This window comes from Halorubrum tropicale (assembly GCF_001280455.1).
Taxonomy (GTDB): domain Archaea; phylum Halobacteriota; class Halobacteria; order Halobacteriales; family Haloferacaceae; genus Halorubrum; species Halorubrum tropicale.
Genome location: NZ_LIST01000011.1, coordinates 1 through 56,332, shown reverse-complemented (window position 1 = coordinate 56,332; position 56,332 = coordinate 1). Strand labels below are relative to the sequence as shown.

Sequence of the window (56,332 nt, the reverse complement as noted above, 5' to 3'; positions counted from 1 at the left end):
CCAAGCAACAGGAGGGCGATAAGGATGAACACGGCTATCCGTAGCTTCTGGGCTTGCTGCTGTGCCGCTTGGATGTCTGTGCTCGTCTTGATGTCTTGATACCCCCGTTCGATCCTGCGTTCGAGGGCCTCAATCTCTCGCTGGACGTGCGTCTCGTACGCTTGGTCGATCCGTGCTTCGAGGCCGGCGACACGACCGCGAGCTGCGTTGGCCGTCACAGCCTCCGTCTCTGCGGCGTGTTCCACCTCTTGGAGGGCGTTCTCGATCCGTGAATCGAGCTCGTCGAGCCGAGCTGACGTGAGTGTCGCGTAGACGGCGTCGACCCGCTGTTCGAGATCAGCGGCGCGCTGAATCTGCGCTCGTCGATTGTCTGCTGCTCGTTCGATACTGACGATCGCGTTGTCGATTCGACGGTCGGTAGCGTCCAAGCGGTCGGTGACAATCGCCTCGTACCCAGTTTCTAGTCGGCGTTCGAGTGCGACTACCTGGTCACGGACAGCACGCATATCAGGCGTCGCCACGACTCCTGCCTGAGTCGGCGTAATCGCCGCTTTGTCTGCGACCCGTTCGACCAGTGTCTCATCGTCCTCATGGCCGATCGCGACGATTGTGGGCGTCTGACAGTCCGCAATGGCCCGGACGACGGGCTCTTCGTTGAAACACCACAGCGTGTCGTCTGCGCCGCCACCACGGGTGACGACGATACTATCGATGTCCGGATCTTGGTCGGCTTGCCGAATTGCGCCGACAAGCGACGGCACCGCGTTGGTGCCCTGAACCGTTGCGCCGAAGAATGTGAGCGTTACTCCTGGTGCGCGTCCCCAGGCCGCCTCCCGGAAATCTTCCCGTGCCGATCCCGTGAGTGAGGTGACAATTCCGATATTCGACGGAAACGACGGCACCGGCTGTTTGCGATCGTCCGCGAAGAGGCCCTCATCGGCCATTTCAGCACGTAATGCTTCTAATTCCTGAGACCGTTCAGAGTCGCCGACCGGCCAGTAGTTTTTGACGTTGAGCTGGGTCCGGCCGCCGTCTGTGTAGAAATCGACGTTCGCACGGACGATCACCTCCTCGCCCTCTGTGATATCCTCCTCAATCCGATCACGGTACGATGACCAGATGATACACTGGATTGTTTCGTCGCCGTCGACGTCACGTAGCGTGAAGAACGTTCCATACCCCTTCGCTGTCGCATCCGATACTTCGCCGACGACATACGTAGGAAATCGATCCGAAGCGGACTCGAGGGTTGCCGCGATCTCGTCGTTGAGCCGGGCTACTGACCACGCCGTTTCATTGGCTTCCGCGTGCCCACTACCAATTTCATCGTCAACGGCCATTCGCTCACGCCTATGACAGCAGGTGGTTTAGTTTATACAGAATCGAGGAGAATACCTGCGGCTTCAGCCGCAGGATGAATCCGACACTACACTTTGCACTCCACCGTCTATCGCTGAGCCGGATATTCTCCCCCTCTAGATCCGTGCTTTTACAAGAAATACAAATATAAGATATTATAGAGGCGTTTCAGATGTTAGAGATCCACAGAACCCACCGGGCGACAATCCGCAACCACTCACAGGTGGCAGAGTCGCTCGACCGCCATGGGTGGTCGGCCAGCAAACTCTGGAACGTCGCGAACTACTACGCCCGCAACGTGTGGGATGAAACCGGTGAGATACCCGACCACGGCAGACTCAAAGACGAGTTGAAGACACACACCAACTACAAGGGACTCCACTCACAGTCCAGTCAGCGCGTTCTGGAGGAACTCGCTGAAGCCTTCACCTCGTGGCATGAGTCTGATGACGATCGAGACAACCCGCCCGGCTACCGCAAACAAAACTACTACGACTCGCAGGGCCGCCGCGTCCACGAAGAACACCCGCGTTCAACCGTGACGTGGAAACAAAACGGCATCAGACACGACCCCGAAAATAACCGTGTTCGCCTCTCAAAGGGTGCCAATCACAAGGAACACCCGAAAGCGTGGGAGTACATCCTTGTCGAGTACGAAACCCCGCCCGGCGTCACCGTCGAGAACCTGCAACAGGTTCGTGCTGTCTACGACCGACAGAAGGGTCGGTGGGAACTCCATCTCGTCTGCACCGAAGAGGTGGAAACACCTGACTCGCCCGGCGAGGAAACAGCTGGCGTCGATCTCGGGATCTGTAACGTTGCCACGGTCACGTACAGCACGGAAGAAGCTGACCTCTACCCCGGCAACCGCCTGAAGCAGGACGGCTACTACTTCCCGAAAGAGATCGCAAAGTGCGACGACTCGGGTGGCGATCGGGCCACTCGACTGCACCACAAATGGTCAGAACGCCGGACGCACTTCTTCCATAGTCTCGCGAAACACATCGTTGACCGGTGTGTCGAGAAGAAAGTTGGTCAGATCAACGTCGGAGACCTCGAAGGTGTCCGTGACAACAAGAACGGTGACGCGAAAAACTGGGGTAAACATGGGAATCTCGATCTTCACGGGTGGGCGTTCAACCGCTTCATCTCGATCCTCGAGTACAAAGCGAAAGTCGAGGGCATCGAGGTCATAGAGGTTTCAGAGCGCGACACGAGCAAGACGTGTTGTGTATGCGGGAGGAAAGACGAGAGCCAGCGCGTCCACCGCGGTTTGTATGTGTGTGATAGGTGCGATGCTGCGTTCAACGCAGACGTGAATGGGGCGGAGAACATCCGTCTCGATATCAATCAAAGTAACTCCGAGTCTTCGGCCAGTTTGGACGAAGATAGGAGTACCGGCTGGTTGGCACAGCCATCGGTCTACCTTCATGACTTGTCCAGCGGATTCCAACCGCAGGCACAAGTGGTAGACTGCAAACCGTAATATCCCAATCCAGCGGCGCGGTGCCGTGGGATTCCTCCGCGTTCACGCGGAGGAGGATGTCAAAATGTGTCGGCGCTGTTACCGCTTTTCGCGGCCTCGACCCGGTCCGCCGTCGACTCCAAGGCCTCGGCCAGCGTTCTCGCTTGCGCGGGCGAGAGGTCGAACTCGTCGGCGTGGGCGGCGAGGTCGTCTATCTCCGTCCCGTCCAGTTCGACCGCCAGCGTGACCTGTTCGGGGTCCTCCCGCGGCGCGGTGACATTCACGACGCCGGGCGCGTCGGTTTCGAACTCGTGGCCGCGGGCGCGCCCGTCGACGAGGTCCAGCGTCGTGTATGCGTTGACGCGGAGCAGGCGGTTCGGCATCGTCAGTCGTCCGCCGGCGGCGAGGGCGCGTCCTCCATCGAGTCGTCCTCGGCGTACGGGTACCAGGTGCGCTTCGTGTTGTGCATCATCGGGTCCTCGTAGTCGGTCTCCTCCGGCTCTACGAGGGCGTCGAGCTCGTCCTCGTCGTGACGGGCGACGAACGCCCGGAACGACTCGCCCTCGTCGCGCTTGGCGGCGAAGGAGTCGATCAGGTTCGCGATCGCTCCGGGGACCTCGTCGACGGGCACGCGCTGGGTGACCCAGCGGGCGAACCCCGGGTTCTCCCCGAGCCCGCCGCCGAGACCCACGTCGAGCGCCTCGACCGGGTCGCCGTCCTTACGGGTCTTCATCCCGCGCAGGCTCACGTCGGCGATCTGCGGCTGCGCGCACGAGGCCGTACACCCGGAGAGGTGGACGTGGAACTCGTCGACGCCGTCGGGGAGGTCGACGTTCGCCTTCAGCCAGCGCGCGAACCGGACCTGCCGGTTCTTCGTCTCGACGATAGACAGCGAGCAGAACTCCGTGCCGGTACACGCGACCGAGCCGCGCATGAACGGCGACGGATCGGGCGAGTAGTGGTCTAAGAGCGGCTCGTCGAGGAACCCGCCGAGGGCCTCGTCCGACACGTCGGTGACGATGACGTTCTGCCGCTGGGAGAGCCGGACCTCGCCGGAGCCGTACTCCTCGGCGAGGTCGGCCAGTTCGAGCACGTCGTCGGCCCCCATCCGCCCGACGAGCACGTTCAGCCCGACGAAGTTCCGGCCATCTTTCTGGTCGTGGACGCCGATCAGGTCGTTGCGCTCGCCCTCGCCGGCGTTGTAGGTGTACTCCTCCCGAACGTCGCGGCCGGCGGTCGCAAGTTCGAAGTCGACGTATTCCTCTTGGAGCGTCTCGCGGACCTCCGCCGCGCCCCACTCGTCGACGAGGAACTTCACGCGGGCGTTGTACCGGTCCTCGCGGTCGCCGTAGTCGCGGAACAGCGCGGAGAGCCCGCCGGCCACGTCTGGGACCCGCTCCGGAGAGACCCACACGTCGATGTCGCGGGCGAACCGCGGCTCGTTGCGCGCGAGCCCGCCCCCGACCCTGACGTTGAAGCCGACCGCGTCCTCGCTTTCGTCGCCGCCGCCCTCTCTCCCGCCTTCGCCGCCGTCCCCGCCGACCGCCTTGTACGCCGGCTCGAACGCGAGGTCGTTGATGTCGCCCTGTCCGGAGCCGTCGGCGGAGCCGGTGACGGACACCTTCCACTTGCGCGGGAGGTTCGTGTGATCGTCGTTCCCCTTGAACCGCTCGTTGAGGTCGCGGATGACGGGCCACGCGTCGATCACCTCCTGCCCGTCCTTGCCCGCGACGGGGTTCCCGACGATGTTCCGCCACGAGTCCCCGCAGGCCTGCTGGGTCGAGAGCCCGTTCGTCTCCAGCTTCTCGAAGACCGCGGGCACGTCCGACAGCTCGATCCAGTGGAGCTGGATCGACTGACGGGTGGTGAAGTCGGCGTACGCGTCGCCGAAAATCGGGTTCGTGCCAGGACCGCGGGCGTACTCGTCGGCTATCTCCCCGACGACGCGGAGCTGTCCCGGTTCGAGTACGCCGTTCGGGGTCCCGATCCGCAACATGAAGTACCCCTCCTGTCCGTTCCGCTGGTGGTACAGGCCCCACCACTTGAACCGCTCGAACCACGCGTCCCGCTCGTCGTCGGGGATCGAGTCGTACCCCTCCTCGGCGAACTCGAACAGGCGGTCGCGCACCTCGTTGCCGTACACCTCCGATTTCCAGTTTTCGACGTCCGTCGGCATCGATCCGGCCTACAGCCGACATCCACATAGCTGACGGCGTGGCGTCAACGTTCCCCGGTGCCCCCTCGATGTGGCACGTATTGCCGCTACTTTCACCGTCGCACCCGGCGAACGGCGGAGCGGTCGAATTCGACGAAATCGCCCCCGCGTATCCGTCCGATAGGTATCCACCCGGTGATCCCGGTCGTCCCACACGAGATACACTGGCCGTACACCTTCGCCTCCACGGTCGAGCCGTCGACGCCGACCGACTGGAAGTTCTCGACGACCAGATCCGTGAGCGCGCACTGACACAGATCCGGCGTGTCGAGCCGCCACAGTTCGCTGACACGCACTTCCCGGCTGTCGTTGACGGAGATCCACGCACCATCGTCGAGGACGCGCAAACGAGTGGTCACGCCTTGGGTTCGGCCGCGACGACCCAATGGGTGGCGCTGCTCGCAACCGACGACAGTACCGATGACGGCCGGATATCGGAAAACCGGCAGACTACACCGACATACGTGTGAAATTACTCTCCGATCTACCGGACATGAAATCCGGTATCCGAGAGTAGTGGTCCGATTTACGCGTGTGCCGACGCTTATGACTCCCAGGCGCGCACGTCGGTGTAATGACCGATTCGGTTCCTGACACCACCGACGATCGACTCGTCGACCCGCTCGACGGGACACACCGACAGCACGCGTCCGCGGACGTGGCGCCCGAACTCTTCGAGGACGCCTCGGAGCGACGATGACCGAGCGAGGCGATTCCCGAGCGACGAACGACGAGGAGCGGAGCGGCGCCAGGGACGGGACCGAGGGAGAGCCGGACGCCGAACCCGACGACGGCCACCTCGACGACGTCGAGGACGGCGCGGGGTGTACGGAGATCTGGGAGCGGCTCTCCGAGCGCCGGGAGGAGTAGTAAGCGCGGGGGTTACGACAGCTGCGCGGCGATGTCGGCCTCGGTGATGATCCCGACGGTCTCGCCGCCGTCGGTGACCATCACGGCCTTGTAGTGGTCGAGGAGGTTCCAGACCTCGTCGACGGTTGCGGACGGCGCGACCGTCGGGAACGACTCGCTTATCACCTCGCTGACCGGGTGGTCACCGACGTTCTCGCCCGCGTGGACGATGATCGCCCTGGCTGATCGAGCTGACCGACACGACGTTCTGGAGGACGGGGAGCAGCGAGTACGCCTCCGCCTCCATCAGGTCGACCGCCTCGCTCACGGCGTCGCCGGGCGCGACGCTGGTCACGGTCTCGTTCATCAGGTCCGTCGCGCGCACGACCTCGCCTTCCGCCTCCTGAAGGGCGTTCACGATGCGGCGGAGCGTCGAGAGCCGCGGGTCGATGTCGCCGCCCTCGATCCGCGCTATGAGGGGTGTCTGAGTGTAATTATACGGGCTTTCCGCGTTTCTACATAAGAGCGAAGGTTCTAAATTAGGCGTGTAAATCAGGAAAGAGCGACTCACACTGCTGTTTGGCCTCCTCTGGCGACCAGAGCTTCGACCGGTAGTTGAGATCGAACGCTGTCGTCGTGCCAGCCTGCCTCGCAGCCGCCAACAGGTCGGCCGTCATCTCCGCGAGCGTCGGCGAGACCGCTGGCGTGAACCCGCTCATGTAAAACGCATCAGCGTCAGCGATTTTACCCCCCATCAATTTCGCTCGGTGTGGCCGTTGTGATCGCCGCGTCGGCGCGGTCCTAAATGACAGTCGTTCCCCTCGGAATGGAGCCCTCCTCGATGTACGCTCTTGGGTAGCACATTGTTGATTTCAGAGAGTGGCTTTGACGGCGTGTTTGAGCGCTTTTCGTCCGGGTTTGCGGTAGAGTTCTCGTCTGAGTTGGAATGCTCGAATATACTGTGTGAGGCGATCTTTTGAGATGCCTCGATGCGGCGAGAGCCACCGTCGCGCCAGCGACGCGTGGCTCTCGCAGGTGTTCACGTGGACCGTGTCGTCGGCGTATTCACCGTCTCCGTGAACGACGTATTCGCGGTCGAATTGCTCGTCTTCAGTAAGCGGATCGTACGCACGAAATCCGTCGATATAGACAGTGAGAGGCTCCTGCTGGCAGTCAGCCAGCAGGAGCCGGATCGTCGATTCGTCTGCGGATTTCACCGGCACAACGTACCGTTGCTCGGTGCCACGATCCACGAGGACGAACACGGGYGGTTTGTCTTGRTCATACGTTCCGCGTCCRCGTCGTGAGAGGCCGCGAGAGCGCGACCAGSGGTCGCGCTCGCGGCCTTTCAAGCCGGCAGAGACGTAGAACTCGTCAATTTCAACCGGGCCACGGAGATCGAGTGACGGCGCGTCGAGCGCTTCGGTGAAGCGCTCGACACGCCTGTGGATCGTTTTGTAGGTGACATCGATTTCGCACTGTAGTTGCCTGAGACTGGTGTTAAACCGCAAAAACGCGTAGATCGAGAACAACCATCTGCGGAGTGCGATCTTCGAGTGAGCGAAGATYGTGCCRGTCTTATCGTTGAACGTGCGGTCGCAATCCTTACAGAGATACCGCTGAAAKTGCCCGTAGCTGCCGTTTCTGACCGTTCGGTCAGAACGGCAGCGAGGACAGGAAACGCCGTCACGCCAGCGAACCTGCTGTAACAGGTCCGCTGCGACCGATTCCGACCCAAACGCATCTAGCGGAATCATCCGTGTCGGACACCGCTGACGCGGTGTCCTTGTCCTCTTCGACTCGACAGCAGCAGCTCAGCAGTATCAACAGTCTCCTACGGAAGAGCGCTCGATGTAGTAGACCCCTTGCCGCGCTTCGTCGACCTACGCGACACGCGGCTCGACGCCGTGGTGCCTGACCTCGTTTGTGACTCGACGTCCGAGCGGCGAGTTGAGGAGCTTCGAGAGCCACACTGCCGGCGCGCCGAGCCGGGCGACCGCAATCGCGACGCTGCTTTCAGCGCCGGCCGTTCGGAACTCCAACGACGTGGCGGTTTCCAAGTGCTCTCCAGACGGCGGGTTTAAGCGGAGCATCGTCTCGCCGAACGTGACGAGACTGCCCGTCATCGGTGCGTCTCCGCCAGTGCCGTGAACTCGCTTGCGGCCTCGGTCAGCTCGCCGAACTCCCCGTTGTCGATTGCGTCGCCATCGACGATCGCACTACCGACGCCGAGGGCGACGGCGCCGGCGTCGAAGAACGCCGCGGCGTTGTCCAGCGAGACACCGCCTGTCGGGATCAACGAGACCTGCGGTAACGGTCCGTTGATAGCGCTTACCTGCTCGGGACCTACGGTCGAAGCGGGGAACAGCTTACAGAAGTCAGCGCCAGCCTCCGTGGCGGTGAGCGCTTCTGTCGGCGTCATCACACCGGTCGCGACGGCCGTCTCGTACCTGTTACACGTTTCGATGACGTCTGCATTGACTGTCGGCGTGACGACAAACTCCGCGCCTGCCAGTTGGACGGCCCGGGCGGTTTCGGCGTCGAGGACCGTGCCAGCGCCGATAGCGACGTCGTCGTGCTCGGCTGACAGCCGCCGGATCATTTCGACTGCGCCGGGTGTGTTAGCTGTTATTTCGATCGCATCGACACCGCCCGCTGCGATGGCATCGACGACCTCACTGCACACATCCGGTTCGATCCCACGAATAATCGCGACAATACCCGTCTCTAAGATGCGCTCGCGCGCGGCAACCTCGCTCATTCCTATACAGGTCCACACTGTGTAGCCGTACATAACTTCGGTGATGGGATCGGGCGGCTGCCGCGGACACCCGCGGCAGTCAGCGTCCGCTATCGAAGTCAGACCGGACAACGGCTCGCTACCGGATCGGTAACGAGCCGTTTTAGTACCATTCGATGGAATCGACAGCAGCAGAACCATACCTCAATAGTCTGAAATTGACAGATTAGAGCTGATTGGCGCCGTGCGTCACTCGCTGTTGAGCGCGAATGTCAGGGCTTCACCGCCGACGGTCGCGTCGATGGTTCCATCCCGAAGAGTTGCCTCCGATGCACGGTCGGACCCCCCTGTGAGTGTTGCGGCGTCGCCGAGTAGGTCACCAGTATCCGTGGAGACAACGGCAAACACAGCCGCGCCGTGCGGCGCCAGCTCCCGCTCGACGACTTGACCGTCGACGACTTCACCGGAGAGGCCGTCCCAGATAACTCGGTCACCCTCCTGGCCGTACTCGTGTGCGTCGAATCGGACAGTCGACCGCTTGTTTTGCCAATTAAACAACGCAACAGTCGTGGCGCCGTCGCCTGGCCTATCGCAGACAATCCGCGACGGGAACCTCTCTCCGTCGAGTCCAACGACCTCGCCGCCGGATGCTGGCGGGATGGACCGTTGGAGGAGCCGCCGACCAGCTGTGTCGATTTCCGCAAGCCGGTCCGAGAACATGTTTACGCCGCCGGACACGGCGACGAGCACCGCGAACGCCTCACGCTCGGATGCGGTGAGATCGCTCGTGTCCCGAACCAGCTGACAGTCGGGGTCATTGAGCCACCACCGGCGGTGTAGGAAGTTCCGATTCAGGGTGTTTCTGACCGCGTTTTTCAGTCCCGGCTGGCTGCCGGATTCACCTGGTGTCTCCCACGTCGGGTCGGTGTCCGGGCCGATACGCATCGCGTCGAAGAGGCCGACGCTCGGGGCCATCGGCGCGCCGCAGCCAGAAGGAACACGTCGTCGCCGGCTGCCTCGGTAATCGCTTCGACTCCGCGCCGGTACGCCTCGATCCGCGTCGCCTCTGCGTCGTAGCGCTCGCCGGGCAGCGCCGCGGCAAACAGGAAATCGAGTTTTAAATAAGTGAACCCCCACTCGTCGACGACCGTCGACACGGTTTCCCGCAGCCACTTGAGGACCTCCGGATGCGTCGTGTCGAGCCCGTACAGTTCCGACCCGGCGCGAAAGCCGCCGTCGACCGGTGTTCCGGGGCCGTCTGAAGGCGCCTCCGTCGGCTCCGTCACGAACCACTCGGGGTGGTCAGCGTACAGGTCGGCCCCTTCCTCCACGTAAAAAGGCGCAAGCCACAGCCCCGGTCGGTACCCCGCGGTCGCGATGTCGTCCGCGACAGCGCTCATATCCTCGAACCCGTCGGCGAAGGACCGCCAGTCGCCGAACGCCTCCATATACCCGTCGTCGATCTGGACGACATCAACCGGGATTCCCCAGTCGCGAAGCTCTGCGAGGTTTTCCCGGACGTCTGCCTCGGTAAGATCGGTGAAGTAGTGATACCACGAGCACCAGCCGGTCGGCGCATTCTCGGGTATTTGTGCGTCCATCCGGTCCCCGATCTCGTCAGCCAGCGCGGCGAGCCCTGCTCGGAGTTCTCGGTCGGCGTCGACCCACAACGGCGGCAGCGTCAGGCGATCGCCGGGCGCCAGGCGCGTCGCTTCAAGCGGACACACCGCGCGGACCGTCTCGATACCGCCGTTGTCGTCGTCGATATCGAACCGGGTGCAGTAGCGGTCGTGTTCGAGGAATCCGGCCGTGACAACGCGGTCGTCCTCAACGAATCCGGCTAGGTAGCTACTAACGCGGTTGTCTTCCGGCGCTACGAGGTCGTTCATCATCGGGGCGTTGTCCGGATCCTCTTCCGGAAAGCGCTCGCCGACTGGGACTGTCCCCGTCGACGACCACGACTGGTAGCCGTGTCGGTACACGCGCGCGTCCGACCCGAATGCGGTCTCGAACGAGAGCGCCACCTCGTCGCCTCGAATCGACTCGTTACCCGTGTTCGCCACCGTACAGGCCACGGTGACGCCGCCTGCTTCGTCCGACAGTGACACGTCTACGACCTGTGGATGGTCGTCCGCAGTACCGGACGCTTGGAGAATCCCGGTGAGTAGGTCGCCGGTGTCGTCCGCGACCGCGAGTTCCTGTCTGTCCGGCTCATACGTGACCGTGGTGGCACCTACAGAGTGTTCGCGCATACACAAATCACAGCACCCCGCTACAAATAGCCACTCACGTCAGCGGCATAATCGGCTGATCACCGGCAGACGGCGAAGCAGCCGTCGGCCATCCGAACGCTTACGTGGCGTGATAGAGTGGGTCGGTCATGCGTCTTGGTGTCTGTTATTTCCCGGAACACTGGCCGAGCGAAGAGTGGGAACGCGACGTGGAAGCGATGGCTGACGCCGGTCTCGAATACGTGCGAATGGCGGAGTTCTCGTGGGGTGTACTTGAACCCGAGCGCGGAGAGTTCAATTTCGAGTGGCTCGACGAAGCCATCGAACTCATCGGCGACCACGGAATGCAAGTCGTGTTGTGTACCCCGACGGCGACGCCGCCAAAGTGGCTGGTCGATGAGCGGCCGTCGATCCGCCAAGAGGAGCCAGATGGGACGGTCCGGGAACACGGCAGCCGCCGCCACTACTGTTTTAATTCTGAGGCCTACCGCGAGGAGACGACTCGAATCGTCGAGCGCGTGACGGAGCGATACGCCAACTCTCCGCACGTCGCCGGGTGGCAGACGGATAACGAGTTCGGCTGTCACCGCACCATCAGGTGTTACTGTGACGACTGTGCCGACGCGTTTCGGATGTGGCTCGCCGACCGCTACGACGATGTCGACCAGCTCAACGAGGCGTGGGGGAATCGGTTCTGGAGCCAACAGTACAGCTCCTTCGAGGAGGTCGATCCGCCGGGACCGACCCCGGCCGAGCATCACCCCTCGCGACTGCTCGCGTACGCCCGGTTCTCCAGCGACTCGGTCGTCGACTACAATCGCCTCCACGCCGACCTCATTCGCGACGCTAACCCCGACTGGTTCGTCACGCACAATTTCATGGGGCGGTTCCCAACCCTGAACGCCTACGACGTGAGCGACGACCTTGACCTCGTTTCGTGGGACTCGTACCCGACGGGATTCGTACAAGACCGCTTCGCCGACGAGGCGTCTCCGGACCAACTGCGCGCCGGCGACCCCGATCAGGTGGGGATGGACCACGACTTGTACCGAAGCGCGCTCGACCGCCCGTTCTGGGTGATGGAACAGCAGCCGGGCGATGTCAACTGGCCGCCACACTGCCCGCAACCGGGTGAGGGCGCGATGCGGCTCTGGGCACACCACGCCGCGGCTCACGGTGCCGACGCCGTCCTTTACTTTAGATGGCGGCGCTGTCTCGAAGGCCAAGAACAGTATCACGCCGGACTCCGCAAGGCCGACGGCTCCCCAGACCGCGGGTACACAGACGCTACACAGACATCCGGGGAGTTCGATACACTCGGCGAGACCGACCACGTCGACGCGCCAGTTGCGGTCGTGTTCGACTACGACTCGCTGTGGGCGCTCGACGCCCAACCACATGCGCCTGACTTCGACTACTGGGCACTCCAAGAGGCCTTTTACCGCGCTGTGCGCGGCCACGGCGTTCAGGTCGACGTGGTTCCGCCGACCGCCAACCTCTCGGGGTACGAAGCCGTCGTCGCGCCTGCGCTCCACCTCGTCACCGACAGCCTCTCCGAACGTCTAACCGACTACGCCACGGCCGGCGGCGAGCTACTCTTCGGCCCTCGCACGGGCGTGAAAGATGCGGAAAACAAGCTCAGACCGGCGTCACAGCCCGGCCCCCTGGCCGATCTTGTGGGTGCGACCGTCGACCAACACGAGTCGCTCCCGCGACGCCTCGAAGCGGCAGTCCGGCCCGTCGACGAGTCCGATGTCGACGACGACTCGATCATCCCGTTCCGAACGTGGGCCGAGTGGCTCGACCCCGACGCGGCCGAGACGCAATACGAGTACGATATGGACGGTCCGGCTGATGGTCGCTCGGCAGTCGTCACCAACGCAGTCGGCGACGGTCACGTCACCTACTGCGGGGTCTGGCCCGAGTCGGCGTTGGCCGAGACGCTCGCGGCAGACCTGCTCGACCGCGCAGGCGTCCGACGCGCCGAGCGCCTCCCCAACGGCGTCCGCATCGGCTACCGCGGCGGCCACACGTGGGTGACAAACTTCACGGGCGACCATCTCCGACTACCCGGCATCGACGCCGAATCGCTTGTCGTCGACGACACCGACAGAGACGCCATCGACATAGGGGCGGCCGGTGGCGAGATAGACGCAGATGCACACTGCGTCGTCGTGGGGCCGTACGGGGTCGCTGTCGTCGAAGGCGATCACGTTGACGGGTTGCAGGTCGCCGAGCAGTAATCGATCGGATTTTAAGACAGCTCAGATATTTAAAAGAGCGCCCGCGAGCGCTCGGCAGCTATTCTGAGCGCTCTCGCGCCCGGTAGTCCGGGAGCGTGTCGTCTTGCATCACCGCGCCGCGGCCGCCGTCGACGAGCAGTGCGCTCCCCGTGACGAAGGCGGCGTCCTCGCTTGCGAGGAAGGATACCGCACCGGCCACGTCGGCCACCGTGCCGATGCGACCGGTCGGGTGGATCGATTCGACCTCTTCGAGTCGGCCCTTGGGCAGTTCGTCACGCGTCCGCTCAACTTCAACCCAGCCGGGGACGACGGTGTTCACCCGGATCTGCGGCCCGAAGTCCACCGCGAGCGATCGCGTCATGCCGTTTATCCCCGCCTTTACCGCGTTGTACGGGAAGTGCGCGGGCATCGTCGCGTACGCGTGATTTGAGGAGACGTTGACGATGGCGCCGCGGTCCATGTGTTCGAGCGCGGCCCGTGCCGCCAGCCAGTACGCCCGGAAGTCCGTCTCCAAGACGAACGACCAGTCGTCAAGCGTCGCCTCCGCGGCGGTCGTCTCCGTCTGTACACCGGCGTTGTTGACGAGGACATCGACCGAGTCGTAGCGCTCGGCCGCGGCCTCCACCAGCGCGGCCACGTCGTCCGGGTCGCGCATGTCGGCGCGCACGAACGTCGCGTCGCCCGTCAGTGGGGCGTCGTCTGCGCGTTGCTCGTCAGCCCCCCGGTTCGACTCCGAGATGCGCTCGGCGACGGCCTCACCGGCGGCCGCGGTCCGGCCGCTGACGACGACGTTCGCCCCCTCGGCCGCGAACCGCTCGGCCACGCCGGCGCCGATTCCCCGCGTCGAGCCGGTGACGATTACGGTTTGCCCGGCGAAGCGCCCGGGGACGGCATGTTCGGCCGGCGACTCGTGTCGGCGGGTCATGGCGCCCTCCGGGACCGAAGCGTCGGTGCGGCTCGTCGCGCGTGTCCGTCCTGTCTCGCTTGGGTCGACACGGCGATCACCACTCCGCGACGGAGCCGTCCTCGTGGCGCCACACGGGGTTGTGCCAGTCGACGTCGCCACGCTGATCGCGAACGTGTTCCTCGTCGATTTCGATCCCCAGCCCGTCGCCGTCGGGGATGTCGACGAAGCCGTCGCGGTACTCGAAGACCGAGGGATCGGCGAGGTAGTCCAGCACGTCACTCGTCTCGTTGTAGTGGATGTCGAGTGACTGTTCTTGGATCAGCGCGTTCGGCGTGCAGGCGTCGACCTGGATACAGGACGCAAGCGCGATCGGCCCCAGCGGGCAGTGCGGAGCGACCGACACGTCGTACGCCTCGGCCATCGACGCGATCTTCTTCAGCTCGGTGATCCCGCCGGCGTGGGAGACGTCCGGCTGGATCAGGTCGACGGCGTCCGCCTCCAGCACTTCCTTGAAGTCCCACCGCGAGTACATGCGCTCGCCAGTCGCGACGGGGATCGTGGTCGACTGCCGGATCGCCGGCAGCGCGTCGTTGTTTTCGGGCAACACCGGCTCCTCGATGAACATCGGGTCGTACGGCTCCAGCGCGGCTGCGAGCCGGCGCACCATCGGTTTCGACACGCGGCCGTGGAAGTCGACCCCGATGTCGACCTCGTCGCCGACCGCCTCGCGGACCGCCGCGATCCGGTCGACCGCGTCGGCGACGGTGGCCGGAGTGTCGATCGGTCGCAGCTCGGCGGTGGCGTTCATTTTTAGTGCCGAAAAGCCCGCATCGGCTTTCTCTCGGGCGGCCTCGCCCACGTCCGCCGGGCGGTCGCCCCCGATCCACTGATACACCCGGATCCGGTCGCGAGCGCGACCGCCGAGCAGTTCGTGGACCGGCGCGCCGAACTGCTTGCCTTTGAGATCCCAGAGCGCCTGGTCGACGCCGGCGATGGCGCTCATCAGGATGGGACCGCCCCGGTAGAAGCCGCCCCGATACATCGCCTGCCAGTGATCTTCGATCCGCGTCGGGTCCTCGCCGAGGAGGTAGTTGTCGAGGAGTTCCTCGACGGCCGCGACGACCGTGTGCGAGCGCCCCTCGACGATCGGTTCTCCCCAGCCCACGGTGCCGTCGCTCGTCGTCAGCTTCAAGAACAGCCAGCGGGGCGGTACTTCGAACAGCTCGTAGTCAGTAATATACATGATACGTTATGACTCAGTGGTTCCGACGACGGACAGGTCGACGGTGTCGGTTTTGGTCTTGAGCGCGTCGCCGTTTTCGACATCGAACAGATACACGGCCGCCTCACTGAAGTCGAAGGCGACCTGCGTGTCCTCAGCCGGCCGGATGGACGGTTCGACGCGGGCGGTGAGTTCGTGGCCGCCCATCTCCATGTAGAGGAAGTTCTCGTTGCCCATCGGTTCGACGACCGTCACGTCAGCCACGTTCGCTCCCGAGTCGATGATAGTGATGTCTTCCGGGCGGATACCGACGCTGACGCGGTCGTGTCCTTCGACCGGCGCCGGGTCGTCGAGCGTGTAGGTGAACCCGCCGGGTCCTCGAAGGGTGTCGCCGTCGACGTCGGCCGTGAGGAGGTTGATACTCGGCGAGCCGATGAAGTCCGCAACAAACTGGTTGACCGGCGAGCGGTACACCTCCTCCGGGGAGCCGACCTGCTGGAGTACGCCGCCGTCCATCACGGCGATCCGATCGCCCATCGCCATCGCCTCGGTCTGGTCGTGGGTGACGTACACTGTCGTCACGTCGAGGTCGGCCTGAAGCTCCTGGAGCTCCGTCCGCATGTCCGACCGAAGCTTCGCATCGAGGTTGCTGAGCGGCTCGTCCATTAGGAACACGGACGGCTCGCGGACGATTGCGCGGCCCAGCGCTACGCGCTGTTGTTGCCCTCCCGAGAGCGCTTTCGGCTTCTCGTTGAGGAGCTTGCTGATACCCAGCATCTCGGCGACGTCCTCGACTTTCTCTTCGATTTCGTCGCCGGTGAGCTTCGTCGAGAGCTTCAGCCCGAAGCCGATGTTGCTTCGGACGGTCATGTGCGGGTACAGCGCGTAGTTCTGGAACACCATCGCCACGTCGCGCTCGCTGGCCCGGCGGTCCGTGACGTCTTGGTCGCCGAACGCAATAGACCCCTCAGTCACGTCTTCGAGACCGGCGAGACAGCGAAGCGTCGTCGATTTCCCGCAGCCGGACGGACCGACCAACACGAGGAACTCGCCGTGGTCGATATCGACGGAGAGATCCTTTACCGCGACCACCTTCTCGGTTCCGGAGTCGTACACCTTGTCTAGGTCTGTGATGTTGATTCCTGCCATAGTTACTCCTTAAGCGACCCCGCGAGGATGCCACTGACGAACTGCTTTTGTAACACTAAGAACAGCACGACCATCGGCACGATGGCGAGCGTCGCCGCTACCATGATCTGATCGTAATAGATCCGCTGGAACCCGGTTAGCTGTGCCAGCCCGATCGGGATCGTGTACATGTCCGAGGATTCTAAGATCACGAGCGGGTAGAGGAACAGGTCCCACTGGAAGAGGAACAGAATGATCGCGAGCGCGGCCAGCGACGACCGCATCGTTGGGAGCGCGATTCGGTAGAATATCTGGAACTCCGTCGCCCCGTCCATCCGCGCGGACTCAAGCAGGGCGTCTGGAATCGATTTCATGTTCTGTCGCATGAGGAAGATTCCGATGGGGTTCGCTGCCCACGGGAGAATTATCGCTCGGAACGTGTTCGTCCAGTCCAGCTGTGCCATCAGCAGGAACAGCGGGATAACGAGCAGCTGGATGGGTAACACGAGCGTCGCCAAAATCGTGTAGAAGATCGGCTCTTTGTACTTGAACTCATACTTCGCGAACGCAAAGCCGGCCATCGAACACAGCACAAGCGACAGCAGCGTGTAGATGACGGCGATGAGGACGCTGTTCCGGATCGTCCGGACGAAGTCGAGTCGCTCCTGCAGGGCCGCGAAGTTGTCCATAAACGCGGTGCCGGGGATCAACCGCGGCGGGAACTGCAGAAACTGCTCTTGCGGGAGCGTTGCGGCCACCAACATCCAGTACAGCGGGACCATCATCACGATGACCATCGTGATGACGAACGCGTAGGTGAGGAACTGCCAGACCGCGTCCTTACGACGCTGGTCGCGCATCAGTCCTCACCTCCGATTTTGATCTGGACGACCGAGAACACGCTGACGATCGCCACGAAGACGACCGTGAGCGCGCTCGCGTAGCCGAGGTTGAAATTGATGAATGCCTGTCGGTAGATGTACTGCACGATAGTGATAGTGGAGTTCGTCGGACCGCCGCCGGTGATGACGTACGGCTCGGCGAACAGTTTGAAGGTGCCAATTGTCGACAGCACGACAACGAACAGCAACACCGGTTTGAGCTGCGGGAGCGTGACGTACCGGAACTTCTCCCAGCGGTTCGCCCCGTCAATCTCCGCGGCCTCGTACAGTTGCTGTGGAATCGTCTGGAGACCGGCGAGGAGGATGATCATGTTGTATCCCGTCCATCGCCACGTCACGGCCGCGATGATCGTGTTTCGCGCCCAGAACCCGTCGGTCAGCCACGGGACCGGACCCAGTCCGACGCCCGCGAGCACGTAATTGAGGAATCCCAGTTGCTCGTTAAAGAGCAACAGGAACACCGTCGAGTACGCCACGAGGTTGGCCGACACTGGCAGCGCGATGGCGGTCCGGAACACCCCTTTCAGTCGCATAAAGGAGGCGTTCAGCGCGAGCGCGAGCGCGAGCGCAAGCCCGATCATCAACGGGACCTGGATGACCAAGATGTACGAGGTGTTAAACATCGACTGCCAGAACAGGTCGTTGCCGAACAGCCGAGCGTAATTTCCGAGCGCGACAAATTCAAGCTGTGCTATCCGCGGTATTTCGATGTACAGCGGGCCTAGATCGATCCAGAACAGCGAGCCCTGTCCGACGCCCTGGTACTCGAAGAACGACAGGTACAGCGTGTAAAACACCGGGAAGGCGAGGAACACGCTGAAAAGTAGAAAGAACGGAGAGATGAACAGGTACGCGACCCGCGGCAGCGTCGGCGTCGCCGCTGTCAGGTCCTGTCTCGCGAACCGGAATCTGTCCCATACCGGACGGAACGCTCGTCTGAACTCTCGCGTCGCTTCCCGGACTTTCTCACTGACACGGCGCCGGTACGCTTGGCCGGTTCGATCAGTTGTCTCGTCAGAATTTGCCATGCGATCGATTACCTCGATTACGCGAGGTCTCGATCAGTGTTTTCGGCGACCGTCTCCGCAGCAGCCTGTACGGCCTCCTCAGGCGACTGCTCGCCGTTTATCATGCGCTGGAGTTCGGTTTCCATTGCCTGCGACACTTCGGGTGTGTCGGCGGTGAACCGGTAACCCGGCGCGTTCTGTGCGACCTCGGCGAACAGCGCACGAGCCGCCTGTCCGTCGTAGAAGTCCAGTTCCTCGTCGAACACTGGCTCGTCGTAGACGGTCTCCAGTGCCGGGAATAGTCCGTATTCGTCGTACATGGCGAGTTGCATCTCCTCGGTGGCCAGCGACCACTCCATGTAGTCCCAGCCGCGCTGTTTCTTTTCTTCGGAGACCTGGTTGGCGATCATGAGGTTGGAACCGCCCCAGTTCGACGCTCGTGGACCGCCGGACTCCAGGGCGGGAATCTTGTACACGCCCCAGTCGCCGGCGGTGTCGGGTAGCTCTGCGCGCAACGTCCCCTCCATCCACGCCGCCGAAGGGAGCGACGCGATGGTCGCGTCGCCGTACGCGCTGAACCACGCCGAGGTCCAGCCCTCAATGTTGGCCGCGATGTCGGCGTCGTAGATCTTTTTGATGTTTTGGGCCACTTTGAGTGACTTCTCGTTGTGGATGTTCACCTCGCCGCTGTCCAGGAACGGCTCGCCGGACAGCTGACGGAACTGGTAGCGCCAGACGCCAGAGAGGTCGCCCTCGGGGAGGTTGAGCATGTACTGGTCGTCCGGGAGCTTCTGGCCCTCTTCGATGAGGTCTGCCCACGTCTCGATCGACGAGGGGTCGATATCGTGTTCGTCGTACACCGACCGGCGGTAGTAGACCGCCGTCGGGCCAGTATCCCACGGGAGCGCGTAGATGTCGCCGTCGACAGTGAGTGCTTCCCACTTGCCGGAGACGAAGTCCTCCTGAACGCCCGCCTCATCGATTTCGTCGGTGAGGGGGGCGATGGAGTCAGTCGCGATGAACGAGGGACCGTCAACGGACTCAAGCATGGAGACCGCCGGCGCACCGGAGCCGGAAAGCAGGTTGGTCTGGAGGCGGTCTTTCATCGCCGAGCGACCGAACTCCTCGACCGCGACCGTCGCGTCGTTTTCTGCCTCGTACTCTTCGGCCGTGATCTGTAGCGCTCGCGCGGCAACGTCCCAGCCCCACACGTCGATTTCGGACGCCATCGCCGTGTTTCCGCTGCCGTCACTGCTGTCACCGCCGTCGCTGCCGTCGCTGTCGTCGCTGCCGTCGCTGTCGTCGCTGCCGTCGCTGCCGTCGCTGCCGTCTCCACTGCCCGGATCACCGGTTCCGACACAGCCTGCGAGGCCCGCGATCCCCGCAAGTCCTGCGCCTTTCATTAGCCGTCGTCGCCCCACTTGTGCGTAGCTTAGTTTATCAGTCATGATCGTACCTGACTATTGCTCGGTTATAGTATAGATATATAAATGTACTGGACAACTGTTCTAAAAGTAGGTTACAAACGCTCGTGATGTGTTTTCTTGGTCAGAACAAGACTATCTTATATAAGTTATTACACTATATGGCGGCGAATCTATTTAATTTTGCTCATTGAATATTGTGTTATTATATTTGAGTTTGAAAATATATTCATAGCTCCCACAACGTTCATCCATGGTAAACAAAGGTTATACCTCTGTCGTCCGTACAACCTATCGAAACGATGGGAGATGTAGACTCCGTCACCGTTCAGGCAACCGCGACATCCCTCCAGATCCTCGAAGAGCTATATGAGCGTGACGGCGGCGGCGTCACCGAACTAGCCGACGAATTAGCAGTCTCGAAGAGCGCGGTCTACAACCACCTCTCGACGCTCTGTACGCTCGGATATGTGACGAACACGGAGGGAATGTACAAACTCACGCACCAATGCCTCCGGATTGGGTTCGGGACACGAGAACGGAACCCCGTCTACCAAGCGGCACGTGGTGAAATTCGGGGGCTCGCACGAAACACGAACGCGGTGGCGAACCTCGTCGTCCCCGAGGGGCCGAACGTAGTGTACCTCCACCGCGCCGGCCAGCAGGACCACCCGATTCCGATCGGTGGGAGCGTCCAACTTCACGCGGCCGCCGCCGGGAAGGCGGTCCTCGCGTTCCGGTCCCCGGACGAGATCGACGCGTACGTCGCTCGACACGGACTCGATCAGGAGACCGAACGAACCGTGACAGATCCCGCGACGCTCAGATCAGAGCTCCGGTCGATCAGAGATCGAAAGATCGCATTCGACCGCGGCGAACTCGACGGAAACTGGCGCTGTGTCGCCTCGCCTATCGTCGTCGACGGTGACCCTATGGGCGCGGTTAGCGTCTCTGGACCGGCCGACGAGATGCAGGGAAAGCGACTCGAAGAAGACACAGCTGGGCTCGTATCCAGCACCGCAAAAACGATCGAACTCGAACTGTTGTGACGCGGCAGCCCTCCTCGATTCGGTCCGAGTTAATATCTCTCCGGAAACAGAATTTTCGTCAGAACTGATCGACTCGACCAGATCACGGATAGTGGAATAATTGCAATCCCCCGCGGCACTGAGCGGGATGACATTGTAGCGGTCGCAAACCCCGTCGTCGACGCCAGCGACGAGCTCATTCGAGCCCCACGGCGACTGCGTCAGTTCAGGTCGTGCCGCACTGCTTGGGACGCACAAAATACTCCCTTTGGCGGTCACCGGAGGGCTGCTTTTTCGTCCGCGAAGCCGACCGTGACGAAGTACTCGAGGGACTCATCGAACCGGCCGACGGCGCGTTATCGGCGCGCGCCTACCCGATTTGGATCCTCATCTATCACAAGGTCGTCAACGATACAATCGTGGCCGCCGACGAGGCAAGCGATCCGATCGCGGTCACGTGGTATCCGATCTGCGGGAGCGGCGTCGACTACGGCGCGACCGTCGACGGCCGGCAACTCATCCTCGGCATCTCGGGGAAGCGGCCTCCTCAGCGATCAAGTGGATCCTCGTGTCCTACTTCGGGTATCAGAGCTTCTCAACCGCCATGTTCGGGCGCATCGAGTGCCACGAGGCGATCAACGCCTACGCTCGCGAGCTCCTCCTTGACGCAAAGACCGCACTCGAAGCGGCCGGCTGGCGGGTGGTGCGTGGCATCATCGACTCCATCTAGGTAACACCCGCCGACGATTGCGAGCAGCGCCCCTTAGAGGTGGTCGCCGTCGAGATCAGCGAAGAGGCGGGCATCGAGTTGGAGTACGAATGCGCGTTCAAGTGGGTCGCGTTCTGTCCGATGCGGAACTCCGAGTCAGGAGCGCTCACTCGGTACTTCGGGAAGCGTCGTGGTGAGGCGCATCCTGAGGCGGGACTCGGCGATGCAATAAACAAAACCCGCCTTACTGCCAGGTATTCGTTGCTACAGATGAGCGTTCTAGCGTTTGGACCCGTCTACACTTCACGAACCACGAAGCGCATCCACTGGTGATTCATTAGCAGCCTTCCATGCGGGATAGATCCCGCTCAGAATACTTGCGACGAGCGCGAAGATGAATCCATACAGGAGGTATCTCGAACTTGACCAAGCCAATGCGAGGGCTGGGTCACCGGCTAACACGTTGAACATCACCACACCGACAACGAGGGATCCGGCAGCGCCGACAAGCCCACCGACCACGCCTAAGAATGCGGCCTCGGTCAGTATCATACGGAGTACTTCGCCGCGGCGGACACCCACGGCACGTAACACTCCAATTTCCCCCCGCCGTTCTATTGTGCTCATTAACATGACATTCAGAATGGCAACACTCGCTACGAACAGTGAAATAGAGCCAATACCGAGGAGTGCAAGCTCTAGCGTGTCGGTAAATGAGCTGATGTTCTCTTGGACACTCGCGTAGGTGGTCACACTGAGAACTTCGTCATCGTCCTCGTTGAAGTGCTCCTCTATCGTGGTTGCCGCTTCGGTTGCGGCATCTCCGTCCTCAGCGATGATGGTGACAGAATTATAGTCGTCCTGTTGGTTGAGCGCTGAGAGCGGAAGCACAAGTTCTCCCCCGCCATCAGAACCAAAGCCACTTTGTGAGGCGATGAATCCCCGAATACGGAACAGTTGTCCTTCATATTCGATTGGATCACCGATCTCCAGCCCGAGTGTCTGTGCAGTACTCTCGGAAATGAGAGCCCCTGTTTCAAGTCGTGTGGGCTCAGTTCCAACAGAGAGATCATACAACGGTGCTGGGTTTGTCAGACCCGTTACCTGAACGTTCGCTTCTTCGCCATTCCGTGCTGAAAGCTCTGTAAAATTCGTTTTTTGCGGAATGACGGATACCCCCGGCAAGATATTCCGAATCGTCTCAACTTGCGCATCGGTGATGCCGTCAGTATCGATATCTTCTCCGGGCGAGATGATTGCTTGATCGGTGAGGCCACCGAGGCTTGAGGTGGCCTGCTGTTCGAGCGCCACCCCAGCCATACCGAGTGACGCGATCGCAATCACGCCGACCACGATACCCAGCACCGCGAGAGCGGTCCGGGTCCGGTTGCGACCGAGGTTTCGCCACGCCATCAGCACGCTTGGGAAGCGGCGAAGAACGCTTGTACGCCCCACTACTGGACCACCCCATCAACAATACGGACAACTCGATCCGCATACGCCACTAGCTGCTCGTCGTGAGTGATCGAGACGACCGCGATGTTTTCTTCTTGTTTCAGTCGGGTTATCTCATCGAGAACCGTCTTCCCAGTGTCTTGATCGAGGTTTCCAGTTGGCTCGTCTGCGAGCAGGATATCGGGTTCATTGATCAGCGAACGGGCGATGGCGACGCGCTGTTGTTGTCCGCCAGAGAGTTCGTCAGGCGTGTGCGTGAGTCGGTCACCGAGACCAACCCGCTCTAGCAGATCGGAAGCACGCTCTCGACGATCAACATCGGTGTCCCACATTGACGGCAACTCAACGTTCTCTTCGGCTGTGAGCATCGGAAGCAAGTGGAAGTCTTGGAAGACGAATCCAAGCTGTGACCGACGTTCCTCCGTCCGCTCATCCTCATCGAAATCGGTGATGTTGCGCCCGTCAAGGAAAATCTTGCCCGTAGTCGGAGTATCTAACAAACCGATCATGTTGAGCATCGTGCTTTTCCCGCTTCCTGACGGCCCGGTCACGACGACCATCTCACCGCGGTTAGCGTGGAAGTCGACATTTTTCAGCGCCTCAATCGTCTCAGCCTCGGTGTTGTATCGTTTGACTACGTCTCTGAGTTGGATTACACTCATTCACGATTCCACAGATATCGGCCGAGGCCTCCTAGTGTAAGAACGAGCACTACTCCAAGGATTATCAGTAGGGGTGGCAGCCCGGACTGGTTCTGTTCGCCCCCCGAAGTGGCTTCTGGTTGGGTCTGCCCCGCTGCTCCAGTAGTCGCATTGAGTGACGATATATCGACTGTCTGCGTCTTCGTCACGCGGTCATTGTCAGCGATATACGCGACCCTAATCGGGACTGTATCTCGCTCAACGCTCGCTGTCAGTTCAAACGTCGAAAATTCGCTGGCGTCAACAGACCCAACGAAGTACTCTCCAGACCCACCGGCGGGGGTGATGCCGTCTGTCGTCGGGATGCTGATGAGAACCGACTCAACATCGGTGCCACCAATATTCGCTGCCTCACCATCGATCGAGACCGTTGAGCCGCTTGCTGTCACGTCGATACTCGTGAGGCGAATCTCTCCCGTGACCTGCTGATCGCGTGTTGCTGTCCGCGTTGTTTCGTACTGCTCACCGCGTGCAGTATACGTCGCGGAGAAGTTGATGATGTCAGTGTCGTACTCTCCGGTGTCGAATGTTACCGAGGTCTCCTCGTCGGGATCGACATCAAACACATCTCTGCTGTCACGCACGCTGTCGTCCGCTGTCGCCGTTATCTCGATATTAGACAGTTCGACATTTCCGTAGTTCGTGAAGGTGACCGTGGTCTCATCAGACCCGTTTGAGGCCGTCGACAGCCCACCGTTGATATCGAGTTCTTGCACATCTACTGTCACAGGACTGTAGATGGCACGGAGATTCCCGCCAGACGCGCGTTTAGCAGAAACGTGCGCTTTGAGGTTTTTTTGTCCTGCTTGCTCAAAGGATGTCGTCATTTTGACGGTGAGGCTTCCACCGGGAGCAAGTGACCCGACATCTTCAACGCGTTCATAGTGCTCTTGATTCGTTCGAAGCATGATACTAGAGACATCAGCGATGCTGTTGCTGCCTTCTTGATTTGTCACTGTGACATTGAATGTCGTCATTTCACCAACAACCGGATCTTCTGGTGACGCATCTACAGACACGCTGACTGCCGATTGTTGCGCAGAAGCGACAGTTGCGCCCCCGAAGGCCACACATATAATTGTGAGAAGTGTGAGAGAAACTGGCAGCAGCTGTTGCCGTCTCACGAGGGTATCACCCGCTTTGGGGCAGCCAGGGCAAGTTGTGTCAGCATGTACCAGCAAATCTCGCACCGAACTGTGTGTTGGGGGGAATGTACCTGCACATCTCATTTAAATCAGTCTGTGGATAAAAAGGCCAAGTCTATGTTGAGTTCATTCAATCGGCCTTGTAAATCAATGCCTTATGTAGAAATCCGGTGAATAGGGGACTGTAAGTGTTACATAAGGCAACAGGTATCGCTGACAAGTGAATCCTGAACCCACGTCACGGTCGACATCGACCGTGGCCTGTCTGCCCATCCCGTCACGTCGCCAGTTGTAGAGCGGTACGGCTTACTCAGGGCTGAAACCACTTCTTAGGCGGCGTTTCACTCTATGAGGTTTCCGGAGACAGATTTATAACGATTGAATGTGTACCTTTTGACAGGTGGTATGTATGGCCACACCAAGCTATGCGGGGGCAGAGTCGCATCACCACCCAGATAGCGACATTAAGACGGGTAACACCGCAGTCTGGCCACTCGTTGAGTGCCTTGGTGGGAGCGTGGGAGCTGGAATTATTTTTCTCCTCTCCCTCCCAGTGTTAGCCGATCTCATGAGTCCGCTTGGAGCCCTGTCTCCAACTGGCCTCCTCGTCGTGTTTCTGTTCGCGTGGCTGTTCTTGTGGCTACTCATCGCTGTGACTCGCGAGCGAGTCACCGACTGAGTAGTCACAGAACAGTGTATACCCTATCTTCAGTCAAACACGTTGGTGAAGTCCTGAAGAAGATCGTATGACGACTTTCCATCAGCACAAGATGGAATTGGATCCTCCCAGCATTCGATCTTGAGTGTTTGTGCATCCGATAGCTGATGCGGGTCAGTCCGCACATTGAGAATGGCCGTATGGTGAAGTACCTCGGGGACAAGCCCCGAGGCTTCACCGTTGTGTCTGTATCGTCCAGAGACGGACGGACAGACGCAGGCGAATTTAATTCCTCCCGACCTCGTGCATTAGCACTCGGCTGGAATTAACACCCGAACGCCCGATTGCGTCCGTGGGAGTCGGTCGCTCCACCACGACCCGATAGTGTCCGTCTCACCGTGTCGAAGACGCGGGGTTTGAGAGACACCACATTTCCATATCGTGTCTTAGTCAGCATTGGATTAAGATCTTTAAGCCGTCTTTCGAGTTTCTCTGACTGTATTAATAGCTTCGTGTCAGTTGATTGTAAAAGAATCGGTCGGCTTCACCCTCGGAGTCAAGCCCCGAGGTACTTCACAGAGACGGCCAAATTTACACGAGCAACGCAGTAATGTTACCCAACCGTAGTGTGTAATCTCACCGAAGACAAATAAGGCGAAAGTATTATATCCAGAACGCAGATAGTATTGTGCGAAAAAAGAATGTCTGAACTCAATGGGATAGATACAGACGCGCTCGAAAACCTGATTGAATCGGCTTCTAAAGACCCCGATAAGGCATCATTCACCTTCCGGGCAGAAACTGAGTGGATCGGTGGTTTTGCGAGTGAGACACACATAAGCGATTTCACGCAGGATGGAACGACAGTCGAGTCGCCGGAGTTCACGATCACTGGCGACGAACCCGAAGCGCTGCTCGGCGACCGTGCTGGTCCGAACGCAGTTGAACATCTCCTCGCTGCGATTGGATCCTGCCTGAGCGTAACGTACGCTGGGCACGCAGCGGCTCACGGCATTCAGCTCAATGACCTCTCTTTCGAGTTCGAGGGTGACATCGATCTCCGTGGGTTCCTCGGATTGAGCGAGGACGTCCGAGTGGGATACGACCAGATCCGTGCCACGACGCACCTCGACGCAGACGCGTCGGAAGACGAACTCAGGGAGCTACACGAGGAAGTCATAGCAACTTCGCCGGTGTACGACAACGTGACGAACGAGGTCACACTCGACTTCGATCTCCAGTTCGAGTAAGTGGTCGTTCCGTCGGGTGAATCAGGAAAGGAACCCATCCGCCCGACGCACTAACGAAATCTAGTAGAATCCTCGGCGGTCAATACGCAGGATATTTCTAACCACTGACTCAGACTTGTTTTAACTGTAACAAGCGCGAACCCAGCGGCCGCGAGGAGACTGACGGACCGCACCGTCGGTCACCGGCTGACCAGCCGCTCGCAGTCGAGCGCGTCGGTCGCCTCGCAGGGGCGGTCACAAGGCCGGGAGAGCTGGTCGTCTAGTCGGGAGAGCTCTCCGGAGGGAACGGCCCGGCCGATCCGGTAGGCCTGTTCGGTATCCAAGGAGATATCCACCGTCTCGAAAAACTGCTGGACGAGACACCGCCGCCACAATAGGTCCCGTGCGATGCGCTCGCCGCGGGGGGCCAACTCCACCCCGACGTAGGGCTCGTAGGTCACCAGCCCCGTTTCGTCGAGTGTTTTAATCGTCTCGGTGACCGTCGGCCCGCTCACGCCGAGGGAGTCGGCCAAAACACCGGTGCTGACCGGGGAGTCGTCGGTGAGCGTCAATACCAGCAGTCCGCAGAGATGACGCCCCTCCGCCGGGCTCACGGGGAGGCTCGCAGAGGACGCGTCACTCATCGTGTCCACCCTCGTGCCGCTCCTGTGCCAGTCGACCACCGGTGTCGTCGGCTACCCAGTACACGACTGTCCGGCCGGTCTCACGCCGGCGGAGCTCCTCCCGCTCGACCAGCCCGTTGAGCTTCGTCCGCGCTGCCTCGGTCGATACCCCGAGCACGTCTGCGACGTCTGTGGTCGTCACGACCGGGCTGTCAACGGCGCTAAACACGTCTTGGACCGCCTCGGGCGGGACTGTCTCCGCGAACCGGCCGTTGTCGCGACGACGCCGGCGCCGCCGGCGGCGGTGTGGCGTCTCGTCGCTCATCTCGTTGGTGCTACCCCTCGTGTAATATAAACGGTTTGCTAGTAGCAAAACCGCCAGTCAGGCGCGCCCGCCGCAGACAGTCAGCGTGATGTTGACACCAATCGGCTTGAGCGCTTTTGGGACCTGCTTAGCGAGTACCCGCTAGGCGGCCATCCTAATCTGGTGGGTCCTACCGAAGAGGTACCATACCTCCTCGATGAGTACCGACTGGGCGTACTCGGCCGCGTTCCAGAGGCCGGCGCGGCCACATCTCAATACGACCACTGCCCATCGTCGGTTTCGACGGCAAACGCTTGATCGTCCGAGACAAGATGCGGCTCAAGACTAGTGTCGGTCTCAATCTTCCCGACAGCGGCGTCTCCGTGGAGACGGAGAATATCTTCTCAACGCAACCGTCTCAAAGTCAAGCGTCATCCGCCAGAAGCGGGAGAGACGCATTTGCCTCCCCCTGCCATTACTTGGTTATATTACTAAATTATAAGTTGGCGAACGATAGACATCGGCTATGGTCTTTACCGACGAACTCGACGATGTGGCTGAGGCCACGTGGCAGGCCATCGTCGATCACCCAATGGTCGAAAAGCTCGGTGAAGGGACACTTGACGAGGCCACGTTTCGCTACTGGGTTGAGCAAGATTACTACTACCTAACCCAGTATGCTCGAGTGTTTGCACACGGCGCGACGAAGGCTCCCGATATCGGTCGAATGGGGACGTTCGCCGAACTGCTTGATTCGACGATCAACACGGAGATGGACCTTCACCGTGCGTACGCTGCAGATTTTGGTATCTCGGAGGCGAATCTCGAAGCGACGACACCGTCCCCCACGACACGAGCGTACACCGATTTTCTCGTCCGAGTGGCCGCGACGAAGACGTTCGGTGACCTCGTCGCAGCGTTACTCCCCTGTATGTGGGGATTCAACGAGACCGGGAAACGACTCGCCGGTAGGGGACTTCCCGACGACGAACGGTACGCGGAGTGGATCCAGACGTACGCCGGCGAGGAGTTCACCGAACTCACGACGTGGTGTAAAGAACTCCTCAACGACGTGGCAGCCGACGCCGATACCGAGACGCGAGAGCGGTTTCGCAAACTGTTCCACACCTCGGCCCGCTACGAATACCGGTTTTGGGACGCCGCATGGCGACAGGAGGAGTGGGCAATATGAGCGCCGGCGACGAGACCACGGGCGCGCCGGACTCGTTCGACACCTACGCCACGAACCGTGACGACCCCTCGTTCACCAACTGGCTTCGCAGACGTGCTGAACCCGACTGGACCGATACAGTGACGCACCAATTCGTGCGAGAACTCGGGAGCGGTGAGCTTGCCGACGACGCGTTCCGACGATACCTTGTTCGGGACTACGCATTCGTGGAAACGCTCGTTGGAACGGTCGGTCGCGCGGTCGGTGACGCACCCACGATGGAGGCGAAGTCGTCACTTACCGAATTCTTGACCGTACTCACGGACGACGAGAACGATTACTTCGAACGGGCCTTCGAGGCGCTCGATGTCCCCGAGGCGACGGACGCGGATCCGGAACTCACCGCCAGCAGCAGAGCGTTTGTGGACTTGCTCGAACGGGCCGGCCGTGAAGGCGGTTACCCCGAAACACTCGCCGTGCTGGTTCCTGCCGAGTGGATCTATCTCGAATGGGCCACGGACATGCCTCCTGAGCGGCCTGACCGCTTCTATCTCGCCGAGTGGATCGACCTCCACAACAACGACTCGTTCGGTGACTTCGTGACGTGGCTCCGAGGAGAACTCGACCGCGAGGGTGCTATGGTCTCGCCACAGCGACAACGCGGCCTCGAGCGGTTGTTCCGGCGGACTGTTGAGCTGGAGTTCGTCTTCTTCGCGGCAGCGTACGATCAGGAGATGTCGGAGGCTGGTCGGCGATGGTGACGACTGAGACAGTGCTCGGACTCACCATCGCGACGCTCGTCGCATTCACCGCGATGGGGGTCTACACCTCCCGCGGGGGGTTTGATTCGGCCGAGGACCTCATTACCGCCCGCAACTCGGCCGGTGGGGGACAGCTGACCGCCACGCTGATCGCCTCCGTGATGGGCGTCTGGGTCCTGCTGTCGGCGCCCGAAGCAGGGGCCTCCTTCGGTATCGCGGCGGTCGTCGGCTACGCGGTCGGTGAGGCGCTTCCCATGTTGGCGTATTCGAAGATCGGACCTCGGGTTCGCGACGTAATTCCCGACGGGCACTCACTCACGGAGTACGCATACGCTCGATATGGAAGCGCGATGTACACGTTTATTCTCCTCGTGAGCGTGTTCTATATGTTCATCTTTCTCGCCGCTGAACTCACTGGGATCGCGTTAGCCCTCGCGCTCGTCGCCGACGTGCCACAGTGGTTGACGGCGGTCCTCGTCGGCGGGTTCGTCTTGGCCTACACGGGGTACGGTGGACTCCGCGCGAGCATTCTCACCGACACGGTCCAGACCGCACTGGTTCTCCCGCTGTTGGTCATCGCCTTCACCGGCGCGATCGTTACCCTCGGCGGAACGGGAGCAGTCTACGGCGGGATCGTCGCGACCGACCCGTCTCTGCTCGACCCACTGAACTCGGACGGGATCCGGTTCGGGATCGCTATCGCACTCGCGATATTCGGCGCCGAGCTAATCAATCAGACGTGGTGGCAGCGGATATACGCCGGCTCTGACGCGAAGACGGTTGCGCGAGGGTTCCGAACCGCGACCGTTGCTAACGGAATGATAGTCTTACTCGCAGCTTTATTCGGCGTTGTCGCCGTCGGCAACGCATCCGTCGAGAACCCTTCGACAGCGTTCTTTGCGCTTCTGGGTGAGACGTTCCCGGAGTGGGCCGTGGTCGCGGTCACACTTCTCGCACTCCTGCTCGTGATGAGTTCGGTCGACACGCTGTTCAACGCGCTTTCGAGCGTTGTCACGGCAGACCTCCCGCGATTACTCGACGACCCCGACGACCGGACGCTCTCGCTCAGCGCCCGAGTGCTCACAATCGTCGTCGCTGTCGCGGCAATCTACGTCAGCCAAACGGCGCAGAGTGTGTTGGCGCTCTTCTTGTTTGCCGACCTCTTGGGCGCAGCCGTCGCGGTCCCGTTCCTGTACGGACTGTTCTCGGACAGACTCACCGGGACGGGCGCACTGATAAGTAGTGTCGGTGGCCTCGCGGTCGGTGCGGCAGTCTTTCCGTTTCCGCTCGGGATCGCCGACGCTCTCCGTGCGATCCCACTCGTCGGTGCGATGTTGCCGTCACCTGACGGGCTTTATCTCACGTCGTTCGCCGGTGCCTTCGTGACCGCAACTGTGTGTACGCTAGCGTTTGCCAAGCGCTCGTCACACCGATATGATTTCGACGAGCTCGCGAGCGAGATCCGACGGCTGGACGACCTACAACCCGACGGCGGACAACTGGAGGACCGGGAGGTGGACGACCAATGACCCCGGTTGGGTCGGCCGAATTCGCGATATTACTCTGGGGGACAGTCTCGGCCGTTTCCGCCGTGTTCCTGTATGAGGTGTATGTGATCGCCGCTGAGTTCGGCTGGATCGGTGGCAACGGGAGCCACAAGGGCACGTCCAAGCCCGGTGACGAGTTGTGAGCAGTCACCGATCCGAACGTCTGTCCACGGGTGGCAGTACAGTTCGTGCATACCTCAGCGAGATGGGTCCATCGTGGGTAGCCGGTGCCATCGCCGCCGGCCCGGCGACGATGGCCAGCCTGATTGCCGCCGGTGCGAGCTTCGACTACATGTTCCTCTGGGTTGTTATTTTGTCCGCGGCCGCGGGTGCGGTCGCGCAGTTTCTCGCGATGCGGCTCGGGCTACTCACCGAACGCGGTATCGTAGGCGTCGTGGAGGACCACGTCGGTGAGGGGTGGGCGGTCGTCCTCGTTGTCGACGTTGTTGTCGTCGCGGGCGCGGCGCAGTTCGTCATCATGAACACTGCCGCGTCTGTTTCGGCGTCGTTGACCGGTGTCAATGCCCGGATTTGGGGGGTGGTCTGGGGGATAGTTCTCGCGGCCGGGCTTGCCGGTCGAGGCTACCGGTTCATTGAATTCCTCTCTAAGGCGCTGGTGACGGTCGTCGTGCTCGCGTTCGTCGCGTCGCTGTGGGTCGTCCCCGTCGACTACGAGGCCGCTGCGACCGGTCTCATGCCGTCGTTACCCGCGGGTAGCGGGCTGATCGCAGCTGGCATCCTCGGCGGCGCGGTTCACATCACGCTGATAACGATGCAGTCGTATACGATGCGAGCCCGGGACTGGACCGTCCGAGACTACGACCTCGCCGCACTGGACATCGGCGTCTCGATGCTGGGGGCGTTCGGCGTCTACAGTGTCGCCGTTTTCCTCGTGGCAGCGAGCGTGCTGTCTGACCCGGAACTGACCGCGATCGGTGCCGGAAAGACGCTAGGTCCGCTGGTCGGTGACAGCGCCGGGACGCTGTTTCTTCTGGGCCTAGGTGGCGCTGCCGTCTCCACCCTCGGTGGAAACACCGTTGTCCCGCCGTTTCTCGTCGCAGACAAGCTCGGCTGGGGGACATCGGTTTCGGACACGCGATATCGAGTCCTGCTCGCGGGGTTCGCACTGGTGTCCGCTGCTGGCGCGTTCATCGGCGGGGAGGTTATCAGTCAACTCGTGCTCGTCCTCGCATTGGGAACAGTGGGGACGCCGTTCGCCATCGCGATCGTACTCTACCTGCTTAACAGCGATGCGGTGTCCGAGCCGCCTTCCACGCTGGCAAACGCCGGGGGACTTGGCCTACTGGTCGTCTCCGGAACGCTCGCAGTGAATTTTCTCCGAGAGCAGGTCGGAAGCGGTATTGACGTCCTTTCCGGGACCGTCCTCGCGTTTGCCCTCCTACTCGGCGTGGCGACGGTCGTCTCGGGTATTAAATACGTCCGTGAGGAGGTGTTGGTGTGACAGAGACACAGATCCCGCTGACCGGACGGACACTGATCGTCGGGTCATCTGGGGTCGGGAAGACGAGTCTCACCGCACGGACACTCACGAATTGGCTTGAAGACGGTCGGACACAGGAGACGGTTGTCTTCGAGTTCGGCCCCGAGCTGGGTCGAACCGACCGCGTCGTCGGCCGCCGGTTGTGCCGGTTCGTGGAGATTCCCGACCAGGTCTGGATCGACCCCGTCGAAGCAAACGCCCCGCGCTCACAGGGCAGTGAGACGGCAGACGTGCTCAAATTAGCCCGTGAAAATGCCGAACGAGCCAACCGCCGGTTCAACGACGCACCGTCCGCTCCTGCCGCCGTCTTCGTCAACGACGCCACCATCGGATTCCAACATGAGGCGGGAGACCTAGACAAGTTCATCGAGTACTGTAGCCAAGCTGACTGCGTCGTCGTCAACGCCTACGAGGGAGACGAGTTCGGGAGAGATGACCCCGTCTCGCGGCGTGAACAGACGGTTTTACGCCGCCTGAGGAGTTGGACTGATCGAACAATCGAACTCAGTTAACCCTCCCTAAGGAGCTCCCTATTTGGCCGCCGCAAAAAGTTGGCCGACGCGGCCGGGACGTGACGCATCCTACGCCGTGTTCACAGCGGAGGAATCAGAACCGATGCTATTGGCTACTCGTCGGGCCTTGCATCAGTCAGGAACTGCGTTCGCTGTAGGACAAACTCGTCAGCAAGAACCGATTCGTCACCCTCAGTATACACCCACACTGTAATATTTTTCAATTCAGCATCAGCCTTGAAATACTCACACTGTCCGCGGTATTCTCCCCACGTCACCTCCCAGATGGCGAGGTGATTTTTGGGTCCACCGTCGGCGTGCTGGACGCCAACCCATGCCCGTCCGCCACTCTGTTCGTCAAGACGAGATTCCGCACATAGACGGTACTCCGCATCGGGTCTCAACACCGTGTCAAGATTTTGTTCAACGTAGTCTTGCTGCCCGCTAACACTCTGGAGTCGCACCGCATTAGAGCCGTCTATCCCGCCTCCCTCGACAATTTTCGCGGCAGAGGTTGTGTTTCCAGTGCCGTCTTCCCAGCTGTTGTTTCCGCGTTCAAAGCCGGGATTCTGGATCAGGTTATCCCCGTAGGTTACAGGGGCCGTCAGATCTCGAAGATCGTCGCTGTATCCCATCGCCGTCATCCCGACAGCGACACCGATGACTACGACGATCGCGACCATGAGTATAGTACCAATAACTGGGGATGCGCCACGATCGTCGATCGATGTCATGGAGTGATTTGCGCGGTTATCATACTAAACGTTTCATCGGTAGCTATCAGTATCGAAATTACAAGTACAGGGCTCTGTTGAAATCCTCAGCAGGAGATATGTTCCAGACCGATCACGGTCAATACAGAGAATTCATCGACCGGCTGTTTCAGGTGAAAATCTATCTGATGAATGGGATTTCAACAGAGCCAGTGACCTTATTTGCGGCCTACATCTATTGTCCATCACTTGACGAACGATGCGTTCCGATCAGTCACTCGAGCTTCTTGTCGTGGGCATACTCTATCTTTGCGTATTTGTATATATCGTCGGGCCAGCTCTTGAGTCAGTTACCGGGTTGGAGACGCTTTCTAAGGGATCTAGAGGCGTTGAACGCACATGGAACTTAGTCTCAAATCCACAGGGCTGGTTATTCTGTCTCGGCTACGTTCCCGTACATTTCACGTACCTGTTTGTCCGCGCACGGCTCGCTGGTGAATCGGTTGACTCCTACTGGGAGTAGTCTACCGCCGGTCGAAATGTTCTCTCCGGAATACTTGTGGGGACTTCGATGTATTGAGAACGGTTTGCTGGACTAGTTGGGTCCGCTGTATCCCGTACGCCGACCTGTCATTTCTTAAGTATTTCAACAGAGCCGTGAACTTACTATCGCTTGTCTCGTTCATAATCTTGATCGATCACTCTGAATTATTCAAAACGAAATATATCGAAGGTTAGTGCTAAGGATTCAATTGGATATGACTTTTAAACCCTAAGCAACGTGGCATAAATAATGTCCGGGCAATCCTCCAAACGCGAGTCCCTCGGTTCGCGCCTCCTGTTCCTGATCGCTGGAATAACGGTCGGATTTCTACTGGAAATATTGAGCATTGGTGGGATATGGGCCGTTCCCGTCGGGATTCTCGCTCTCATTTTATTCGGTGAGGCCTACCTGTTTTTTACAGGAAATTGGTCACCGGGTCAATAAGCATCGTCACACTGACCAGCGGTTTTGATAAGGGCATGTCTGAGGAATATGATTTCAACAGATCCAAATGACCGTTATGAGATCCCTATCCCCAACTCTTCTGAAATCGTTCCATCTGACCATATGTAGGCGATACCGAGTAGTACAAACAACAGACTGAGGGCTAGTCCTAAGGGTGTAACCGCATCATAAATCAAACTGAATCCACTTAGTGCGATTCCAAGAAGCACAAACAAAACACCGAGGAGTATGCGGCGTGGTTCAGTATTCATAATTCCTATGTTTGAGAATGAGGGCGTATATATCTACGGGAGCGACTCTATTGAAATCCTCAGTAAGTGAGATATTCTGACTCAGTTGCGGCCAGTACAGAGGAACCTCTTTCCGGTAGGTACTTTGTTCAATTCTGTTGATTTACGATATGGTCTCCCGCGAGAACCAGAAACTAGCCGCCTCTGTTGTAGTTGCCATTGGTGTTCTGATCGCCCTACGGGCATTGACCGATTTTGGACTGTTGTCGAGGTTTACCATTGTCACCGTCGTTATAATCGTTACACAGTCTGTTTTCGAACGGATGTATCAGTAAGCAACTCTCATCGACCGGCTATTTCAGACGAGAACATATCTGAAGAATAGGATTTCAACAGAGCCAAATACACGACTCTGTTGAATCCTCAATCGATAATATCTCTAGATATGATATTGCAGAATATGATTATTCAGAATATTTTTATTCCGCACCACTAATTCAGCGCCATGACAAGCTTCGTGAACCGCTCAGAGGAGTTGGCTCGGCTCCACGGGCTTTTCGACTCGGAAAACGCGAATCTCGCCGTCGTGTACGGCCAACGACGGCTCGGGAAGACGAGACTCGTCAAGAAGGCGCTTGAGAGACGAGAGAACGCGGTCTTCTATCAGGCACGACAGAAGACGCGGGAGCTCCAACTGGAACAATTCGTCGAAGCTGCGGCCGACACGGTTCCTGGTATCGAAGATATCCGTCTTGATTGGGAGCGCCTGTTCCGGTATCTAGCCGACCAGAACGCGATTGTCGTCCTTGACGAGTTTCCGTACCTGATTGAACAGGACGAGAGCCTCCCGTCGGTGTTACAGGCGCTGTTCGACCACGAGTTCGACGAGTCGGAGACGACGTTCGTGCTGGTCGGGTCGTCGATCAGCATGATGGAGGAAGCAACGCTGCTCGGAGACAGTCCGCTGTACGGGCGAACCTCCCTTACACTCGACATCCGTGAACTCTCGTTCGACGCCGCGACAGAGTTTTTCCCGGACGATGCGACGGCGGACGAGGCCGTTCGCGCGTGGAGCGTGTTCGGTGGTGTTCCCTACTACCTCGAGGAACTCGACGCGGATCGGTCCCTCGGCGAGAACATCCAGCAGACGGTGTTAACTCGCCACGGATCGCTCCGTAACGAGCCGGAGTACGTTCTCCGGATGGAACTAACGGAGCCGACGCGCTACTTCTCGATCCTCGAAGCGATCGCCGGCGGGGCAACAGGCCGCAACGAGATTGCCAGCGTGACAGGTATCGACTACAACCAGCTATCGACGTATCTGGATCGGCTCTCCCGGCTCCGACTCATTGAACGGCATGTGCCCGTGACTGAGAAACCTGAACGATCCAAGCGGAGTCAGTACCGACTTCGGGATCCCCTGTTCCGATTCTGGTTCCGATTCTTGTACGGGAGTGCGGATCGGTACGACCAGTTCGGTGAGGAGGCCTACGACCGACTTGTCGACCCCGAGCTGGCCGATTTCGTCGCTCCTGCTTTCGAGCAACTGTGCTGTGAGGCCCTGTGGACCCTGTACGACGAGACGCCGATCGTCGATGTTGGGCAGTGGTGGTATCAAGACCACGAGATCGATGTCGTCGGGCTCACTGACGAAGACACGCTTGTCGTCGGCGAGTGTAAGTATCAGGCATCGCCGCTTGACTACGGCGCCCTGGCATCGCTGGAGACGCACGTCGAGGAACTCCGGTGGCAGCCGTCGGGCGGTGGCTCGCGAACCGTCGAATACGCGCTGTTCTCCCGGAGTGGATTTGCCGACAGTGTCCAAGGCGCCGCCCGCGAGCGCGACGATGTCCGTCTCTATACGATCGACGACGTCGTCGCCGCGCTTGGATAGTAACGGCTGGTTGGCACAGCTTGGAGTCTTCCTGTCCGACCACGAGAGCAGGTCGTTCAACCGAAGCGGTAGCGCGGGTCGGTACGGCTCCGAGCAATAGTCTGGAGAGCCTCGTAGCGACATTTGACCTCCTCCCACGCCTAAAGTCGCGGGAATCCCACCATGGGATTTCAGGCCGAGCACGGTCTTAAGGTTTCAAGACGCATACGTTCCACGCGTCTCTTGCTGGGTCTTAGCATCGGCGTGGCTGTCTTGTGGGGCGGTCAGACGCCCCCCATCCTCAGCCGAGTCATCGTCATTCTCGTGTTCTCTTGAATGGCTCTCTCCGCTGAGGTAGCGGTCTGTAATGTTTATCGCGCCGTTCACGTCCGCTTGGTACTCGCCCATCCAGCAAGCGTCGTTCGTACACGTGAACGTCGCCTGTCGTGGGCGGTATCCTACCTCACCGCAAACGTGGCACTCCTTCGACGTGTGACGCGGATTCGCCGTCTCGACGGGGATACCCTTCTCGACAGCCTTGTAGCGTATCTGCGCGTGGAGTTTGGCGAACCCCCATCCGTGGAGACGCCGATTCATATACTCGCCGTAGTCCATCGACTCCCGTATGTACGTCAGGTCTTCGAGAACGAGAACGGGATTCTCGACGGATTCGGCGTACACCACGACTTCGCGGGTGACGCGGTGGAACATGTCGTCTATCTGGTTCCACAGGTCGTCACCGAACGATTCTGCGATACGCTCGCTTCCGCGCGTCTGAAGCCGCCTTGTGGCGGTAAAGTAGGTCTTGCGGAGCCGACGAACGGTCTTCCCCTCGTCGGCCCACAGTTCGGGAGCGGTCGGAGAACCGTGGTCGTCGCGGTGACACACCGTGACGAGCGACGCTTCCCCAATATCGACACCGATGGGCGTCAGTTTCTCAGCGGACATCTCAGAGCGTTCCCCCACGTCGCGGGTGGCGGTGACGTGGAGATACCACGTCCCGTCCCGCTCAAACAGTTGGCTCTCGCCCATCTTTGCGTCACCAGCGTTCACCGCTTCGAGCCAGTCCCGCTGTTCGGGGTTCGGCTGTGCTGGCATCCAGAGGTGGTAGTCTTCGTGGTGCGGGATTTTGACGTACCACTCGATTGCGTTCTCGGGCTTGTGGTCGAACCGGATCCCCTCGTTGGTGAAGCGAACAGGGTGGTCGTCTTGAAGTTCGCCCGCGTTGTACGTCGTCGTGAGTTGCGGGACGTACTTCTTGAGCGCGTTCTTCGCATACCCGCTCAGGTCGTAGTTGACCACCACGTCATTCGCTTCGGTCTGCGTGGTACAGTTCTGGTTGAAGGCGTCTTGGAGGGCGTGCTGGTACGCTTCTCGCGTTTCACGGAGTTTCCGCCGCTTGTGGGCGTTTGGATCCACGAGCTTGAGTTCCAGCGTTTTCGTGAGTTCGGTCACGAATCGCCCTCCTTGTGTTGCTGGATGTAGTTCTCGACAGTCTCACTCGAAACGTGCCCGGCAGTCCCTGCGTAGTATCCTCGTACCCATCCGATTTTCTCGCCGTCGTGGTCGGCGTATCGATGGTTGTACTTGCGGGAAGAGATACCCTTGAACCAGTTGGCGAGGAGCGCCGGTTCGTTTTTGGGCGGACTACTGACGAACAGGTGAACGTGGTCGGGCTGGACGGTGAGGTCAAGAATTTCGATTCCTTTGTCCTCGGCGATCTCGTGGAGGATGTCTCGCACACGGTCAGCGACCTCGTTGACGAGTACCGAGTTGCGGTACTTCGGCAACCATACTATGTGGTAGTTGAGGTTGTAGGTCGCGTGCCGTGTGGTCTTCATCCGTGTTACACACTATGCCAAACAGGGAGTTAATACTGCCGATGAAACTGTTGGAAATCCGGCCGTGGCGTCTTCGATGGTGGTGTAGGCTATTGTCCGCTTAACCCCCGCCTAAAGACGGGGGTATGCGCTCGTGTCTGTATCAGAGATACGCGCCCTGTATCTTGCAAACCTGTTTTCACGCTTGAAAATTTTTTATAATATGAGAATATATTACTATATATACATATGCGCAATCAGAGAGGGCCTTCCAATTTTGAGAAGCGTTATGAGTCATTTCGTGACGACGATGGTGAATGGTCGTTTGAAATTCAAGAGTATCAGGATGACCTCAATTTAATCACGCCGTCAGATGTGCCTGCTACCCTTACCCCCAAAGAGGCATACCGTGCTGTTGTCTTTCTTGAAGGGTTTATTCAAGAGAAAAAGAGTACAGAGGAGTGGTCGGACAGTGCGCTTGATAAGTTCAGCAAGTTTGAGTCCACTAAGGAAGTTGAGGCCGTAGCAAAAGCGCTCAGAGAACTCTCGAATCAGAACGAGCCCAATTGAGATAATATGTGAACCGTGCTGAGCGGTTCAACCCGATCAAGCCGGAAGATGACTGTCTGCGAGGTACACGCCCGATATATTTTGTATGCTAACATACTACAATGTAGTACGAGCCAAGTGGGCTGCCCACCGTACGATGAGTTGAGTCGATGACCGACAACTGGATGCCAGCCGAACAAGAGAAACAGCTTCGAACGCGGGTGGCACACGACCGAGAGCGATTGCATTTTCAGTTTCGGTGGGATCAACCCGACCCCGGCGGCTGGATCCACGATATGCTGGTCTACCACGAAGGCGAGTGGCAACAGTTTGCCGACCCGTCACCGTGGGTGAACGACAACGACGAGCACACCGGCTTCTACGAGGACCGTCTGAGCTTCTTCCTCGACGATGGGAGCGTCCGCGGGTTCGAGGAGTTCGCCGGATGGCTCACGGCTCACGAGGGGATGCGCTCGCTGCCGAGTGCAGCGTCTGTAGCCGACGTCGAGTCTCACCCCCACTACGGCGACCGTCTCGGGAAGTCCGATATCCGGAAGTTCCTTCCACAGGCATGTGCCGGCGAGTGGTGGGAAGGCGACTGGCAAGAGGTGCGTTCCCCCGGCGAGCTACGGGCGATGAAGGCCCGCGGCGAGTTCCTCGACCTGCCGATGTGGCGCGCACACCGGTCCGACCCGGTCGGATACGGGACTGATGCTCATGTCCTCGACTATCGGCATGCCGACGACGGCCGTCGAACCTACACGAGCCAAGAGTGGACATCGGACGGGGGGCCAGAGTTGATGTTTGATCCGGATGTCGTAGACGGGGGCGCACTCGATTACCACGCCATCTCGGCCGGCGAGTTCCCCGCACAGGGTTCGGGAACGTACGCGCTTACACCGGACGTGACCGTCTCGTTCGACCCCAGTGTGGCCGAGTGGGAGGGGGCGATGATTCCACGCCGCCCCATCCGCGAGCCCGCCGGAAGTGCCGCCGACTGGACCGCCTCGGGCACGTGGACTGGAGACGAGTGGGTCGTCACGATGTCACGTCCGTTGGTAACCGACGACCCCTCGGACACCACGCAGCTGTCTCCGGGCGAGACCTACCTGTGGGCACCCGCGATTCACCACGGCGCCGGGAAGCGCTGGCACTGGGCTGGCTACACCCACCGGCTTGGTCTCGGGGCGACTCCTGAACGGACGGCAGACCTCCCGCCGCCCTTGGTGGCTCACGAGGTCGAGTCCGCGGCTACTGCGGCCGATGTCGACTGGGCGAGACTCCCTGTGCACACGACGCCGCTCATATTCCCAGGGATTGAGTCTTGGACAGACCTCGTGAACGGGCAACACGCTACGGCCATCCGGAACCTGGAGACTACGATGTGGAAGCTCCACGGACGAGCGGACGAGTGAGCACGGCGGCGAACACCGTTCCGGGCCCGCTGCAAGTGCTGTGTGTTCAACAAGGTCTCGGAAAGCTACTCGGTGACTGTCAGTGTCGATGTGCGAGAGACAAAGGATACAACTGTCACCGACCGGTTGCACTTAGTTATATTCCCACGCAGCGTCCAAAGCCGTATGATCACGTGGCAGCAATGCTCGGTGACGTGGTGGCGGGATATGGGTGCCGGGGTCGTCGCGGCGGCGGTGGCACTCGCCGCCTCTCTCCTCTATCTGCTCGTGGCGATGGTGGCTCCATTGCGCCTGTCGCCGGACGCGCAGTACTGGGTCGGATACGCGCCTCAGTTCGCGTTTGTCTCAGGGTTCGTCCTAGGCGCTGTCGTGTGGCGACGAGTCGCGTCTCGGGTGTCTACTCCGAAACAGGGAGCGTTCGTGGGTAGTGCGATGGGCCTCGGCATCGTGACACTCGTCCCGACACTGGCAGGAGTGTACGTACTACTGTTTCCGCTCCTCCTCAGTGTCGTTACCGGGCAGGGGTTACAGTACGCAGTCCAACTCTATCCGAAACCGTTGTGAACTGCTGTCGACGTTACCCGAACCGTCGCTACTGCGTGGAGCCCGCTGGTCGGTGCCTTGCTCGTCCCCCTCGGAGCGGTCGCAGGGTGGGCGTCTCAGCGCCGCCGTCGGATCAGCGGGCACTGACTGTTCCGACTCGTGAGCGGCCCGGTGTCAGCGGACACGTTTGCTACCCACCTGGCCGACTCGAGCTCTCTATTCAGCATAGCCTCTCCAAACTATCAGCAGCTGAGGATTTCAACAGATCCTCTACTTTCACTTGATCGTCTCGACGCCTTTAATTACTTTTAATCATAGCAGGTACAAAGCTGAGATCTCGACTTCTGGACGACGAAGAAATTAAGCGTCCAGCTCGTCCAGCTTCTGGCGGATCTCTTCGAGTTTGAAGTAGGATGCCACGGCGAGGATCGTCGTAGGCCAGAGGCCAACGAACTGTCCACGTTGCTTGTCCCCGCGGACGTAGTAGAAGTACAGGGCCAGCGCAACGGAGCCAATCGATGCGATCACCGCAGTACCTAGTCCATCGGCGTCGACATCCTCTGCGACATCAGCCACCGCATCGTCTGTATCAACCATATATTGAATTGAAACTATAGCCGTAAAGATGTTTGCCCCAGCCCATTCATCCTTCTGACGCCGGTGAATTCTGGTTTTGTTCTCCGGCCCTCGCTGTCACGTCGGGTTCGTCCTCAGTGCGCTCGGTTCGTCGTGTCTTTTTCCACGTCTCGTAAATGTCCATGAACGCGAGGGTGCTGAGTAGCACCCCGGCGATGACCATCATTTTGTCTGCGTCGATTGTCGCCATACCGCATTCTATGGTCTCAACGCGTAAATGATCCACCGACGATAATGAGAGGTTTTGAGCGAAAGCCACTCTCAGGTGCGTTCGTGCCGCTTGACCTTGACGTCTTGGTGAACGCAGGTGTCGTCTTGCGTCAAGTGGGCCTCCCAAACCTGACCCTCCCGTATGGCGGTATCGCGATCGACTACTCCTTTCAGGCGTACCCAACTGCGTAGTGCGCTGTGATCCTTTCTACTCCGGCTTTACAACCTTCTCACAGGACGGGCACTCCGCGAAGATGCCTGTGTCCCCGTCTGCTTGGTCGTACTCGATGAGCTTCCACGCAGCTGAGATCTCGCGTTCGCAGCTTGGACAGTGTCCAAGTGGCGGCGGGCTGTCGGTCATTAGAGGGGAAGGAGGAGCGTGTGACTCTCCTTCCATCCAGTCATTTAGCTTCATTTAGCATAAACACTGGGAGATGGGCGGTACACCAGAACCCTCTCGAATTCTGCCCCTCTCTATTCACTCGCCACGGATGTCGCAGATCCAAGCCCCGCCAGATTGACATCCTCCCCGCGCTGAAGCGCGAGGATTCCCACGGCACCGTGCCGCTGGGTTGGGATATTGTGGTTTACCACGTGGCCCGTTCTTGAGGTGCGAATGCACCAGTTTCCTTGTCAAACAGGAACGTCGATGGCTGTGCCAACCAGCCGTTACTCCTATCACCGCCATCCATGGCGGGACTCGGAGATACTTTCTGTCGGATATTCTCTGCCCCGTTCATATCCGCGTTCGCTACCGTCCCACACTCATCGCACACATACAATCCACGTTCAACTCGGTTCGCGTCACGCTTGCGACCACAGCACGAACACGACTTCGACGTGTCCTCCTCGGAGACTTCCTCGACGGTGATACCTTCCATCTCCGCCTTGTATTCGAGAAGGTCGGTGAATCGGTCGAATGCCCACGAGTGCAAGTCGAGGTTACCGTGTTTGCCCCAGTTTTTCGACTCGTCAGAGTCATCCTCTTCGCGAATCCCTGAGAGATCTCCCACTACGATCGTTCCAACGCCTTGCTCAACACACCGTTCAACAATGTGTTTCGAAAGCGTATGGAAATAGTGAGTGCGAYGAGCCGAYTTCTTCTGGTTCAGCCGGGTGGCCTGCTCAGAGTTCGAGTCGTCACACCGGGCAATCCGCTTGCTGAAGTAGTAGTYGTCCTGCTTCAGACAGTTCAGCGGATACAGYTCGCTGTGGCCGTCTTCATAGGCAAGCGCGGCAAAGTTGTTGATCCCGAGATCAACGCCCACCGCCTTCTCACCGGGGGCTTCAGCCACCTCTACTTCAACCTTACAGACGAAGTGCAGTTCCCATTTCTCACCTGTCCAAACTGCCCGAACCTGTTGGACGTTCTCGACMGTCGAGAGATCGATGTCGGGGCGAGTCTGGTACTTACACARGATGAAGTCCGACCAATACTCCTTGAGGTTCGACCCCTTTGAGAGTCGAACGCGGTTGTACTGGGTGTCGAGTTTGAAGCCAGCGGCTTTGAACATCACCGTCGAGCGCGGGTGTTCGTCGCCGTGTTTACGGTAGCCGGGCGGGTTCGCTCTCGTATCTCCGTTGCGTCGTTTACCGTACCAACCGTTGAACGCTTCAGCGAGTTCTTGAAGGACTCGCTGACTTGACTGCGAATGCAGGTCAGCATAGCGTTCGTGGGTTTTGAGGTACGTGGTGAGTTCGGTGTGGTTCGGGATGTGATCGATTTCATCCCAGATCCGGCTACATGTCCACCGTCCGACGTTCCAGAGTTTCGAGGCAGCGAACCCGAGCGAATCAAGGTCGTCTTGCACCCGAGACTGGTTCTGTATGGACGCAGTGTGGGTGCGGGTGACGACCTGTTTCGCCATATGTAACCTATGTAGATATACTTACTTGAAGGTGTGTATTTGCTCAGCGTGGAATATCCAGCCGTACCATCGAACGGTGGAGTGTGAAGTGTAGTGTCGGATTCATCCACGCGCTAAAGCGCGAGGCTTTCTCCTCGATTCTCCGTGAGACAGTATCTCTGACCCACGGCAAGGGCGCCTCACGGAAGAGATCATGAAAAAAGTCGTTGAGGAGATTCTCTATGCGTTCAACAAAGACGTTGATCGGGTTTGGTTTCAGTATAGGATTTTGGCTCTGTTGAAATACCGTTCATCAGACATATTCTCGCCTGAAACAGCCGGTCGGAGAGAGTTGCCTACGCCAGTTTGTAGTAGACCGATGCCCCGCTTTCTGTCTCTACTTCTTCGGTCGTCACGATTCCTTCCTCAACAAGTTCGGTGAGTGCTTCATCGATGTCATTGACGACAATTGTCGTGGCGGCAACATCACCGGCGAAGTCAATCAGAGGCTGTGTTGAATCGCTGTAAGGCGTAGAGATTCACTGTTTGACGAAGCGCTTGATGTTGTAGACCATACACATCAGAGCGATCTCGCGGAACTCACGGAACCAGGACCGCGCTCGCACGGCGAAGCCGAGCGAGCGCTTCACAGCCGAGTTCACGGTTTCGGTCATAGAGCGCTGATTGTAGCGGTTATCGTCGATTCTGGCGTTGTGTGCGTGGTCGTACGGTGCGAAGATGCGGTGCTTGATCAGCGGTCTGATCCCAAGATCGCGTAATCCTTCGCGGAGCGATTTCTTGTCGTAGCCCTTATCGGCCGCGAGAGACCGCAGATCGCCCGCGTTCCGGCGGGCGATCTGCTCAGCGAGATCTGCGTCGCTTCCTTCTCGGTTCGTCGAGCAGTGAACGTCAAGGACAGCTTGCGACGCTGTATCGACGAGTTTCGTGACTTTCAGCTTTTGAACGCGGTAGCTGATTCGCTGGCAGTAGTGGCGGCTGGCTGGTGAGCGGTCGTAGAATGTGGCGTCGATCGCGGCGTGTTCGGAGAGATCGTGCAGCTGCGCCGACTGGCGCAGCAGCACTCGACAAACACTCATACTGATCCGGTCGAACGCCTTACACAACGTGGACGGCGCAGGGAGATCGGCCGCGCTGAGGCCGATCTCCCCGGTTATTTGTGGCATCTCTGTGAGCAGGTCGATCGTCATGCGGTACGATGTATCGAGGTAAATTCGCAGACAGTGGAGGGAAACGAGTGCGTAGTCGGCGAATCCGCCGCCGCCTTCCGGGGCGGCGGATTCGCCTCCATCGCCAGTAACTCTTTGAGCAACCGGCACAACTTCCCCGACGAAGCGGGAGATTTGTGTCATAGGCAACCGAATCGTCCCGCTTCAACGCCTTTGATTTAGCGACCTACCCTGCCGCAGTATGGCGATTCAACACAGCCCAATCAGACCGTCAACGAACGCCCCGAGTGGATTCCGCGTCCGATTCATGAACACGGGGCTGAAATCAACGCCGAGGACGATTTCCCGCTCGGTGAACGCTCTGTCTGGTCGCTCGCTCAAAAACGATGTGATGAGATCTTTTTCAGTTTCGATTGGTCCCTCTTCGTCGTTGGCAATCGGTTCGTCGCCGCTGACTTCCACCGTTCCTGACTCGAATTCTTCTTCGGAGATTGGCACTGTATTTCGACATGTGGGATGACAGGGGTAATTAATTGTCGGACGTACTGAGAAGCATATTAGATCTGATAAGTTTCTCGGACTCTGTTATTGTTGGTCTGACCAATACAGAGCGTAAGTCTAACACATCATGTAGCAGATCTGCTCGTATCTGACTTTTGAGTTCGTTTGTAGTAGTCTTTAATAAAAAATAATCCGAGAGTCAAAAATGCGACAGAGGTGGCTGTTTCTGTTGGTGAATATCCTTCTATCAAAACCACCAATAGGCTCATGCAGCCTGCAAATGTGTTGGTAATAGCCAACGCCAATAATAGCTGGTTGGAAACTCCCATCTATAAGATTAGTAGCACAACTCCAATATAAGGAAATCGACGTTTGTCATACCTCAATCCTAACGGATATGCCCTCTGTATTCACTACAGCCTCGACGAACTATCAGCGATGACGGATTTCAACACGGCCGTCACAGAATGTAGTTGCTCTATTGAATCCGACGATAGCGGCCGGATCAGCGGGCTAGTGGTCAGCGTACGAGCAGGGGTCAACGGCAGATAGCTGGTCTGCTCCGGTTTCACTCTTCAAAACCACGGGAGCGCGAACTGCGTGCTCCGGTGTCCCCCATACGGCTCATGCCGGTATATAATATATTTTGTTCACATATACAGATTGAATCTTCTGGTACGAGAAGTACGAGCTGCTATGGCAGAAACCGCATCCGTCCGCGTTGGTCACTGTTGTCCGGACGCACCGAACGTCGATGTCCACGTCGACGGCGAAATCGCCTTCGAAGATGTGCCATTCGAAACCATCAGCGAGTACGCCGAGCTGCCAGCTGAAAGCCACGAGATCGCTGTCACGCCGCATGGCGACGACGAGGCAGTCCTCGATCTGACAGTCGAACTTGAGGCAGACCGTGCGTACTCGGCGCTTGCGACTGGTATGCTCGCTGAAGTCGAGTGTACAGTACTTTCCGACGCCCCCGGTGATGTCGAAGCTGACCAAACTCACGTCCGGTTTGTCCACGCCTCACCGGACGCTCCCGCCGTCGACGTGCGAGTCGCCAACGGCGGTCCGACCCTGTGTGAAAACATCGAATTCCGAGGCGCCAGCGAGTACGTTCCTGTTGACGCTGGCTCCTACGATCTCGAGGTCGTCCCGCACGGAAGCGACGACGTCGCGCTCTCGTTGCCTGACACCGAACTTGACGGCGGCGCCGCAGTCTCAGCAATAGCGGTTGGGCAGGCGGGTGACGACTCGCTCGGCGCAGTGTTCGCGGACGACACTCAGTAGCCTCCCGACCTCTATTTCTCACGGTACTGTTCGCTAGAGCTGGCCGCTTAGTCGGCTTCGCATGATGTCTCCATGCGTTACACACCAATATGAACGAGCAGCACTCACCGAGTTTGAAATGCCTCGCTACGGGTCCGTTGAAATTCTCAACAAATGATCTGTTCTAGGTGTCCTGCTGAATACAGCGCACGAGTCGATCAGACGGCTATCGGATTGTGACGGCTGGCCGCTTGGCTCTCCGCTTCGAACTCGAATCGCACCTCAGAGACGGATTCGAAGGCGGAATTACGGAGAATTAAGGAGAAAGCCTCGCGCTTCAGCGCGGGGATGAATCCGACAATTCTCTACAGCAACCACGAACTTTTGGCCGGGTGTTTTAACTGAGTGGTCGTCGTGTTAATAATTATCCGAGGCGGTCCATCCGCCCACTTAATCGGACAATATCAGGATTCCCGACCACACACACACACAGAAAGTACCCCTTTCTGTTGTAGTGTTCGGGTACAATAAGAAGTACCTCTGAATCCCATGCCGGGATAGGAGTAACGGCTGATTGGCACAGCCAGTAGCCGTCACCGGGACAGCGACAAATCATAAACACCCCAACCCAGCGGTGCGGGGCCGTGGGAATCTTCGCCTTTCAGGGCGGAGAGGATGTCAACGATGGATGAGATCTCCAAGAGAAACACATCACTTTCGGCTCAATAGACATCTGTTCCGCTCGGTATGTCCGGGTGAGGGCTTGCGATTATCAAGGTGATTCTCAGGTGCGGTCGCCTCGATTGTTCTCGTGAACCCCCCCTGTTTCGCCTCCGGACATGGGGCTGCTGACAGAGCTCGGATCGATATCGAGTTGAGCGAATTGGAGACCTATTCGTGCTGACTGAGGGAGGGTAACTCCCATCAAGACGTACGCGCCGTCGCGAACAGCGAACTCAGTCGGTCATCATCGAATATTGGAGCTGCTTAGGCGGCAGGAGTAAGCACACGGCGTTTCCCCCGGAATTCTGCGATTCGAACAACACCTCTCCGCCGAGCGATTCGACACACCACTTCATCACGAACAGGCCGATCCCGGAGCCGTGGGACGTGCTCGTGGTGACGGTCGGCGAAAACAGCGCGGCGATCTCCTCGGGCGGGATCGGCGGATTCGTGTCTTCGACGCGGATCTCCGCGCGACCGGTGTTGGGCGATGGACCGACCGTTATCTCGACTGCCGGCGCCTCGTCGTTGCTGTGGACGATTGCGTTCTCGACAGCGTGTGCGAGCGCGTACTCAAACGCCTCGTTGATGTCGATCCACATCCGTTTCTGTTCGCTGACCCGGATGTCCGCGTCGGGGTGTTCTGCGCCTATCCGATTTGCAATGTCCCGCACGGCGCCCGCGGCGGAAAACCGGACGACGCTCGCCTGCGAGTCGGTCACCGCGTGTTCGATCTGTTTCACTGACGTGGCAATGTTACCGAGCTTCTCGCCTCTAGACCGAATAGTCGAGATGACCTCCTCAGACGGTCCGCTCTCGGAGGCATTCATCGCCTGCTCCGTACATCCGATGATAATCGCGGCCTCGTTCCGGAGGTTGTGCCGGAGGACGCGCCAGAACAACTCCGCCCGATGATGGGTATCATAGTGATGCGTAATGTCCCGTACCTCAACGTGGACACAGTGGTTCGCTGTCGGGCGCTGTCGAGAAGTAAACAGCTGAATCCAGATGAGTTCGCCGTCCGCTCGTTTGGCTCGCCACACGAACTGCTGTGGGCTTCCGTTGGCTGCCCTGGAGAGTCGGCTGTGGAACTCAGACTCGGTGTGTGGATACGTGTTCGCCGTGTATTCGGCCACGGAGAGATCACGCAGTTGGTCCGAACTGTAACCGAGGATTTCCTCCAGTCTCGCGTTCGCGTCGATAACAGCCCCGGAAGCGGCGTCATAGATCGCCACACCGGTGTGGAGCGTATCGAGTACCGGCGACAGTGTCCCGCATTCGGGCGAGGACATACACCCGAGAATTTCTCCGAGGCACTGTTTTCGTTGCTATGAGCGATATATATAGCTCCGTATGAAATCAACGACCGAACGAGAGTTCTCTGATCAAAAGAGAATCGAACTTGTATCAACCCGACTATGAAATGATCGCCAATCTCCAAAGTTCCGCCTAGGTCCACGCCATAGCCGGGTTATTTGAAAACTGCGACCTACATATCGGAAAGGGATCGGTTTCGTCGAGCGGAAACGGGTACAACAGACTGGTTCCAACGAGTATATATTCCACCGGTCGACCTCTGACGCGTCCGTTCACCTATTATAAGGGTTCAAGCAAAGGCTGCCGAATAACCCGGACAAGCAATAGATGACAACAGATACCAACCGAAGGTCGAGGAACGATGAAACGACCGAGCGGAAATCGGGGAGTCTTGCGTTCACCGGTCTGGTACATCAAGTCGACAGGCGGTCGTCGGGCCCCGATCGGGTCACGGTGTTCCCAGCAGAGGCGACCGATGACGAGCGGCTGTCAGCGTGGGTGACGGTGGACGTCGACTCCGTCGTCAAGCCCGAATGCTTCCGATAACCCCCCAGATGTACCGCGACCGCGGCGGGCGAGACGGTGGAGAGGCCCGACGCTGCCAGTCCCCGTTGAATCCGAAGCCGCGGTCGACGCAGACGCAGGTGATTCGCCCGCCGTCAATTCGGACGCCGCTCCCAGCAAAGACCGAATCCGAGGTAATCCGTCGATGGGCATGAAACGACGGAAATTCCTTAACAAAACGCTGGACCGAGTCGCGCTCGGGGCCGTCGCTTCCTCGGTCGTCGAACTGTCCGATCTGTGGTCTGTGGCGCTGTCTCTTTCTACGAGTGAGCCAACGCGGCCAACACCCATTGACACGAGAGATTCGGTCACTCGGGAACGAACTGCGGACGGCTACGCCATGACGTACGAGTGGACGGACCGGTCCGGGCGTGAGTGGCGCCTGGAGTTTCCGATCGAACGGTCCGCGTACAGAGAGGCGGCCGACGAGGCGCACGGATATCTGAGTGGCTTCGAAGCGGCGAAGACGAGTGCTCACGCCGAGCAGCTCACGGGGGCGCTCCTCAACGCGACCGCAACGGACAAGTGTACTCGGCGGTCGCTCCCTGAGTCGGTCCTTCTCGACGGGGCGATTGGACTCGTACACTCACTCAGATACGCGACGGATGCGGAATCGATGGGAGCGCCGGACTACATCCGAACCGTTGAGGAGACGCTCGTCGATGGCTGCGGTGACTGCGAGGACCTCACGTATCTGCTGGTTGGAATGCTTTCCCAACCGGCGTTCAGCTACCGGACCGCGATGGTGATTCTTCCCGGTCATATGCTGGCGGGCGTTCACAGGGACGACCTCCCGGCGGCGTACGCCGACGCGCCCACCCTCCCGGGAGGAACGCACGTCGCAATAGAGTGTACCACGCCTCGCCCAATTGGCGAGTTCAAAGACGAACCCGTGCTAGCGGTGTACGGCGACGGCGTCAAATACATCGACCAGTCGGCGATCGCCGACATGGGCGAAGATCTGCTTCAAGACCCGACGCAGTTTCAGACGATCGCCGACGCGTCGGCGAAGCGACCACACTAAGCAGCTTGTGAACGACTGGAAGTGGCAGTCCACGGTAGAAGTGCTTAGAAAGTCGATTCGAGTTCCCATTCGGCTACCGACGATTGTATCGACACTCTCCTACAAAAGAGTGAACCTGTTATGTCAGCCAGTGACCCTAGCCGCGTCGTCGGGTTCAACAGCGGAGAGACTTCTCAAAAGCGATAACTTGGCGAGAGCGATTAAGTGGAAGGTCGCGTAATAACGATTTACGTGTTTGACAGACACAGAATCGCCACTTCAGCAGTACGTAGAGAACACGTCGAAGGGCACAAGATTCCTGACGAGACCTATCGGCATCGCCGCACGGTGGGCGACGACCAAATCGCGATCACGAACTGACAAAACACTTCACAACCAAGATGTTGACCCAACGTCGCTTGTACCAGGATAAGATATCGCTCGCTCGGTTCCGTCACGAGCTCATTGGACCGTGGCGTGACCGAGGCGTCGGCAGTCTCGTCCACGTGCTGCCCGCGAGTTCGAATGATAAGGACCACTGCCTCGCTTCGGCACATTTCGACTATGTCGTTGAGTTCGCGACTAAACGCCAGACAGTTGTGACCCGGATTCTGGGGAAGTACAACGTGCAACCGACATGCCGCCCCCTCGGTGCGTCTGGGGTCATGGGGGAAATTGGGGCATGAATTACAGGTACGCTGACACGCCCGAATCGATACGCGTGGCGGTGCATGAGGTGGCGTCGCGAGACAGTGTCGAGGGGATCCTGCTGTGTGCCGCTCCGGACGACGGGCTCGACGAGTGGCTCGACCCGTTCCTTCGGGAACTCGACGTGAGCGTCTTCGGTGGCGTCTTCCCCGAAGTAATTCACGACGGTGAGAATAAGGCGAGCGGAGCGGTCATCTGCGGACTCTCATCGGAACCACATGTGACGACGATCCGCGGGCTGAGCGGCGCGGACCCGGACTACACATCAGCCTTGGACGCCGACCTTCCGCTCGACGGGTACGAGACGGCGTTCGTATTTGTGGACGCGTACGCAACGAACATCGAGGAGTTCATCGAATCGCTGTTCAGAACGTACAGCGTTGAGCTCAACTTTATCGGCGGTGGGGCCGGCACGCTCGAAGCGGAACAGCGTCCTTGTCTGTTCACTAACGAGGGGATCATCGGGGATGGCGCCGTGATGGCTGCGGTGGAGTCACCGGTAACCCTCGGCGTCGAGCACGGGTGGCGCGAAATTGCTGGTCCGTTCCGGGTGACCGACTCGGACGGGGGCACGCTACACAGTCTAGACGGCCAGCCGGCGTTTTCGGTGTATAAATCCGCCGTGGACGAACATGCTGAGAGCGAACTCACGGCCGATGACTTCTTCGAGACGGCGAAGGCGTACCCCTTCGGAATCGCTCGGATGGACGGAGAGCAAATCGTTCGCGACCCCTTCGGGGTGACCGAAGAGGGCGGTCTCGACTGCTTCGGGGCGGTACCCGAAGGCGAATTCGTTCACGTCCTCGAGGGAGAACCGGAGTCACTGATCGGCGCTGCACGTCGCGCAAAGACGGAGGCGTGGGAGTCAGATGCGCCCGTGGAAGGGCTGTTTTTCTTTGATTGTATTTCACGGGTGCTGTACCTCGAAGACAAGTTCGAGCGCGAACTCTCCGCCGTCAAGACGGACAACACGCCGATGATCGGCGCCCTCACGATCGGCGAAATCGCCAACGACGGCTACGGACACCTCGACTACTACAACAAGACCGCGGTCGTCGGCGCGGCAGAGGAGGTATGACTTCGCGACAGCGGCGCGTCCAGACCCTCTACGAAATTTCGCTCGCCATCGAGACCCGTGGGAGCATCGAAGAGACAGCTGACCAAGCGCTCGCCGCGTATCTTCAGAAACTGAACTGTTCCGTCGGCGGTGTATTCGAAATCTCCGCGTCGTCAGACGGGGCGGAACCGACGCTCGTGACATCTATCCCCGCGAACCCGATTCGGAACAAGCTGTTCCGCAGCGCCCGAGAACACCTTGTAGAGATCGTCTCCGGTGCTCGGAGGGACTTCTCGAGGCGAAGCGACCGGACGGCCGAGTCTGCCGCCGTGGCGTCGGAGTCGACGACAGTTCGGCGGTTCGTCGACTCCCTGCCCGCTACCGGCACGGTCGACGGCTCAGGCACATACTATCTCTTCGACCTCCCAGGGTTTGGCGTCATGATCCTCGGCAAACAAGGGGGATCGCTCGACGTTGAAACCATCTCAGCGTTGGACCCGTTGAACAGTCGGTTGGCACAGGCATGTCGGTCGAACCGAAGGGAGCGAGCGCTACGCAGGCAACGCGACCGCTTCGAAGCCATCTTCGCCGCGGCCGCTGAACCGACCGTCGAGGTTGTCGTCACAGAAGACGAAACAGAGCGGATTCATCGCGCAAACGACGCATTCAGATCGACGTTCGGATATCCCAACGACTCACTCCGCGGGCAAAGTCTCAACGAACTGATTACGCCCGAGGATCAGCCCGTAGAGACCGACTCGCTCGTCAAGACGCTCGAGACGGGAGAACCGTTTCAGCAGGAGGTGCAGCGCGAGACAGCTGATGGGGTCGGATACTTCATCTTTACCGCCGTTCCGGTGACTGCGACTGAGCGGACCGAGTACTTCGGTGTGTACGTCGATATTACCGACCAACGCGAGCGCGAGCTGACGCTACAGGAGCTCTACGTCGCCGCACAGGATATCCTCACGGAGGGCTCTCGTCATCGGATCTGCCAGACGGTTGTTCGGACCGTAGAATCTGTTCTTGGACACTCGAGCGTCGGCGTTCACTTGTACGACCGGGACTCGGGAGCACTCGAACCGATAGTCACAAGCGCGGCGGTTCGAGAGCGGCTGAGCGAGGGATCGATAACCTATTCTGACAGGGACTCCGTAGTCTGGAAGGCGTATGAGCGAGAAGAGCTGATCCGGATCGATGACATCGCCGCGTTCGACGGACGCTTTCCGAGTCATAAAACCCCTGTCGGAAGCGCGCTCATCGTCCCCGTCGGCAGCCACGGCGTCGTCGTGACCTCGGCTCCCGAGCGGAACAGCTTCGACGACGAGGACGTGTACTTTCTACAGGTGCTGAGCCAGCTCACGGCGATCGGACTCGACAGGCAGTTGAGCGAAGAGGGTCTCCGGACGACCCAAGAGACGGCCCGTCGCGCGCTTCGGGAACGCTCTCACGAGGAGATGGTCGAATCCGTCCTCACAGACATCCCCGAGGCACTAAACATGCCGCTGATGGGCATCTGGAAGCATCGCCCCGCGCAACAACGGCTTGAACCGGTTGCGGCGACCGATCACTCCAAGCGACTGCTCAGAGACTTGCCGTCATTCCTGAACGGAGACAGCCTCGCGTGGCAGGCGTTCGAAGACGACACTACGCTCGTCGCCGCCGATGTCGCCACGGACCCGGACGCCTACAATCCGGAGACGCCCATCGAGGAGGAGGTGATCGTTCCGATCGGTGACTTCGGGGTGCTGATCGCCGGCTCGGCGTACGCCGAGAGCTTCAGCGAGCTCGACGCCGAGATACTCGACTCTCTCGGGACAAATCTTGAAGCGATCACCGAGGTGATTGACAGTCGCCAGGACATCGACCTCCTCAATCAGGTGATCGCAAGGATCCTCAGACACAACGTCCGGAACAAGCTCACCGCCATAATGGGGTACACGTCTCAAATAGAGGCGAAGGCCGAGGAGCCGATACGCGGGTACGCGGAGCGAGTCTTGGAGAATTGCCGCGATCTAGAAAAGACCTCGAAGCACGCCAAGGAGATGCGTAAGATCGTAAACAGTCGGAACGAGACCACTACCGTCGCCCTTGAGCAGGAGGTCCATTCCGCCGCGTCGACCGTCGACGGAGAGTTCCCGAACGGCGAACTCGAAGTCGATGTCTGCGACGCGGCGACGGTGACAGCTCACCCAGAACTGGAAACCGCGCTCGCTCACCTCATCCGGAACGGGTTCGAACACAACGACAGCGACGCCCCCGCGGTCGAGGTTGCCGTCCGCCGGAGTGACGAGGATGTGCGAATCGAGATCAGTGATAACGGTCCCGGAATCGATCCGTATGAGCTTGACGTGATCGATCAGCACGGTGAGTCCGCGCTGGAACACGGGAGCGGAGCGGGGTTGTGGATTGTGGATCGCGTGGTCCGATACTCGGAGGCTGCGCTCGAGATCGACACTGAGGACGGGACGACAGCGACGATCGCGTTTCCCGGTCATTGACGACCGACCGCACCCCGAACTGAACGCTCGGTTCGGCGCGCTCGCCAAGGACAGCGCCTACGACGCCGCACCGTATACTGTGTCGTCGGACTTGTCTCGAACGGCTACAGTTCGGTTGACAACCAGACGAACGCACCAGTCACTGTCGCGACGGACCAGTTCGTTGGCCCGAATGTCGCCTCCACGGACGATGTCCTCGTAGTTGGCTGTATTAACATTCTTGAGAACTGACAAATTCAATACACGAAAGACAGAGACGAAATCCAACAGTAGTGGTCATCCCGGCAACCGATCATGACGCATGTAGTTATAGAGATTAGAAGACGAATACACCTCTTCCACTTTGTTGAATCCGATAACTGCGTGGGGGTCACTGTTTGAGAGTTTGTTCGAGGTTGTAGACTGCGGCGGTCAACACGAGTTCGTGGGACTCGTGGTACCAAGCACAAGGGTGGACAGCGGGGCCGAACGCCCCCTGATCGGAGGGCGTCCCAGAGCGATTAGTCGTCATAGCCTTTGTCGCCGGCGAGACTCTCGATTTTCTCGGAGCTACGAAGAGCGCCTCAACGGCCAGTTTATACAAAATCGAGGAGAATACCTGACCCTTTAGGGTCAGGATGAATCCGACAATATTCTACACCAACCACACTTCGATGGCAAGCCCGGATATTCCACGCTAATCGACACTATTAGGAAAACGACGTTCATAACCAGTTATGAAGCCAGAAAATGAGTCGAACCGTCCGAACCTTCGAGGCTACGATTACGAACCAGCAACAGGTTCGTGACGACCTCGACCAACTCGGATGGGCCGCCTCAAAGCTCTGGAACGTCGGTCGCTACTACGCACAAGAGCAGTGGGACGAAACGGGTGAGATTCCCGATGACGGGGAACTCAAAGCCGAACTCAAAAACCACGAACGCTACACGGACTTACATTCTCAATCCAGTCAGCGCGTTCTCGAAGAACTCGCTGAAGCGTTCAACGGCTGGTTCGGCAAGCGTCGGAACGGAGACGACCGTGCCCGACCGCCCGGCTACCGCAAACACGGCGACTCCCACCCACGTTCAACTGTGTCGTTCAAAGCGGCTGGCTTCAAGCACGACGCACAGTTCACACGTGTCCGCCTCTCGAAAGGCCGGAACCTCAAAGAACACCGTTCGGACTTCATCTTGTGCGAGTACCAGACTCGCCCAGACGTTGACCTGACCGAGTGGGACATTCAACAGGTTCGCGCTGTTTACAAGCGCGACGAGTGGCGGCTTCAATTCGTATGTCGAACCTCCATCGACCCGGAACCGCCGGGTGACGAAGTGGCTGGTGTTGACCTCGGGATTTGCAACTTCGCCGCCATCTCGTTCGGCGGTGAATCAGTGTTGTATCCCGGCGGCGCACTCAAAGAGGACGAATACTACTTCACGAAAACGCTCTTCTGTAGCACATTGTTGATTTCAGAGAGTGGCTTTGACGGCGTGTTTGAGCGCTTTTCGTCCGGGTTTGCGGTAGAGTTCTCGTCTAAGTTGGAACGCTCGGAGATACTGTGTGAGGCGATCTTTTGAGATGCCTCGATGCGGCGAGAGCCACCGTCGCGCCAGCGACGCGTGGCTCTCGCAGGTGTTCACG

Annotated in this window: 54 protein-coding genes and 5 pseudogenes (1 of these 59 cut by a window edge); 26 read left to right on the top strand and 33 right to left on the bottom strand. The window is 59.4% G+C overall.

Going from position 1 to position 56,332, the window contains the following annotated elements; all coding sequences use genetic code 11:
* Nucleotides 1-1,340: the 5' portion of an exodeoxyribonuclease VII large subunit gene (gene xseA, locus AMR74_RS16345; RefSeq protein ID WP_053773120.1), read on the bottom strand. 31 nt of this gene lie to the left of the window's left edge; 1,340 of the gene's 1,371 nt are visible here — the first part of the coding sequence; it begins with the start codon at nt 1,338-1,340; the stop codon falls past the left edge of the window.
* A 191-nt stretch (nt 1,341-1,531) separates the two neighbouring features.
* On the opposite strand from xseA, the gene AMR74_RS18070 reads away from it, so the two are divergent.
* Nucleotides 1,532-2,845, top strand: coding sequence for an RNA-guided endonuclease InsQ/TnpB family protein (locus AMR74_RS18070; RefSeq protein WP_077152445.1), 1,314 nt, complete (start codon nt 1,532-1,534; stop codon nt 2,843-2,845).
* Between the two features lie 59 nt (nt 2,846-2,904).
* Here AMR74_RS18070 and AMR74_RS16335 read toward each other — a convergent pair whose 3' ends face one another.
* From AMR74_RS16335 to AMR74_RS16325, 3 genes are all read right to left on the bottom strand, one after another.
* The gene (locus AMR74_RS16335) at nt 2,905-3,207 is read right to left on the bottom strand and encodes a DUF6360 family protein (RefSeq protein WP_053773118.1); all 303 of its coding nucleotides are present in this window, start codon (nt 3,205-3,207) and stop codon (nt 2,905-2,907) included.
* A 2-nt stretch (nt 3,208-3,209) separates the two neighbouring features.
* A complete protein-coding gene (locus AMR74_RS16330) occupies nt 3,210-5,000 on the bottom strand; it encodes a nitrite/sulfite reductase (RefSeq protein WP_053773117.1) in 1,791 nt (596 codons plus the stop codon).
* Between the two features lie 92 nt (nt 5,001-5,092).
* Complete coding sequence (locus AMR74_RS16325) at nt 5,093-5,398, bottom strand: hypothetical protein (RefSeq protein WP_205625983.1); 306 nt, start codon at nt 5,396-5,398, stop codon at nt 5,093-5,095.
* Between the two features lie 215 nt (nt 5,399-5,613).
* Between AMR74_RS16325 and AMR74_RS19860 the strand changes: the two genes are divergently transcribed.
* The gene (locus tag AMR74_RS19860) at nt 5,614-5,739 is read left to right on the top strand and encodes a hypothetical protein (RefSeq protein WP_255410369.1); all 126 of its coding nucleotides are present in this window, start codon (nt 5,614-5,616) and stop codon (nt 5,737-5,739) included.
* Nucleotides 5,736-5,909 (top strand): hypothetical protein, encoded by a 174-nt coding sequence (locus tag AMR74_RS19320; protein ID WP_167551942.1) that lies wholly within the window; start codon nt 5,736-5,738, stop codon nt 5,907-5,909. The genes AMR74_RS19860 and AMR74_RS19320 overlap by 4 nt, the downstream gene beginning before the upstream one ends.
* Nucleotides 5,910-5,921: 12 nt before the next feature.
* Here the strand turns inward: AMR74_RS19320 and AMR74_RS16320 are convergent.
* The 7 genes and pseudogenes from AMR74_RS16320 to AMR74_RS16295 all read right to left on the bottom strand — a co-directional run.
* Nucleotides 5,922-6,369: pseudogene (locus AMR74_RS16320) on the bottom strand (CBS domain-containing protein); the annotation flags it as partial.
* Between the two features lie 58 nt (nt 6,370-6,427).
* The gene (locus tag AMR74_RS20010; protein ID WP_053773115.1) at nt 6,428-6,607 is read right to left on the bottom strand and encodes a hypothetical protein; all 180 of its coding nucleotides are present in this window, start codon (nt 6,605-6,607) and stop codon (nt 6,428-6,430) included.
* A gap of 153 nt (nt 6,608-6,760) precedes the next feature.
* Nucleotides 6,761-7,645 carry an IS1595 family transposase gene (locus AMR74_RS18065; protein ID WP_077152444.1) on the bottom strand — a complete coding sequence of 295 codons (885 nt, stop codon included), beginning with the start codon at nt 7,643-7,645 and terminating at the stop codon, nt 6,761-6,763.
* Between the two features lie 129 nt (nt 7,646-7,774).
* Nucleotides 7,775-8,014, bottom strand: a pseudogene (locus AMR74_RS16305) (PfkB family carbohydrate kinase); the annotation flags it as partial.
* Nucleotides 8,011-8,649 carry a bifunctional 4-hydroxy-2-oxoglutarate aldolase/2-dehydro-3-deoxy-phosphogluconate aldolase gene (locus tag AMR74_RS16300; protein ID WP_053773112.1) on the bottom strand — a complete coding sequence of 213 codons (639 nt, stop codon included), beginning with the start codon at nt 8,647-8,649 and terminating at the stop codon, nt 8,011-8,013. The gene AMR74_RS16300 and the pseudogene AMR74_RS16305, both read right to left, overlap by 4 nt.
* A gap of 228 nt (nt 8,650-8,877) precedes the next feature.
* Nucleotides 8,878-9,603, bottom strand: coding sequence for a hypothetical protein (locus tag AMR74_RS19750; protein WP_240471232.1), 726 nt, complete (start codon nt 9,601-9,603; stop codon nt 8,878-8,880).
* Nucleotides 9,504-10,880, bottom strand: coding sequence for a glycoside hydrolase family 36 protein (locus AMR74_RS16295; RefSeq protein WP_240471231.1), 1,377 nt, complete (start codon nt 10,878-10,880; stop codon nt 9,504-9,506). Before AMR74_RS16295 ends, AMR74_RS19750 begins: the two co-directional genes overlap by 100 nt.
* 128 nt (nt 10,881-11,008) lie before the next feature.
* Between AMR74_RS16295 and bga the strand changes: the two genes are divergently transcribed.
* Nucleotides 11,009-13,102 (top strand): beta-galactosidase Bga, encoded by a 2,094-nt coding sequence (gene bga, locus AMR74_RS16290; RefSeq protein WP_053773111.1) that lies wholly within the window; start codon nt 11,009-11,011, stop codon nt 13,100-13,102.
* A 58-nt stretch (nt 13,103-13,160) separates the two neighbouring features.
* On the opposite strand, the gene AMR74_RS16285 is transcribed toward bga, so the two are convergent.
* From AMR74_RS16285 to AMR74_RS16260, 6 genes are all read right to left on the bottom strand, one after another.
* Nucleotides 13,161-14,027, bottom strand: coding sequence for an SDR family NAD(P)-dependent oxidoreductase (locus AMR74_RS16285; RefSeq protein WP_053773110.1), 867 nt, complete (start codon nt 14,025-14,027; stop codon nt 13,161-13,163).
* Nucleotides 14,028-14,103: 76 nt separating this feature from the next.
* On the bottom strand, nt 14,104-15,252 hold the full coding sequence (gene dgoD, locus AMR74_RS16280) for a galactonate dehydratase (RefSeq protein WP_053773109.1): 1,149 nt from the start codon (nt 15,250-15,252) through the stop codon (nt 14,104-14,106).
* A 6-nt stretch (nt 15,253-15,258) separates the two neighbouring features.
* Complete coding sequence (locus AMR74_RS16275; protein WP_053773108.1) at nt 15,259-16,380, bottom strand: ABC transporter ATP-binding protein; 1,122 nt, start codon at nt 16,378-16,380, stop codon at nt 15,259-15,261.
* Nucleotides 16,381-16,382: 2 nt separating this feature from the next.
* Nucleotides 16,383-17,219 (bottom strand): carbohydrate ABC transporter permease, encoded by an 837-nt coding sequence (locus AMR74_RS16270; protein ID WP_053773107.1) that lies wholly within the window; start codon nt 17,217-17,219, stop codon nt 16,383-16,385.
* Complete coding sequence (locus AMR74_RS16265; protein WP_053773106.1) at nt 17,219-18,289, bottom strand: carbohydrate ABC transporter permease; 1,071 nt, start codon at nt 18,287-18,289, stop codon at nt 17,219-17,221. The genes AMR74_RS16270 and AMR74_RS16265 overlap by 1 nt, the downstream gene beginning before the upstream one ends.
* A gap of 17 nt (nt 18,290-18,306) precedes the next feature.
* Nucleotides 18,307-19,671, bottom strand: a complete 1,365-nt coding sequence (locus tag AMR74_RS16260; RefSeq protein ID WP_053773105.1) for a sugar ABC transporter substrate-binding protein — start codon at nt 19,669-19,671, stop codon at nt 18,307-18,309.
* Nucleotides 19,672-19,994: 323 nt separating this feature from the next.
* Here AMR74_RS16260 and AMR74_RS16255 point away from each other — a divergent pair, with 323 nt between their 5' ends.
* The 4 genes and pseudogenes from AMR74_RS16255 to AMR74_RS19995 all read left to right on the top strand — a co-directional run bounded on the left by AMR74_RS16255 (nt 19,995) and on the right by AMR74_RS19995 (nt 21,762).
* Entirely contained in the window at nt 19,995-20,741 is a 747-nt protein-coding gene (locus AMR74_RS16255; RefSeq protein WP_053773104.1) for an IclR family transcriptional regulator, read from the top strand.
* 212 nt (nt 20,742-20,953) lie between these two features.
* Nucleotides 20,954-21,199: pseudogene (locus tag AMR74_RS20005) on the top strand (DUF3179 domain-containing (seleno)protein); the annotation flags it as partial.
* An 89-nt stretch (nt 21,200-21,288) separates the two neighbouring features.
* Nucleotides 21,289-21,450 (top strand): hypothetical protein, encoded by a 162-nt coding sequence (locus tag AMR74_RS20000; RefSeq protein WP_394324745.1) that lies wholly within the window; start codon nt 21,289-21,291, stop codon nt 21,448-21,450.
* Between the two features lie 39 nt (nt 21,451-21,489).
* On the top strand, nt 21,490-21,762 hold the full coding sequence (locus AMR74_RS19995) for a hypothetical protein (protein ID WP_167551941.1): 273 nt from the start codon (nt 21,490-21,492) through the stop codon (nt 21,760-21,762).
* Here AMR74_RS19995 and AMR74_RS16250 read toward each other — a convergent pair.
* The 3 genes from AMR74_RS16250 to AMR74_RS18845 are packed head-to-tail and all read right to left on the bottom strand — an operon-like array spanning nt 21,733 to nt 24,655.
* Nucleotides 21,733-22,884, bottom strand: a complete 1,152-nt coding sequence (locus AMR74_RS16250; protein ID WP_394324744.1) for an ABC transporter permease — start codon at nt 22,882-22,884, stop codon at nt 21,733-21,735. The genes AMR74_RS19995 and AMR74_RS16250 overlap by 30 nt on opposite strands.
* On the bottom strand, nt 22,884-23,546 hold the full coding sequence (locus AMR74_RS16245) for an ABC transporter ATP-binding protein (RefSeq protein WP_053773102.1): 663 nt from the start codon (nt 23,544-23,546) through the stop codon (nt 22,884-22,886). The genes AMR74_RS16250 and AMR74_RS16245 overlap by 1 nt, the downstream gene beginning before the upstream one ends.
* On the bottom strand, nt 23,543-24,655 hold the full coding sequence (locus AMR74_RS18845) for a CARDB domain-containing protein (protein WP_158293669.1): 1,113 nt from the start codon (nt 24,653-24,655) through the stop codon (nt 23,543-23,545). Before AMR74_RS18845 ends, AMR74_RS16245 begins: the two co-directional genes overlap by 4 nt.
* A gap of 484 nt (nt 24,656-25,139) precedes the next feature.
* On the opposite strand from AMR74_RS18845, the gene AMR74_RS19305 reads away from it, so the two are divergent.
* Complete coding sequence (locus tag AMR74_RS19305; protein WP_167551940.1) at nt 25,140-25,409, top strand: hypothetical protein; 270 nt, start codon at nt 25,140-25,142, stop codon at nt 25,407-25,409.
* Between the two features lie 680 nt (nt 25,410-26,089).
* Nucleotides 26,090-26,638 (top strand): OsmC family protein, encoded by a 549-nt coding sequence (locus tag AMR74_RS16240; protein WP_053773101.1) that lies wholly within the window; start codon nt 26,090-26,092, stop codon nt 26,636-26,638.
* Between the two features lie 179 nt (nt 26,639-26,817).
* Here the strand turns inward: AMR74_RS16240 and AMR74_RS16235 are convergent, their stop codons facing one another.
* Complete coding sequence (locus AMR74_RS16235) at nt 26,818-27,261, bottom strand: metal-dependent transcriptional regulator (protein WP_077152449.1); 444 nt, start codon at nt 27,259-27,261, stop codon at nt 26,818-26,820.
* On the bottom strand, nt 27,254-27,565 hold the full coding sequence (locus AMR74_RS16230) for a hypothetical protein (RefSeq protein WP_053773099.1): 312 nt from the start codon (nt 27,563-27,565) through the stop codon (nt 27,254-27,256). Before AMR74_RS16230 ends, AMR74_RS16235 begins: the two co-directional genes overlap by 8 nt.
* A 505-nt stretch (nt 27,566-28,070) precedes the next feature.
* On the opposite strand from AMR74_RS16230, the gene tenA reads away from it, so the two are divergent.
* The 6 genes from tenA (at nt 28,071) to AMR74_RS16205 (ending at nt 33,036) form a co-directional block, all read left to right on the top strand.
* The gene (gene tenA / locus AMR74_RS16225) at nt 28,071-28,736 is read left to right on the top strand and encodes a thiaminase II (RefSeq protein ID WP_053773098.1); all 666 of its coding nucleotides are present in this window, start codon (nt 28,071-28,073) and stop codon (nt 28,734-28,736) included.
* Complete coding sequence (locus tag AMR74_RS16220) at nt 28,733-29,476, top strand: TenA family protein (protein ID WP_240471229.1); 744 nt, start codon at nt 28,733-28,735, stop codon at nt 29,474-29,476. The genes tenA and AMR74_RS16220 overlap by 4 nt, the downstream gene beginning before the upstream one ends.
* Nucleotides 29,470-31,005 (top strand): sodium:solute symporter family transporter, encoded by a 1,536-nt coding sequence (locus AMR74_RS16215; RefSeq protein WP_053773096.1) that lies wholly within the window; start codon nt 29,470-29,472, stop codon nt 31,003-31,005. Before AMR74_RS16220 ends, AMR74_RS16215 begins: the two co-directional genes overlap by 7 nt.
* Complete coding sequence (locus AMR74_RS19300) at nt 31,002-31,166, top strand: hypothetical protein (protein WP_158293545.1); 165 nt, start codon at nt 31,002-31,004, stop codon at nt 31,164-31,166. Before AMR74_RS16215 ends, AMR74_RS19300 begins: the two co-directional genes overlap by 4 nt.
* Before the next feature lie 62 nt (nt 31,167-31,228).
* The gene (locus tag AMR74_RS16210; RefSeq protein WP_082356917.1) at nt 31,229-32,485 is read left to right on the top strand and encodes an NRAMP family divalent metal transporter; all 1,257 of its coding nucleotides are present in this window, start codon (nt 31,229-31,231) and stop codon (nt 32,483-32,485) included.
* A complete protein-coding gene (locus AMR74_RS16205; RefSeq protein WP_053773095.1) occupies nt 32,482-33,036 on the top strand; it encodes a hypothetical protein in 555 nt (184 codons plus the stop codon). Before AMR74_RS16210 ends, AMR74_RS16205 begins: the two co-directional genes overlap by 4 nt.
* A 113-nt stretch (nt 33,037-33,149) precedes the next feature.
* Here AMR74_RS16205 and AMR74_RS18045 read toward each other — a convergent pair whose 3' ends face one another.
* Nucleotides 33,150-33,770 (bottom strand): archaellin/type IV pilin N-terminal domain-containing protein, encoded by a 621-nt coding sequence (locus AMR74_RS18045; protein WP_077152443.1) that lies wholly within the window; start codon nt 33,768-33,770, stop codon nt 33,150-33,152.
* 1,723 nt (nt 33,771-35,493) lie between these two features.
* Here AMR74_RS18045 and AMR74_RS16200 point away from each other — a divergent pair.
* Nucleotides 35,494-36,882 (top strand): ATP-binding protein, encoded by a 1,389-nt coding sequence (locus AMR74_RS16200; protein ID WP_053773094.1) that lies wholly within the window; start codon nt 35,494-35,496, stop codon nt 36,880-36,882.
* A 195-nt stretch (nt 36,883-37,077) separates the two neighbouring features.
* Here the strand turns inward: AMR74_RS16200 and AMR74_RS16195 are convergent, their stop codons facing one another.
* Nucleotides 37,078-38,316, bottom strand: a complete 1,239-nt coding sequence (locus AMR74_RS16195; protein ID WP_053773093.1) for an RNA-guided endonuclease InsQ/TnpB family protein — start codon at nt 38,314-38,316, stop codon at nt 37,078-37,080.
* On the bottom strand, nt 38,313-38,702 hold the full coding sequence (tnpA, locus tag AMR74_RS16190) for an IS200/IS605 family transposase (protein WP_053773092.1): 390 nt from the start codon (nt 38,700-38,702) through the stop codon (nt 38,313-38,315). The genes AMR74_RS16195 and tnpA overlap by 4 nt, the downstream gene beginning before the upstream one ends.
* 228 nt (nt 38,703-38,930) lie before the next feature.
* On the opposite strand from tnpA, the gene AMR74_RS18840 reads away from it, so the two are divergent.
* From AMR74_RS18840 to AMR74_RS16180, 3 genes are all read left to right on the top strand, one after another.
* Complete coding sequence (locus tag AMR74_RS18840; protein ID WP_137705238.1) at nt 38,931-39,251, top strand: hypothetical protein; 321 nt, start codon at nt 38,931-38,933, stop codon at nt 39,249-39,251.
* A gap of 149 nt (nt 39,252-39,400) precedes the next feature.
* The gene (locus AMR74_RS16185; protein WP_053773091.1) at nt 39,401-40,645 is read left to right on the top strand and encodes an ethylbenzene dehydrogenase-related protein; all 1,245 of its coding nucleotides are present in this window, start codon (nt 39,401-39,403) and stop codon (nt 40,643-40,645) included.
* Between the two features lie 165 nt (nt 40,646-40,810).
* Complete coding sequence (locus AMR74_RS16180) at nt 40,811-41,209, top strand: hypothetical protein (protein WP_240471228.1); 399 nt, start codon at nt 40,811-40,813, stop codon at nt 41,207-41,209.
* A gap of 339 nt (nt 41,210-41,548) precedes the next feature.
* Here the strand turns inward: AMR74_RS16180 and AMR74_RS16175 are convergent, their stop codons facing one another.
* The 6 genes from AMR74_RS16175 to AMR74_RS18835 form a co-directional block, all read right to left on the bottom strand.
* Nucleotides 41,549-41,785, bottom strand: coding sequence for a hypothetical protein (locus AMR74_RS16175; RefSeq protein WP_053773090.1), 237 nt, complete (start codon nt 41,783-41,785; stop codon nt 41,549-41,551).
* Nucleotides 41,786-41,831: 46 nt separating this feature from the next.
* Nucleotides 41,832-42,014 carry a hypothetical protein gene (locus tag AMR74_RS16170; RefSeq protein WP_053773089.1) on the bottom strand — a complete coding sequence of 61 codons (183 nt, stop codon included), beginning with the start codon at nt 42,012-42,014 and terminating at the stop codon, nt 41,832-41,834.
* A 228-nt stretch (nt 42,015-42,242) separates the two neighbouring features.
* Nucleotides 42,243-42,395 carry a DUF7837 family putative zinc-binding protein gene (locus AMR74_RS20095; RefSeq protein ID WP_443984493.1) on the bottom strand — a complete coding sequence of 51 codons (153 nt, stop codon included), beginning with the start codon at nt 42,393-42,395 and terminating at the stop codon, nt 42,243-42,245.
* 226 nt (nt 42,396-42,621) lie between these two features.
* Nucleotides 42,622-43,902, bottom strand: a complete 1,281-nt coding sequence (locus tag AMR74_RS16165) for an RNA-guided endonuclease InsQ/TnpB family protein (RefSeq protein ID WP_053773088.1) — start codon at nt 43,900-43,902, stop codon at nt 42,622-42,624.
* Nucleotides 43,903-44,420: 518 nt separating this feature from the next.
* Nucleotides 44,421-45,251, bottom strand: coding sequence for an IS5 family transposase (locus AMR74_RS16160; protein ID WP_077152439.1), 831 nt, complete (start codon nt 45,249-45,251; stop codon nt 44,421-44,423).
* 66 nt (nt 45,252-45,317) lie between these two features.
* A complete protein-coding gene (locus tag AMR74_RS18835) occupies nt 45,318-45,566 on the bottom strand; it encodes a hypothetical protein (protein ID WP_139043049.1) in 249 nt (82 codons plus the stop codon).
* A 699-nt stretch (nt 45,567-46,265) separates the two neighbouring features.
* Between AMR74_RS18835 and AMR74_RS18025 the strand changes: the two genes are divergently transcribed.
* Nucleotides 46,266-46,856 carry a DUF4397 domain-containing protein gene (locus tag AMR74_RS18025; protein WP_077152438.1) on the top strand — a complete coding sequence of 197 codons (591 nt, stop codon included), beginning with the start codon at nt 46,266-46,268 and terminating at the stop codon, nt 46,854-46,856.
* Nucleotides 46,857-47,791: 935 nt separating this feature from the next.
* Here AMR74_RS18025 and AMR74_RS16145 read toward each other — a convergent pair.
* Nucleotides 47,792-48,850, bottom strand: a complete 1,059-nt coding sequence (locus AMR74_RS16145) for a PAS domain-containing sensor histidine kinase (protein WP_053773084.1) — start codon at nt 48,848-48,850, stop codon at nt 47,792-47,794.
* A 352-nt stretch (nt 48,851-49,202) separates the two neighbouring features.
* Here AMR74_RS16145 and AMR74_RS20090 point away from each other — a divergent pair, with 352 nt between their 5' ends.
* From AMR74_RS20090 to AMR74_RS16125, 5 genes and pseudogenes are all read left to right on the top strand, one after another.
* A complete protein-coding gene (locus AMR74_RS20090; RefSeq protein WP_077152437.1) occupies nt 49,203-49,421 on the top strand; it encodes a DUF7511 domain-containing protein in 219 nt (72 codons plus the stop codon).
* A gap of 163 nt (nt 49,422-49,584) precedes the next feature.
* Complete coding sequence (locus AMR74_RS16140; protein ID WP_240471227.1) at nt 49,585-50,463, top strand: hypothetical protein; 879 nt, start codon at nt 49,585-49,587, stop codon at nt 50,461-50,463.
* A gap of 661 nt (nt 50,464-51,124) precedes the next feature.
* On the top strand, nt 51,125-52,228 hold the full coding sequence (locus tag AMR74_RS16135) for an FIST signal transduction protein (RefSeq protein ID WP_053773083.1): 1,104 nt from the start codon (nt 51,125-51,127) through the stop codon (nt 52,226-52,228).
* Nucleotides 52,225-54,708, top strand: a complete 2,484-nt coding sequence (locus AMR74_RS16130) for a PAS domain-containing sensor histidine kinase (RefSeq protein ID WP_053773082.1) — start codon at nt 52,225-52,227, stop codon at nt 54,706-54,708. Before AMR74_RS16135 ends, AMR74_RS16130 begins: the two co-directional genes overlap by 4 nt.
* Before the next feature lie 729 nt (nt 54,709-55,437).
* Nucleotides 55,438-56,133 (top strand): annotated as a pseudogene (locus AMR74_RS16125) (RNA-guided endonuclease InsQ/TnpB family protein); the annotation flags it as partial.
* Between the two features lie 27 nt (nt 56,134-56,160).
* Here AMR74_RS16125 and AMR74_RS18015 read toward each other — a convergent pair.
* Nucleotides 56,161-56,332: pseudogene (locus AMR74_RS18015) on the bottom strand (IS1595 family transposase); the annotation flags it as partial.

Bases quoted from the DNA above. Each gene is read 5' to 3' on its own strand.
- AMR74_RS18070 (WP_077152445.1), top strand. From the start codon at position 1,532: ATGTTAGAGATCCACAGAACCCACCGGGCGACAATCCGCAACCACTCA.
- AMR74_RS16335 (WP_053773118.1), bottom strand. From the start codon at position 3,207: ATGCCGAACCGCCTGCTCCGCGTCAACGCATACACGACGCTGGACCTC.
- AMR74_RS16330 (WP_053773117.1), bottom strand. From the start codon at position 5,000: ATGCCGACGGACGTCGAAAACTGGAAATCGGAGGTGTACGGCAACGAG.
- AMR74_RS19860 (WP_255410369.1), top strand. From the start codon at position 5,614: ATGACCGATTCGGTTCCTGACACCACCGACGATCGACTCGTCGACCCG.
- AMR74_RS19320 (WP_167551942.1), top strand. From the start codon at position 5,736: ATGACCGAGCGAGGCGATTCCCGAGCGACGAACGACGAGGAGCGGAGC.
- AMR74_RS20010 (WP_053773115.1), bottom strand. From the start codon at position 6,607: ATGAGCGGGTTCACGCCAGCGGTCTCGCCGACGCTCGCGGAGATGACG.
- AMR74_RS16300 (WP_053773112.1), bottom strand. From the start codon at position 8,649: ATGAGCGAGGTTGCCGCGCGCGAGCGCATCTTAGAGACGGGTATTGTC.
- AMR74_RS19750 (WP_240471232.1), bottom strand. From the start codon at position 9,603: ATGGCCCCGAGCGTCGGCCTCTTCGACGCGATGCGTATCGGCCCGGAC.
- AMR74_RS16295 (WP_240471231.1), bottom strand. From the start codon at position 10,880: ATGCGCGAACACTCTGTAGGTGCCACCACGGTCACGTATGAGCCGGAC.
- bga (WP_053773111.1), top strand. From the start codon at position 11,009: ATGCGTCTTGGTGTCTGTTATTTCCCGGAACACTGGCCGAGCGAAGAG.
- AMR74_RS16285 (WP_053773110.1), bottom strand. From the start codon at position 14,027: ATGACCCGCCGACACGAGTCGCCGGCCGAACATGCCGTCCCCGGGCGC.
- dgoD (WP_053773109.1), bottom strand. From the start codon at position 15,252: ATGTATATTACTGACTACGAGCTGTTCGAAGTACCGCCCCGCTGGCTG.
- AMR74_RS16275 (WP_053773108.1), bottom strand. From the start codon at position 16,380: ATGGCAGGAATCAACATCACAGACCTAGACAAGGTGTACGACTCCGGA.
- AMR74_RS16270 (WP_053773107.1), bottom strand. From the start codon at position 17,219: ATGCGCGACCAGCGTCGTAAGGACGCGGTCTGGCAGTTCCTCACCTAC.
- AMR74_RS16265 (WP_053773106.1), bottom strand. From the start codon at position 18,289: ATGGCAAATTCTGACGAGACAACTGATCGAACCGGCCAAGCGTACCGG.
- AMR74_RS16260 (WP_053773105.1), bottom strand. From the start codon at position 19,671: ATGAAAGGCGCAGGACTTGCGGGGATCGCGGGCCTCGCAGGCTGTGTC.
- AMR74_RS16255 (WP_053773104.1), top strand. From the start codon at position 19,995: ATGGGAGATGTAGACTCCGTCACCGTTCAGGCAACCGCGACATCCCTC.
- AMR74_RS16245 (WP_053773102.1), bottom strand. From the start codon at position 23,546: ATGAGTGTAATCCAACTCAGAGACGTAGTCAAACGATACAACACCGAG.
- AMR74_RS19305 (WP_167551940.1), top strand. From the start codon at position 25,140: ATGGCCACACCAAGCTATGCGGGGGCAGAGTCGCATCACCACCCAGAT.
- AMR74_RS16240 (WP_053773101.1), top strand. From the start codon at position 26,090: ATGTCTGAACTCAATGGGATAGATACAGACGCGCTCGAAAACCTGATT.
- AMR74_RS16235 (WP_077152449.1), bottom strand. From the start codon at position 27,261: ATGAGTGACGCGTCCTCTGCGAGCCTCCCCGTGAGCCCGGCGGAGGGG.
- AMR74_RS16230 (WP_053773099.1), bottom strand. From the start codon at position 27,565: ATGAGCGACGAGACGCCACACCGCCGCCGGCGGCGCCGGCGTCGTCGC.
- tenA (WP_053773098.1), top strand. From the start codon at position 28,071: ATGGTCTTTACCGACGAACTCGACGATGTGGCTGAGGCCACGTGGCAG.
- AMR74_RS16220 (WP_240471229.1), top strand. From the start codon at position 28,733: ATGAGCGCCGGCGACGAGACCACGGGCGCGCCGGACTCGTTCGACACC.
- AMR74_RS16215 (WP_053773096.1), top strand. From the start codon at position 29,470: ATGGTGACGACTGAGACAGTGCTCGGACTCACCATCGCGACGCTCGTC.
- AMR74_RS19300 (WP_158293545.1), top strand. From the start codon at position 31,002: ATGACCCCGGTTGGGTCGGCCGAATTCGCGATATTACTCTGGGGGACA.
- AMR74_RS16210 (WP_082356917.1), top strand. From the start codon at position 31,229: ATGGGTCCATCGTGGGTAGCCGGTGCCATCGCCGCCGGCCCGGCGACG.
- AMR74_RS18045 (WP_077152443.1), bottom strand. From the start codon at position 33,770: ATGACATCGATCGACGATCGTGGCGCATCCCCAGTTATTGGTACTATA.
- AMR74_RS16200 (WP_053773094.1), top strand. From the start codon at position 35,494: ATGACAAGCTTCGTGAACCGCTCAGAGGAGTTGGCTCGGCTCCACGGG.
- tnpA (WP_053773092.1), bottom strand. From the start codon at position 38,702: ATGAAGACCACACGGCACGCGACCTACAACCTCAACTACCACATAGTA.
- AMR74_RS18840 (WP_137705238.1), top strand. From the start codon at position 38,931: ATGCGCAATCAGAGAGGGCCTTCCAATTTTGAGAAGCGTTATGAGTCA.
- AMR74_RS16185 (WP_053773091.1), top strand. From the start codon at position 39,401: ATGACCGACAACTGGATGCCAGCCGAACAAGAGAAACAGCTTCGAACG.
- AMR74_RS16180 (WP_240471228.1), top strand. From the start codon at position 40,811: ATGATCACGTGGCAGCAATGCTCGGTGACGTGGTGGCGGGATATGGGT.
- AMR74_RS16175 (WP_053773090.1), bottom strand. From the start codon at position 41,785: ATGGTTGATACAGACGATGCGGTGGCTGATGTCGCAGAGGATGTCGAC.
- AMR74_RS16170 (WP_053773089.1), bottom strand. From the start codon at position 42,014: ATGGCGACAATCGACGCAGACAAAATGATGGTCATCGCCGGGGTGCTA.
- AMR74_RS20095 (WP_443984493.1), bottom strand. From the start codon at position 42,395: ATGACCGACAGCCCGCCGCCACTTGGACACTGTCCAAGCTGCGAACGC.
- AMR74_RS16160 (WP_077152439.1), bottom strand. From the start codon at position 45,251: ATGACACAAATCTCCCGCTTCGTCGGGGAAGTTGTGCCGGTTGCTCAA.
- AMR74_RS18025 (WP_077152438.1), top strand. From the start codon at position 46,266: ATGGCAGAAACCGCATCCGTCCGCGTTGGTCACTGTTGTCCGGACGCA.
- AMR74_RS16145 (WP_053773084.1), bottom strand. From the start codon at position 48,850: ATGTCCTCGCCCGAATGCGGGACACTGTCGCCGGTACTCGATACGCTC.
- AMR74_RS20090 (WP_077152437.1), top strand. From the start codon at position 49,203: ATGACAACAGATACCAACCGAAGGTCGAGGAACGATGAAACGACCGAG.
- AMR74_RS16140 (WP_240471227.1), top strand. From the start codon at position 49,585: ATGGGCATGAAACGACGGAAATTCCTTAACAAAACGCTGGACCGAGTC.
- AMR74_RS16135 (WP_053773083.1), top strand. From the start codon at position 51,125: ATGAATTACAGGTACGCTGACACGCCCGAATCGATACGCGTGGCGGTG.
- AMR74_RS16130 (WP_053773082.1), top strand. From the start codon at position 52,225: ATGACTTCGCGACAGCGGCGCGTCCAGACCCTCTACGAAATTTCGCTC.